Source organism: Ruegeria profundi (assembly GCF_049800715.1).
In the GTDB taxonomy this organism is placed as follows: Bacteria; Pseudomonadota; Alphaproteobacteria; order Rhodobacterales; family Rhodobacteraceae; genus Ruegeria; species Ruegeria profundi_A.
Genome location: NZ_JBNAFO010000015.1, coordinates 1 through 57,671, shown reverse-complemented (window position 1 = coordinate 57,671; position 57,671 = coordinate 1). Strand labels below are relative to the sequence as shown.

General features: G+C 55.5%; 48 protein-coding genes and 1 pseudogene (1 of these 49 running past the window's edge). 18 read left to right on the top strand and 31 right to left on the bottom strand.

Translation table 11 applies throughout. From position 1 onward, the window contains the following. The 6 genes from ACP15L_RS19860 to ACP15L_RS19835 form a co-directional block, all read right to left on the bottom strand. Nucleotides 1–632 carry the 5' portion of an MGH1-like glycoside hydrolase domain-containing protein gene (locus tag ACP15L_RS19860; RefSeq protein ID WP_425085509.1) on the bottom strand. The gene continues 616 nt to the left of window position 1, outside the view, so 632 of the gene's 1,248 nt are visible here — the first part of the coding sequence; it begins with the start codon at nucleotides 630–632; its stop codon lies off the left edge, out of view. Between the two features lie 5 nt (nucleotides 633–637). Beyond that, the gene (locus tag ACP15L_RS19855) at nucleotides 638–1,846 is read right to left on the bottom strand and encodes a carbohydrate ABC transporter permease (protein ID WP_425085508.1); all 1,209 of its coding nucleotides are present in this window, start codon (nucleotides 1,844–1,846) and stop codon (nucleotides 638–640) included. Continuing rightward, nucleotides 1,846–3,081, bottom strand: coding sequence for a carbohydrate ABC transporter permease (locus ACP15L_RS19850; RefSeq protein WP_425085507.1), 1,236 nt, complete (start codon nucleotides 3,079–3,081; stop codon nucleotides 1,846–1,848). The genes ACP15L_RS19855 and ACP15L_RS19850 overlap by 1 nt, the downstream gene beginning before the upstream one ends. 60 nt (nucleotides 3,082–3,141) lie before the next feature. Beyond that, complete coding sequence (locus ACP15L_RS19845; protein WP_170693201.1) at nucleotides 3,142–4,497, bottom strand: extracellular solute-binding protein; 1,356 nt, start codon at nucleotides 4,495–4,497, stop codon at nucleotides 3,142–3,144. Nucleotides 4,498–4,518: 21 nt separating this feature from the next. Next, nucleotides 4,519–5,649 carry a LacI family DNA-binding transcriptional regulator gene (locus ACP15L_RS19840; RefSeq protein ID WP_425085506.1) on the bottom strand — a complete coding sequence of 377 codons (1,131 nt, stop codon included), beginning with the start codon at nucleotides 5,647–5,649 and terminating at the stop codon, nucleotides 4,519–4,521. A gap of 184 nt (nucleotides 5,650–5,833) precedes the next feature. Then, on the bottom strand, nucleotides 5,834–7,033 hold the full coding sequence (locus tag ACP15L_RS19835) for an ROK family transcriptional regulator (protein ID WP_170768184.1): 1,200 nt from the start codon (nucleotides 7,031–7,033) through the stop codon (nucleotides 5,834–5,836). 188 nt (nucleotides 7,034–7,221) lie between these two features. On the opposite strand from ACP15L_RS19835, the gene ACP15L_RS19830 reads away from it, so the two are divergent. The 4 genes from ACP15L_RS19830 (at nucleotide 7,222) to ACP15L_RS19815 (ending at nucleotide 10,879) form a co-directional block, all read left to right on the top strand. Continuing rightward, entirely contained in the window at nucleotides 7,222–8,241 is a 1,020-nt protein-coding gene (locus tag ACP15L_RS19830; protein WP_170380654.1) for a sugar ABC transporter substrate-binding protein, read from the top strand. A gap of 117 nt (nucleotides 8,242–8,358) precedes the next feature. Next, nucleotides 8,359–9,429: an ABC transporter permease gene (locus ACP15L_RS19825; RefSeq protein ID WP_425085505.1), complete on the top strand. Its 1,071-nt coding sequence runs from the start codon at nucleotides 8,359–8,361 to the stop codon at nucleotides 9,427–9,429. Further along, nucleotides 9,429–10,211, top strand: coding sequence for an ATP-binding cassette domain-containing protein (locus tag ACP15L_RS19820; protein ID WP_170429655.1), 783 nt, complete (start codon nucleotides 9,429–9,431; stop codon nucleotides 10,209–10,211). Before ACP15L_RS19825 ends, ACP15L_RS19820 begins: the two co-directional genes overlap by 1 nt. Next, nucleotides 10,208–10,879, top strand: a complete 672-nt coding sequence (locus ACP15L_RS19815; protein ID WP_425085504.1) for a hypothetical protein — start codon at nucleotides 10,208–10,210, stop codon at nucleotides 10,877–10,879. The genes ACP15L_RS19820 and ACP15L_RS19815 overlap by 4 nt, the downstream gene beginning before the upstream one ends. A 765-nt stretch (nucleotides 10,880–11,644) precedes the next feature. Here ACP15L_RS19815 and ACP15L_RS19810 read toward each other — a convergent pair. Continuing rightward, a complete protein-coding gene (locus tag ACP15L_RS19810) occupies nucleotides 11,645–11,926 on the bottom strand; it encodes an HlyU family transcriptional regulator (protein WP_170380651.1) in 282 nt (93 codons plus the stop codon). Nucleotides 11,927–12,202: 276 nt separating this feature from the next. After that, nucleotides 12,203–14,047, bottom strand: coding sequence for a DUF3604 domain-containing protein (locus tag ACP15L_RS19805; protein WP_425085503.1), 1,845 nt, complete (start codon nucleotides 14,045–14,047; stop codon nucleotides 12,203–12,205). Between the two features lie 658 nt (nucleotides 14,048–14,705). Here ACP15L_RS19805 and ACP15L_RS19800 point away from each other — a divergent pair. From ACP15L_RS19800 to ACP15L_RS19790, 3 genes are all read left to right on the top strand, one after another. Further along, a complete protein-coding gene (locus ACP15L_RS19800; protein ID WP_425085536.1) occupies nucleotides 14,706–15,026 on the top strand; it encodes a sulfatase-like hydrolase/transferase in 321 nt (106 codons plus the stop codon). Nucleotides 15,027–15,055: 29 nt separating this feature from the next. Then, nucleotides 15,056–15,601 (top strand): aspartate/glutamate racemase family protein, encoded by a 546-nt coding sequence (locus ACP15L_RS19795; protein WP_425085502.1) that lies wholly within the window; start codon nucleotides 15,056–15,058, stop codon nucleotides 15,599–15,601. 193 nt (nucleotides 15,602–15,794) lie between these two features. After that, entirely contained in the window at nucleotides 15,795–18,311 is a 2,517-nt protein-coding gene (locus tag ACP15L_RS19790; protein WP_425085501.1) for a cation:proton antiporter, read from the top strand. 530 nt (nucleotides 18,312–18,841) lie between these two features. Here ACP15L_RS19790 and ACP15L_RS19785 read toward each other — a convergent pair. The 5 genes from ACP15L_RS19785 to ACP15L_RS19765 all read right to left on the bottom strand — a co-directional run bounded on the left by ACP15L_RS19785 (nucleotide 18,842) and on the right by ACP15L_RS19765 (nucleotide 25,081). Beyond that, nucleotides 18,842–19,858, bottom strand: coding sequence for a GlxA family transcriptional regulator (locus tag ACP15L_RS19785; RefSeq protein ID WP_425085500.1), 1,017 nt, complete (start codon nucleotides 19,856–19,858; stop codon nucleotides 18,842–18,844). Between the two features lie 72 nt (nucleotides 19,859–19,930). Beyond that, on the bottom strand, nucleotides 19,931–21,403 hold the full coding sequence (nhaC, locus tag ACP15L_RS19780; RefSeq protein ID WP_425085499.1) for a Na+/H+ antiporter NhaC: 1,473 nt from the start codon (nucleotides 21,401–21,403) through the stop codon (nucleotides 19,931–19,933). A 519-nt stretch (nucleotides 21,404–21,922) separates the two neighbouring features. Then, on the bottom strand, nucleotides 21,923–23,005 hold the full coding sequence (tcuB, locus tag ACP15L_RS19775; protein ID WP_425085498.1) for a tricarballylate utilization 4Fe-4S protein TcuB: 1,083 nt from the start codon (nucleotides 23,003–23,005) through the stop codon (nucleotides 21,923–21,925). Beyond that, complete coding sequence (gene tcuA / locus ACP15L_RS19770; protein WP_425085497.1) at nucleotides 22,995–24,389, bottom strand: FAD-dependent tricarballylate dehydrogenase TcuA; 1,395 nt, start codon at nucleotides 24,387–24,389, stop codon at nucleotides 22,995–22,997. Before tcuA ends, tcuB begins: the two co-directional genes overlap by 11 nt. A gap of 11 nt (nucleotides 24,390–24,400) precedes the next feature. Continuing rightward, a complete protein-coding gene (locus ACP15L_RS19765) occupies nucleotides 24,401–25,081 on the bottom strand; it encodes a GntR family transcriptional regulator (RefSeq protein ID WP_425085496.1) in 681 nt (226 codons plus the stop codon). A 108-nt stretch (nucleotides 25,082–25,189) separates the two neighbouring features. On the opposite strand from ACP15L_RS19765, the gene ACP15L_RS19760 reads away from it, so the two are divergent. After that, nucleotides 25,190–26,224 carry an AbrB family transcriptional regulator gene (locus ACP15L_RS19760; RefSeq protein ID WP_425085495.1) on the top strand — a complete coding sequence of 345 codons (1,035 nt, stop codon included), beginning with the start codon at nucleotides 25,190–25,192 and terminating at the stop codon, nucleotides 26,222–26,224. Here ACP15L_RS19760 and ACP15L_RS19755 read toward each other — a convergent pair. The 5 genes from ACP15L_RS19755 to ACP15L_RS19735 form a co-directional block, all read right to left on the bottom strand. After that, the gene (locus ACP15L_RS19755; protein ID WP_425085494.1) at nucleotides 26,193–27,173 is read right to left on the bottom strand and encodes a D-2-hydroxyacid dehydrogenase family protein; all 981 of its coding nucleotides are present in this window, start codon (nucleotides 27,171–27,173) and stop codon (nucleotides 26,193–26,195) included. The genes ACP15L_RS19760 and ACP15L_RS19755 overlap by 32 nt on opposite strands. A gap of 14 nt (nucleotides 27,174–27,187) precedes the next feature. Further along, nucleotides 27,188–27,406, bottom strand: coding sequence for a hypothetical protein (locus tag ACP15L_RS19750; RefSeq protein ID WP_170659842.1), 219 nt, complete (start codon nucleotides 27,404–27,406; stop codon nucleotides 27,188–27,190). Nucleotides 27,407–27,457: 51 nt separating this feature from the next. Continuing rightward, the gene (locus tag ACP15L_RS19745) at nucleotides 27,458–28,546 is read right to left on the bottom strand and encodes a 4-oxalomesaconate tautomerase (protein WP_425085493.1); all 1,089 of its coding nucleotides are present in this window, start codon (nucleotides 28,544–28,546) and stop codon (nucleotides 27,458–27,460) included. A gap of 87 nt (nucleotides 28,547–28,633) precedes the next feature. Continuing rightward, nucleotides 28,634–30,664 carry a tripartite tricarboxylate transporter permease gene (locus ACP15L_RS19740; RefSeq protein WP_170472167.1) on the bottom strand — a complete coding sequence of 677 codons (2,031 nt, stop codon included), beginning with the start codon at nucleotides 30,662–30,664 and terminating at the stop codon, nucleotides 28,634–28,636. Between the two features lie 79 nt (nucleotides 30,665–30,743). Next, nucleotides 30,744–31,832: a tricarboxylate transporter gene (locus tag ACP15L_RS19735; protein ID WP_170377047.1), complete on the bottom strand. Its 1,089-nt coding sequence runs from the start codon at nucleotides 31,830–31,832 to the stop codon at nucleotides 30,744–30,746. A gap of 139 nt (nucleotides 31,833–31,971) precedes the next feature. Between ACP15L_RS19735 and ACP15L_RS19730 the strand changes: the two genes are divergently transcribed. From ACP15L_RS19730 to ACP15L_RS19720, 3 genes are all read left to right on the top strand, one after another. Beyond that, nucleotides 31,972–32,640: a response regulator transcription factor gene (locus tag ACP15L_RS19730; RefSeq protein ID WP_425085492.1), complete on the top strand. Its 669-nt coding sequence runs from the start codon at nucleotides 31,972–31,974 to the stop codon at nucleotides 32,638–32,640. Further along, on the top strand, nucleotides 32,637–34,004 hold the full coding sequence (locus ACP15L_RS19725; RefSeq protein ID WP_425085491.1) for a sensor histidine kinase: 1,368 nt from the start codon (nucleotides 32,637–32,639) through the stop codon (nucleotides 34,002–34,004). Before ACP15L_RS19730 ends, ACP15L_RS19725 begins: the two co-directional genes overlap by 4 nt. A 301-nt stretch (nucleotides 34,005–34,305) precedes the next feature. Beyond that, nucleotides 34,306–35,790: a BCCT family transporter gene (locus ACP15L_RS19720; protein WP_425085490.1), complete on the top strand. Its 1,485-nt coding sequence runs from the start codon at nucleotides 34,306–34,308 to the stop codon at nucleotides 35,788–35,790. Between the two features lie 236 nt (nucleotides 35,791–36,026). On the opposite strand, the gene ACP15L_RS19715 is transcribed toward ACP15L_RS19720, so the two are convergent. The 7 genes from ACP15L_RS19715 to ACP15L_RS19685 all read right to left on the bottom strand — a co-directional run bounded on the left by ACP15L_RS19715 (nucleotide 36,027) and on the right by ACP15L_RS19685 (nucleotide 43,570). Further along, entirely contained in the window at nucleotides 36,027–36,284 is a 258-nt protein-coding gene (locus tag ACP15L_RS19715; protein WP_425085489.1) for a hypothetical protein, read from the bottom strand. Between the two features lie 212 nt (nucleotides 36,285–36,496). Beyond that, on the bottom strand, nucleotides 36,497–37,897 hold the full coding sequence (locus ACP15L_RS19710) for a TRAP transporter large permease (protein WP_425085488.1): 1,401 nt from the start codon (nucleotides 37,895–37,897) through the stop codon (nucleotides 36,497–36,499). A gap of 11 nt (nucleotides 37,898–37,908) precedes the next feature. Then, the gene (locus ACP15L_RS19705; RefSeq protein WP_425085487.1) at nucleotides 37,909–38,541 is read right to left on the bottom strand and encodes a TRAP transporter small permease subunit; all 633 of its coding nucleotides are present in this window, start codon (nucleotides 38,539–38,541) and stop codon (nucleotides 37,909–37,911) included. Between the two features lie 68 nt (nucleotides 38,542–38,609). Next, complete coding sequence (gene dctP, locus ACP15L_RS19700) at nucleotides 38,610–39,620, bottom strand: TRAP transporter substrate-binding protein DctP (RefSeq protein ID WP_425085486.1); 1,011 nt, start codon at nucleotides 39,618–39,620, stop codon at nucleotides 38,610–38,612. A gap of 125 nt (nucleotides 39,621–39,745) precedes the next feature. After that, nucleotides 39,746–41,086 carry a sigma-54-dependent transcriptional regulator gene (locus ACP15L_RS19695; protein WP_425085485.1) on the bottom strand — a complete coding sequence of 447 codons (1,341 nt, stop codon included), beginning with the start codon at nucleotides 41,084–41,086 and terminating at the stop codon, nucleotides 39,746–39,748. Beyond that, entirely contained in the window at nucleotides 41,083–42,813 is a 1,731-nt protein-coding gene (locus ACP15L_RS19690; protein WP_425085484.1) for a sensor histidine kinase, read from the bottom strand. Before ACP15L_RS19690 ends, ACP15L_RS19695 begins: the two co-directional genes overlap by 4 nt. Nucleotides 42,814–43,153: 340 nt before the next feature. Beyond that, the gene (locus ACP15L_RS19685; RefSeq protein WP_425085483.1) at nucleotides 43,154–43,570 is read right to left on the bottom strand and encodes a hypothetical protein; all 417 of its coding nucleotides are present in this window, start codon (nucleotides 43,568–43,570) and stop codon (nucleotides 43,154–43,156) included. 166 nt (nucleotides 43,571–43,736) lie between these two features. Between ACP15L_RS19685 and ACP15L_RS19680 the strand changes: the two genes are divergently transcribed. Further along, complete coding sequence (locus ACP15L_RS19680; RefSeq protein ID WP_425085482.1) at nucleotides 43,737–45,371, top strand: winged helix-turn-helix domain-containing tetratricopeptide repeat protein; 1,635 nt, start codon at nucleotides 43,737–43,739, stop codon at nucleotides 45,369–45,371. A gap of 50 nt (nucleotides 45,372–45,421) precedes the next feature. Here ACP15L_RS19680 and ACP15L_RS19675 read toward each other — a convergent pair whose 3' ends face one another. Continuing rightward, nucleotides 45,422–47,335: an adenylate/guanylate cyclase domain-containing protein gene (locus ACP15L_RS19675; protein WP_425085481.1), complete on the bottom strand. Its 1,914-nt coding sequence runs from the start codon at nucleotides 47,333–47,335 to the stop codon at nucleotides 45,422–45,424. A gap of 382 nt (nucleotides 47,336–47,717) precedes the next feature. Between ACP15L_RS19675 and ACP15L_RS19670 the strand changes: the two are divergent. Further along, nucleotides 47,718–47,837 (top strand): annotated as a pseudogene (locus tag ACP15L_RS19670) (integrase core domain-containing protein); the annotation flags it as partial. A 37-nt stretch (nucleotides 47,838–47,874) separates the two neighbouring features. On the opposite strand, the gene ACP15L_RS19665 reads toward ACP15L_RS19670, so the two are convergent. Genes ACP15L_RS19665 through ACP15L_RS19650 form a run of 4 tightly spaced genes read right to left on the bottom strand, consistent with a single transcriptional unit; the run spans nucleotide 47,875 to nucleotide 52,089 of the window. Next, the gene (locus tag ACP15L_RS19665; protein ID WP_425085480.1) at nucleotides 47,875–48,657 is read right to left on the bottom strand and encodes an arginine deiminase family protein; all 783 of its coding nucleotides are present in this window, start codon (nucleotides 48,655–48,657) and stop codon (nucleotides 47,875–47,877) included. Between the two features lie 2 nt (nucleotides 48,658–48,659). Further along, nucleotides 48,660–50,264, bottom strand: a complete 1,605-nt coding sequence (locus tag ACP15L_RS19660; RefSeq protein ID WP_425085479.1) for a 5-guanidino-2-oxopentanoate decarboxylase — start codon at nucleotides 50,262–50,264, stop codon at nucleotides 48,660–48,662. After that, nucleotides 50,261–51,445: a pyridoxal phosphate-dependent aminotransferase gene (locus tag ACP15L_RS19655; protein WP_425085478.1), complete on the bottom strand. Its 1,185-nt coding sequence runs from the start codon at nucleotides 51,443–51,445 to the stop codon at nucleotides 50,261–50,263. The genes ACP15L_RS19660 and ACP15L_RS19655 overlap by 4 nt, the downstream gene beginning before the upstream one ends. Beyond that, nucleotides 51,442–52,089: a TetR/AcrR family transcriptional regulator gene (locus ACP15L_RS19650; protein ID WP_425085477.1), complete on the bottom strand. Its 648-nt coding sequence runs from the start codon at nucleotides 52,087–52,089 to the stop codon at nucleotides 51,442–51,444. Before ACP15L_RS19650 ends, ACP15L_RS19655 begins: the two co-directional genes overlap by 4 nt. Before the next feature lie 93 nt (nucleotides 52,090–52,182). Between ACP15L_RS19650 and ACP15L_RS19645 the strand changes: the two genes are divergently transcribed. The 4 genes from ACP15L_RS19645 to ACP15L_RS19630 are packed head-to-tail and all read left to right on the top strand — an operon-like array spanning nucleotide 52,183 to nucleotide 55,297. Continuing rightward, nucleotides 52,183–52,980 (top strand): ABC transporter ATP-binding protein, encoded by a 798-nt coding sequence (locus ACP15L_RS19645; protein WP_425085476.1) that lies wholly within the window; start codon nucleotides 52,183–52,185, stop codon nucleotides 52,978–52,980. A gap of 38 nt (nucleotides 52,981–53,018) precedes the next feature. After that, the gene (locus ACP15L_RS19640) at nucleotides 53,019–53,783 is read left to right on the top strand and encodes a transporter substrate-binding domain-containing protein (RefSeq protein WP_425085475.1); all 765 of its coding nucleotides are present in this window, start codon (nucleotides 53,019–53,021) and stop codon (nucleotides 53,781–53,783) included. A gap of 9 nt (nucleotides 53,784–53,792) precedes the next feature. Then, nucleotides 53,793–54,539 (top strand): ABC transporter permease, encoded by a 747-nt coding sequence (locus ACP15L_RS19635; protein WP_425085474.1) that lies wholly within the window; start codon nucleotides 53,793–53,795, stop codon nucleotides 54,537–54,539. Next, complete coding sequence (locus ACP15L_RS19630; RefSeq protein ID WP_425085473.1) at nucleotides 54,536–55,297, top strand: ABC transporter permease; 762 nt, start codon at nucleotides 54,536–54,538, stop codon at nucleotides 55,295–55,297. The genes ACP15L_RS19635 and ACP15L_RS19630 overlap by 4 nt, the downstream gene beginning before the upstream one ends. A gap of 487 nt (nucleotides 55,298–55,784) precedes the next feature. Here the strand turns inward: ACP15L_RS19630 and ACP15L_RS19625 are convergent, their stop codons facing one another. After that, nucleotides 55,785–56,222 carry a MarR family winged helix-turn-helix transcriptional regulator gene (locus tag ACP15L_RS19625; protein WP_170475183.1) on the bottom strand — a complete coding sequence of 146 codons (438 nt, stop codon included), beginning with the start codon at nucleotides 56,220–56,222 and terminating at the stop codon, nucleotides 55,785–55,787. A 136-nt stretch (nucleotides 56,223–56,358) separates the two neighbouring features. Between ACP15L_RS19625 and hmgA the strand changes: the two genes are divergently transcribed. Next, a partial coding sequence (gene hmgA / locus ACP15L_RS19620; RefSeq protein WP_425085472.1) for a homogentisate 1,2-dioxygenase occupies nucleotides 56,359–57,671 on the top strand: 1,313 nt, incomplete at its 3' end.

The window sequence follows — 57,671 nt, the reverse complement described above, 5'->3', positions numbered from 1 at the left end:
CCAATCTGGACCAGTTTGATGTAGCGGTCATAATCGTATTTGGTGGGCCGGTCGGCGCTGTTCACGTGGCTCGTGTCGCGACGCTGGTATTCGCCCACGTCTGAGGCATCAATGCTCGCCATTGCGTCGTCCCAGTCCGGTGCATTGTCGCGCCCAGCCTCCCAAGGGTGGGTGGTGCAGACCGCGCCGTGGTCATCGAGACGCCATGTCATGAACCACCGATGCCAGGCCAGCATGGCCGGGAACAGGGCGCGGAGGCGGGCTTCACCAGCCGCGCGGTCTTTCTCCCATACCCGCCGGGCCATGGTGCCCGCCAGCGGTGGCTGCGTTACGCCAGAGGAGGCAATCGGCCCGATGCCGCCCCAGACATCCGGCCCTGGGAAATAGCCCGGATCCGTTTTGTGGAACAGGATGTGGGGGACCATTCCGTCCGCCCACTGGCCCGAGAACAGCGTCTCAAGCTCAGTCCAGGCGCGGTCGATATCGAACTCGGCAAAGCCCAGCGCGGCGATCGCGCTGTCCCAGTTCCATTGGTAGGGATAGAGCCCGCTGGTCGGGATCGTATAGCCACCCCGATCATTGGCGATCAGGATATTGCGTGCTGACTCTGTCGGCGAAGTAAAGTGGTTCATTTCTGTCATCCTTTGACCGAGCCAGCCGTCAGGCCTTTGGTCATGAAACGTTCAAGCCCCAGGAACAGGGCCATGATTGGAACGGTGGCAATCACCGCGCCAGCCATGAGATGTTGGCGAGGGATTTCCGAGGAGTTCAGCATTGTGACGCCTCGGGTTAGAGTGAATTTCGAGGGATCATCCAGCAGCATGAAGGCCAGAAGGAATTCGTTCCAGGCGATCATGAAGACATAGAGCGACACCGAAGCCAGAGCCGGCAGGCTGAGCGGCAGGGTGATCTTCCAGATTACCGCCAAGCGCGAGAGACCATCCATTAGACCAGCCTCTTCCACCTCGGTCGGGAGACCACGGAAATACCCCTGCAGCATATACAGCGCGACCGGGATCGTGGTGACCGGGTAGATCATGACGATGCCTAGGATCGAGTTGCGCAGGCCGGTCAGCGAGAACGCGATATAGATCGGCAACGCCAGAACGATCATCGGCACCATGTAGATCAGTAGGATCGAGCGCGAGAACGCCTTTTGCCCTTTGAACCGGAATCGCGCGACCGCATAGGCCCCCGGAATGCTGAAGGCCAGTGTGATGAAGACCGTCAGCACTGAGACGTAGAAGGACGTCCACAGGTACGAGCCGAAATTGAAGTCGCGGAACAGTTCCGTATAGCTGCGGAACAGCGCCCAGCCCTGATCCAGATCCAACGAGAAATCCAGCGGGTTCTGCAACAGCGCCTGCTGCGACTTCAGGCTGGTCATCACCATCACATAGAAGGGGATGACAACGATCGCCGTGAAGAAGATATAGCCAAAACCAGTGCAGAACCTGATCACGGCGTCTTCGAACTCGTGACGGGTCAGTTCGCCAAAGGGAAGCTCTTTCAGGATTTCAGCCATCGAAAGATGCATGACGACGGCGATCGAAACCACGGTGACCGATAGCGCGAGCAGCGTTGTGTCCGAGCCGATCAGAACCGGGCCAAAGCCGGTCAGGCAGGTCAGACCCAACAGGGCCGACACGCCCAGACGCGCCGAGGCATGACGAGCGGGAAAGCGGACATATGCCAGACCAGCCAACGCGCCCCAGAACAGGCTCAGCAGAACCTGCGGACGGAAGGCCGCGCCCGTGGCGAAGGACATGGTGACCGCAATGGTGGTAGCAATCACCACCAGCCACAGCGCGCCCAGAATCGGGCCAGTGATATACCCTTGGCGCATCACAGACCCTCCTCACGGCTGATGAATTTGAAGAAGACAAAGCTGAAGGCGATCAGGCACATCAGGATCACCACGGCCACTGCCGCGCCCGCCCCGATGTTCGAAACCGCAAAGGCCTGTTCATAGACATTAACCGTCAGCGTGCGGGTACCCGCGTTGCCACCGGTCAGCAGGAAGATGTCGTCGAACTTGTTGAACGTCCAAATGAAGCGCAGCAGGAACAGGACCGACAGGATGCCCAGTAATTGCGGGATGCTCAGCAGCCAGAATTTCTGGAAAGGTGACGCGCCATCCATATCCGCCGCTTCATACATGCTGGAATCGATGGACTGCATCCGCGCCAGAATGAACAGGAAGGACAGCGGGAAATAGCGCCAGATTTCAAAGACGGTGACCATGATCAGCGCCAGTGGGCGTTCCCCGAAGAAGTTGATTGGCTCGCTGCTCAGCCCCATCTGCACCAACAGCGCATTGGCTGAGCCCGAGAAGGGGTCGAACAGCGTGACCCAGGTAAAGGCCACGGCGATGACGGGGGCCACGTAGGGGAACAGGTAAAGACCCCGGATAAAGCCCTGCCCCTGGAAGCTTTTGTTCAGCAAAAGGGCGGCGAACAGGCCCATGACCAGTGCTCCGATGGTGCCGAAGACGGTGTAGAACAGGGTGACCCAAAGCACGCCCCAGAACTCGTCGCCGTCAAACACGCGGGCAAAGTTTTCCAGGCTGAACTCGAAATTTGTCAGGACACTAGGGCCGCTGCCGGTTACTGTTGGTTCAGACCCTTCAACCAGATCTTCGAAGGCATCCGGGTCGCCATCGACCGCAACGGGAACGCGAATACGCTCACGCTCACCACCTTCCAGCGTACCAAAGTCGCAGAACAGCTCTTGCCCGTTCAATACACAGGGGGCCGCAACGTCGCCGAGTGGCGTGACGCCCTCGGGTAGGATATCCCGGACTGTCACGCCATCGATCGCAATATCCTGACTGGAGTTGCGAAGGCGGTATTCGATCCGCAGATCATCACCCGATCCGCGCAGACTTTCACGCACGACCGGAGCAGGCGGGCGCAGGTCAGACAGGGTGAAGGGTTTAAAGCTGATCCAGAAGATCGCCAGCAATGGCAGGATCACAACCAGCGACACACTGATGATGGTCGGAGCCAGCAGCGTCCAGGCCAGACGCGCCTCGCGTTTGGCTAACGCCCCGGTTCCTGTCGGAGGGGAGGCCGAAGTCATGGGTTACCTCGAAGGGTGTTTAGGGGCAGCGGCGCGCACGCCGCTGCAGGTGCCGGGTGGTTACTGAACCTTGGCCAACTCTTCGTTCATCGCCGCAATGGCTGTGGCCGCGTCGATCTCGTCGTCAATATACTGGCGAACGACGCGGTTTATGGCCTGGCTGTTGATCATCTTCGATGCCAGCGCCAGTTGGCCTTCGGCCACGCCCCAGCGCTGCGCCACATCCAGACCGCCAACGATCTCGTCGATCATGGATTGTTCGTACAGCTCGCCCAGGGGCGCTTTGCGGTCGACACCAACAGGCAGCTCTGCCCAGGCTTCCGAGAACGCGGTCGGGTTGTCGGCATTGCCACGACGGACCGGGAACTTGCCCTCAGGCGCGATTGCAAGCGTTTGGGTGTAGCCGTCGTCCATGGCGAATTTCACGAACTCCATCGCCGCATCGGTATCGGCGTCGTTGGTGATACCGAAGTACCGCACGTCACCCCACGCCGCGCCATCCGGGTTCGAAGGACCGGACAGTTTGGTCACGATGCCAGTCTTGCTGGCCAGATCGCGCGAGGTCGGATCATCGTTGATGGTTGGCGGGGCACTGTCACGCAGACCTGCCAGCTCGTCCAGAATAAAGGGCGACCAAATAATCATCGCGGCCTTGCCGTCGAAATAAAGCTCGCGTGATTGCTTCCAGAAAAGCTCACCCGGAGGCGACGCCTTGGAGATTGCTTTGTAGAAATCCAGAACCTCGGTGGTCTTGGCTTCGTCCAGCGGCTGGAACCCATCGGGACCCACAGGCGACACTCCATTGGCTAGGAACACATGCTCCAGCACCTGGCTCATGAAGTTCTCGTCGACCTTGGTTGCCGAGACAAAGCCGTACATTTCCGGCGGGTTGTGCAGGGCCTCAAGCGCGGCCTGAATATCGGCAAAGCTGTCGGGGGCTTCCAGACCGGCCTCTTCGAACAGGTCCTTTCGGTAGACCACCATCTGGGTCCAGCCATCGACTGGCACCGAGGCGGTTTCGTCGTTGAACGCAGCCATCGCCAAAGCACCGGGGGCAAAAGTGTCAGCGCCCAGTTCTTCGATCACTTCGGTCGCGGCTTCGGTGTCCAGAATACCAGCCTCGGCCCAAGGCAAGGCGTATTGCAGCGTGTGATAGACAACGTCTGGCAGGTCACCAGCAGCAAATGCGGCCGTCGCGCGCGTCCCCAGATCGCTTTCGGTGACCGGGATCACCTCAACCGTGGTACCGGTTTCGGCTTTGAACTGGTCCGCCATCTCTTGCTGTTTGGCCAGGCGTTCAGGTTGCTCCTCAGTGGTCCAAAAACGGATCGTGTCGGCCTGCACGGATAGCGCTGTCAGCGCCAGCGCAAGTGACGAGCCAAGCATCAGCTTCGCAGCTTTGGGTGTTAGTTTCATAGGTGTCCTCCCCGGTTATGTTCACGTCAGATGGTTCAGTTTACGCGCCAATTCGTGTGACGTCAGGTTTGGTGGCCCGTCCGAGTCACCTCCGATCAGGGTGGCCTCGGCCAGCTCTCGCAAGTCTGCAGCCGCTTCGCCACGGATTTGCTGGATCAGCAAGGTCGCCAGCCGTTCACCGGCCGCGCGTGAGTCGACTGAAAATGTGGTCAGTGCGGGGCGCGCGTAGCGGCATTCAGGAATGCCGTCATAGCCAATCACTGATATGTCGCGCCCGATCTCGAACCCCTGATCCTGTGCATCCGCGCAGAATCCAAGCGCGGCCAGATCGGTCGCAAAGACAATCGCCGTTGGAGGTTGATCCAAGGCCATCAGCACCCGTCCCTGAGCCGCACCATCTTCACGCGTGCGCGCCCCTTCCTGGATCAGATCCGGATCCAAGGGCAGACCAGCAGCGTGCAAACCTTCGGCATATCCGTCACGGCGTAGATGCGCATAGTTGAACTTTGGATCGCTGCCGACAAAGCCTATGCGTGTATGTCCCAAATCGCTCAGTCGCAAAACGGCGCTACGCATCGCGCTTTCCCCGGCAATGTCGAACCACGAAGTCTCGTCCCAGTTGTTCGGTTGTCCATAGCCGGTGCGCCCATACAGAATATGAGGTACCCCAAGACTGCGCAGCAGGCCAATACGGGCATCCTTCACCGCTGTCCGCGGTAGAATGAATCCATCGGCCTTCCGTTCCTCGTAAAGACGGCTCAGTACCTTCAATGTATCTTTTTCGGAGGTCGCCGTGGAAATGGTCATGGTCCAGTCCAGGCTGCTTGCCGCTGCGCAGGCTCCAGCCAGAAAATCCTGCAAGAAGGGATTGTGCTGATCCGGCTCCTCGCTGTTGATAACCATAGCTATCGCACGAACTTGCCCGGTACGGATCGCCTGCGCATGGCTGAGCGGCCGATATCCCAACACCCGAGCCGCTTTTTCAACCCTCGCGCGAGTCGCCGACGATATATCTGGATACCCGTTAAGCGCGCGCGAAACCGTGCTTTTGGACAAGCCCAGATGCGCTGCCAATTCGTCCAGTTTCACCCGGCCCGTGACGGTTGCGTTACTTGACTGGTCACGCGGTGGATATGAAAGATTCGCGGTCATTGAAGCTATTTGTTCGCTCCGAAACCGGTTTCGGCAACAAAAAAGTTAAAAAAAGTGCAACTTGGCTATTTTTTGGACGTTATTTGAATTGCGTCAGAACACTTAAAGAACACGCGTAAGGGCTTTGTAGTAGCGTTGGGACAAGTCGCATTGGTGCGGCTAGAGCGTGCCTGTTTGAGGATGGCTACATCCCAGAAAGCCCAGCATTGGTGTTCAATAGAAACTGACGGAAAATTGGGCTGCTTGCCGCTCCAATACCGCGGGCGTTTTCTCCAACAGCTGCAGCTTCGACAACCGGAGGAATCAAACCGCGTTTGTCTTGGTTGGCTAGATAACGACGAACCCGTGAGACCAGCTCTTCCCGTATTTCAGGTGGGAATGCGCCGTCGATGAAAATCGCTTCAAAGTCGATGACCGCGCAAATAGACAGCGCAGCCTTGGCCAGTTCCTGTGCCGTGGTGCCGATCCAGGGTTCGACATAGCGAGAAATGCTGCTCCAATCCTGTGGCTTTTTCCACAAGATTACCGGATCAATACCCGCTTCGATCAGCCTGTCCTCGAGCAGAAACAGCGATGCAGTGTCGATCAGTTGCTGGCTCTCACCCAAAGGACCCGTTGTCCGCATGGCGCCCAAGGCACCGGCATTGCCTTGGTTGCCCTCAAATACGGTGCCATTCAAGGCAACGCCTCCGCCAATCATTGAGCCGATGAAGAAGTAAAAGTAGTCTCGGTACTCGGCCCCGCGGCCATAGAGGTGTTCGGCGTGACACGCGGCCGTCGCGTCATTGACCACAAAAACCGGCAGGTCGCTGAACTTGGCCACTTCGGAAAAAAAATTCACGTTTCTCCAGGATTTGAATTTCTGAGCCGCAAGCCCAGACAGGTCGTGCCATTTCCACAGCTCGAACGGTGTACCGATCCCGATCCCGCATACCCGGTCGCGGAGCTTCTGGGGTTCATTGGCCAGAAGGTCTTGCAGTCCTTCCTCCAAAAACCCGAACACAGCTTCGGGAAGCGGGTAGTCATAAGTCGTCGAGAGCTGTTGGCGTGGCTTGCCGGTGAAATCGATCAAAAGAAGATCGGCACTGCGGCGACCGATCTTCATTCCCACCGACAGGATGCCTTCGGGATTGAGTTCCATGGGGATCGAAGGTTTCCCAACTTTTCCCTTCAAAGGCGTCCCACGTTTGAGAATCTCGTCCTTTGCGAGCTTACGCAAAATGATCGACACGGTCTGCGGGGACAGGCCCGTCAGCCGCGCGACATCGGCCCCGGCGGCAGGTCCATGCCGTTGTAAAACCGTCAGAATCAGGCGTTCGTTGTGATCACGAACACCGCTCTGGCTTACCCCGCCGGTTAGTATTTTCAGCGCCTCTCTTTCCATTACCCTAAACATAAACGCCTTGTTTTCTTATGAAAAGATGCGCAGCCAAATTAATAAATAAACTTTATTTATTTATTGACACGGCGGCTAGAATCACGGTTTCTTGAGCATGACCTTCATTGGAGGATGGAGGCGCGCCTTGTCGCTAATTCGCGCGGGGACACAACAATTTTCTGGGAGGAGACTAAATGAGAAATCTATTTAAGATTGCCGCATCCGCCACAGCGCTGACTTTGGCTGCGGCATCCGCACAGGCGGCTGGAGAAACCGTTTGCCTGATCACCAAGACCGATACCAACCCCTTCTTTGTCAAGATGAAGGAAGGTGCGACCGCTAAGGCAGAAGAGCTGGGCATGACGCTCAAGGCGTTTGCCGGCAAGGTCGATGGCGACCATGAAACTCAGGTCCAGGCCATTGAGACCTGCATTCTCGATGGCGCAAAAGGCATTCTGCTGACGGCATCCGACACCAGCTCGATCGTTCCTGCGGTCAAACAGGCGCGGGATGCCGGCGTTCTGGTCATTGCGCTGGATACGCCGCTTAGCCCGATTGACTCGGCGGACGCGACATTCGCGACGGACAACTACAAAGCCGGTCTGCTGATCGGTCAATGGGCAAAGGCTAAAATGGGCGACGCTGCAGCAGATGCCAAGATCGCGACGCTGGATCTCAACGTCAGTCAGCCGACAGTGGACGTTCTGCGCAATCAGGGTTTCCTCGACGGGTTCGGCGTGGACCTGGCGGATCCGAATGTCATCGGTGACGAAACCGATGCGCGTCTGGTCGGCAGTGACGTGACCGACGGCAACGAAGAAGGTGGCCGCCGCGCGATGGAAAACCTTCTGGCCAAGGATCCATCTATCAACGTTGTTCACACAATCAACGAACCGGCCGCTGCGGGCGCATATGAGGCGTTGAAATCCATCGGGCGCGAAAACGACGTTCTGATCGTTTCGGTCGACGGCGGATGCCCCGGTGTCCAAAACGTCGAAGCCGGTGTGATCGGTGCGACAAGCCAGCAGTACCCGCTGTTGATGGCCTCGCTTGGTGTTGAGGCCGTAAAGAAATGGGCTGAAGAGGGCGTGAAGCCCGAAAACACACCCGGCAAAGACTTCTATGACACAGGCGTAGCGCTCATCACCGACCAGCCGGTTGATGGGGTGGAGTCGCTGTCGGTTGCAGAAGGCCTGGATCTCTGCTGGGGCTAAAGACAGCTCATTTAGGTGAGGCGCGCAGCAGCGCCTCATCAATCCTTTCACCAGCAAACCGAAACTTCCTGTACACTGATTTCGTGGACGCGATGCCAGCCACGAAAAGGGGGAGATATGTCTGAAGCAAACCAAAACGCCCAGGAATTCGAAACCGCCGCCAATACGTCAGAAACCGTTGCGGAGTTTGAAGATCACCGGCGTGGTGTTCTGGGGAAGTTGCAGCATCTTCTCCACGTCAATCCATCCTTTGTGCCCTTGATCGTTCTGGTTGGCGCGATCGTAATTTTCGGCCTTCTGCTGGGCTCAAAGTTCTTCTCACCCTTTGCGATGACGCTGATCCTGCAGCAGGTTCAGATCGTCGGCATCGTGGCCGCGGCACAAAGCCTTGTCATTCTGACCGCCGGTATCGACCTAAGCGTCGGTGCGATTATGGTGTTTTCTTCCGTCATTATGGGTCAGTTCACGTTCCGCTACGGCATCCCTGTGCCCATTGCGGTGATGTGCGGGCTGGCCATGGGGACCCTGATCGGGGCTCTCAATGGATGGCTGGTCAGTCGCGTAAAGCTGCCGCCATTTATTGTCACGCTCGGCATGTGGCAGATCGTTCTCGCGACAAACTTCCTGTATTCCGCAAACGAAACAATTCGCAGTCAGGATATCGAGGCCAACGCCCCGTTCCTGCAATTCTTTGGCACAAAATTCAGCGTCGGTGGCGCGACGTTTACGGTTGGTGTGATATTCATGCTCGTTCTGATTTTCGTGCTGGCCTACGCGCTTAAGCACACGGCCTGGGGCCGTCATGTCTATGCGGTGGGGGATGATCCCGAGGCCGCCGAACTATCCGGTGTGAACGTCCACAGAACGCTGATGTCGGTTTATATGTTGTCCGGATTGATCTGTGCCTTTGCAGGCTGGGCCCTGATCGGGCGCATCGGGTCGGTTTCACCTACATCCGGTCAATTGGCCAATATCGAAAGCATCACTGCGGTCGTGATTGGCGGTATCTCACTGTTCGGCGGGCGTGGCTCCATTCTGGGGTCCCTGTTCGGGGCTCTCATCGTCGGTGTCTTTACTCTGGGTCTCAGGCTTCTGGGCGCGGACGCGCAGTGGACCTTCCTGCTTATCGGACTTCTCATCATCGCAGCGGTCGCAGTCGACCAGTGGATCAGAAAGGTATCGGGCTAATGTCAGACACAACGCCAGTCGTCCAAGGCCGCGGGATCGTGAAGCGCTATGGCCACGTTACCGCCATCGACCATTCCGATTTTGAACTGCGGCAAGGCGAAATCCTTGCGGTGATCGGTGATAACGGCGCGGGCAAATCGTCCATCGTCAAGGCGATCTGCGGCGCCACGATCCCGGATGAAGGCGAGATCCTGATCGAGGGCAAAAAGGTCAACTTCACCTCGCCGATTGATGCCCGGAACATGGGCATCGAGATCGTCTATCAACAGCTTGCCATGTCGCCTGCCCTATCGATTGCAGACAACATGTTCATGGGGCGCGAGATTCGCAAACAGGGATTCATGGGCAAATACATGCGTCAGCTGGATCGGCCTGCCATGGAAAAATTCGCCCGCGAAAAACTGACCGAGCTTGGACTGATGACCGTGCAGTCAATCAATCAGGCGGTAGAGACACTATCCGGCGGCCAGCGCCAAGGCGTCGCCGTTGCGCGCGCAGCTGCCTTTGCGACCAAGTTCATCATCATGGACGAACCGACGGCGGCTTTGGGCGTGAAGGAAAGCCGCAAGGTGCTCGAGCTGATCCAGGACGTACGCGCACGTGGTATTCCGATAATTTTGATAAGCCACAACATGCCACATGTCTTCGAAGTCGCCGATCGCATCCATGTGCACCGGTTGGGTAAACGCCTGTGCACGATCGACCCCAAGGACTACACGATGTCCGATGCGGTGGCCTTCATGACCGGCGCCAAGGAACCTCCAAAAGAGGACGCAGCGTGATCGAGCAGGATGCAAAGCAAGTTTGCGACCTGATCTCCTCCCGGAGGCAGGTTGGGGTTCGGACGACTGTTGCAATCGCCGGCCCCCCTGCATCCGGAAAGTCGACCTTAGCGGAAGCCGTCGTGCAATCGCTGAACGCGCAACAGAGTTCCGCGGTTCCTTCAGCCACTCTTATGCCAATGGATGGTTACCATTTGGACAATCGCGTTTTAGAAGCGCGCGGCTTGCGTGCAAAAAAAGGCGCACCAGAGACCTTCGATGCCGTTGGGTTTTGCAAGGCGATTAGGGCGCTGCAATCCGCGCGACATGAATCCTTTCATCCCATGTTCGACCGCCAAATGGACCTGGCCATCGCCAATGCAATTGCGGTTCACCCTGAAACTCCGATCGTGGTTGTGGAAGGAAACTACCTTTTGATGAACAGCGACCCCTGGAGGACGTTAGAGGATGTCTTCGCCCTAACCGTTTTTGTCAGCCCCACATTGGAAGAACTTGAAAGCAGATTGCAGCAGCGCTGGATTAAGCACGGATTTGACCCGGAAACCGCGCTACAACGCGCGAAAAACAACGATCTGCCCAACGCAGAACGTGTGATCCGTGATAGCCGGAAAGCCGACCTTACACTGAGTCAAAACTATACCGAATTCGGGATGCGCTACGCGTTGTGAACCTGTGCACTGGCTTCAACAAGCCCTTGAGGCAGGGCCTCTGGACAGCTTCAGGTACAATCCAAGTCACCCCAATACGCGATAAGGGCACCTGATGAAATTCTTCGAGGACACCGCAGAAGTAAACGATAACAAAGACCCGACAGGCTTCGGATTATTGGATTGAATGACCACCAATCCAAGCCTAATCGCCAAGTCCGACCGCGTTTTCAAAGAGGTCATTGCATAAATACGCAGTCTGACGGATAGAGCGGTAACGGCTAAGGTTGCAGCTTTGGTTGCCGCGGGAATGATTGCACAGGCAGAGCACCTCGCGGGGATCGCCAACAACATCATTGTTAAACGGTTTTGTTGCAAAGTTTTGGACGCGCCAAACTGTTTGGGCGATCTCTATTATCTTATGCAGCCAGTTCAGCAATTTGTTGGAAAAGACAGATTTCGGGCTTGAGCTGACCTTTGCGGATCAGGTTTGTGACCTCGACCCCTTCAAGTGTCGCGACGGCTGAAGCGAGTGCTGAGAACCCCAGCGTTTGCTTCGTGTGATCCGCTACAACGCCGCGTTCGCACATTATTTCTGCCAGGTCGCGCTGGAAGACACCCTATCGAACATAAAAGGTCACTGCGAACAGTATCCCGTCCTTCCGATACTGCGCGCCTGCAAAAGAAATCATGATCCAACCTTCAACTGGATCTAGCGGGTCGCCGCACAGGCGCTAGCGCTATGAAGGTTAAGGGTCAAAAGATGGTAACAGAACCGTCTTCAAGTTACCAATTCCCTGAGCCGAAAAGGCGTTCTCCCTGCTCGTCTATAACCTGCTTCGCCTTGGCGATGCTGAAGCTTTCGGCCTGGTCCCGACTTTCGAAAACATCCGCCCGGATCACCGTGTGGGTCTTGCGATCTCCGTCGATAATCTTTTCGATACGGGCCAACAGGCGGTATTTGCCACCCTCGGCCATCAGGTCGGGGAATATCTCGAACCCTTTGTACGAGACCGGCTCCGGTTCGGTCTTTTCAGCGCCACCGAAGAGTTTTGAGAACAGGGACATAGGGAAGTTCCTTTCAATTTTGATAGTATTGGAAGCTAACTCCGCAATGTGCTGAAGTGAAACAGGTCGTTAGATCAGATCACCCGCCGTCGATCCGATAGCACGCTTGGAGCATGGTCTGAAAGCCCCGAACCGCAGCGAAAGCCCGGTCCACCGCTCCACTATCCATTGCATAAAAGAGCCCTAGGTGGACGTTCGCACAAACCGACTAGCCCGATGTTGCAGCGACAAGAGCTACCGGGCTTTTACAGCAACGACGCAAGGATTAGTCACATTTCAGCCTTTGGGAGTATACCAAATTGGCGAAGTGTAAGCACGTTCCTGCGTTGACGTAGGCACCTCGGCAGGCACCTCGTCTCCAAACCGAACGGCGTCGTAAATTGTCCACCTCGGAGTGGGGATCTCTAGGACACGGGCATAGTAGAAAGCTCTAACTGAAGGATCAAACTCAGGATCCGCCCAAACACTGATCAGCTCTGGAGAACCGATCGAATTGGTAAACGTGCCCGTTGCAACATCCACGGTGTTCCCCACCGCTGGCAGCTTGCCATCCGCATCAAGTATTCGGTCTCCCGACCAAGCCACGTCATAGACCCGCTCTTCAGTTTCGCCATTGGCATTTAACCAACCTTTCACAATCTGAACTCGGTCGAGATTGCCGGAAAACGGATCTTTCAGCGCAGCAACCAGGAATGTTGGGGCGTCCGCGCCTTCTGTTGCATCTGCGAGGTCCCCTCCCATCGGAACGCCTTTTTCGTATCCTATTTCGGCGGGCAAACGAGACCTTGCATCAGCTTCGGTAAAGTCCCAGCCACCAAAGAAACGAACTGCAATTCGACTACCGGTTGTCCCATAGACTTCCTTCCGTTCCATTGCGTCGAATATTGCTTCGCGCGTGTTATCTTCGGCCCAGACTGCGGCGTAACCGGACGCTGCCATTTCCCATCCAAGAATTCTTGTCGTATCGAACTCACCAACGACGTGCTGCCAACGACCGGGCTCGGGTTCGACGCCAGAGTGTTTGCCAAAGAAGTTGTCTTCTTCCGCCGTTGCCAAAGCGGTATGGCTGTCTGTCGAACCTACCACTCCGAATTTGTATGGATTGGTGCCTAGTTCAGCCTCAAGCTTAAGTCCGTTCTTCAGAGCCTCACGGGCATACTCATACTGGAGCATCCAATCTTCTTTAGGCATTGGTCCGAGGTTGGATTTATCCCAAGTCTCATAGTCTGCGAACTCATCGTTTGGGCTCAGAAATGGATGCGTTTCTCCGTCACCTTTGATTTGGGTGATTTCATACATCGGCTCCCACTTGGCACGCCGCTCTGCGTAGTCTTCTGTCAAAGGTTCACCCGTTTCAGGGTTTGTCTCGACCGGAAACATCAGGCCGTTAGAGACGTTGCCGTTGTGGGCAAGGGCCAGCACACGACCGCCAGTCTCTTGTTCATATGTTTCCATCCAGTCCCACAACCGTTCCGGATTATAGGTTTCTGCGGTTGTAAAAGGCAGCATTTGCCGTGCGCGAATGGCGTCGTCCCGGTAGATCACATTGCGGTGGAGGTTGTTGCCAGCTTCCGTGGACGTCCATTCGTATCCAATGAACGCAGTGAATGTGCCAGGGGCGTTGTGATGATCCGCAGTTTGCGTGAACTCGTCCCATATAGATTGTACAAACCTGCGATCTGAAACAGCCTCGGGCAGAGCATCTCCGGTGATGCCAGCAAAGGTTTCAATCACTTCCATGGTTGCACCCAGAGCGACATCCCCACCGGCGTTAAGGCGTTCGTTCCAGTCTCGAAGCGTTGGGTCACGCATCAGTGTAGAGTTCCCCGCCACGATCTCATTCATGGCACCCATGGCATCAGAGTGATCGGATACCACCAGCCAGTCGAGCGGGCGCGACAGCTTAACACGGAGGCCATGCGATGTGGTGACCTCCTCGCCACGTGCAAACCTATAGGCATCGTCCGGGCTAAGAATTACGCCAAATCCGCGCGCATCGAGCGAGTTTGACGTGTGCAAGTGAGTGTCACCCCAAAGCGGGCGCGTAGGAAAATCTCGACCTGCATACGGCGAAAAATCAGCAGGCGCTGGTTCACGCATATCATCAACTGATATGGTCATCTCTCCAACTTGCCCGCCTTGTGCGGCGTCTTGAGCATTTGAAGAGCTTGCTATGAACGCTGCGGAAACTATCGCTGTCGATGTCTTAAGAAAAAACTTCATTTGAACCTCCCAGCCGAGCTGAATTCTAGTCTATGGCAACATCTGACCCGGCTTTTCGTCAAGGAAAACAAAGGTTTTTCTTATGTGAGCTTAAGAGATCCCGGGTGAGGCTCGACTAGTCCCGGGCCGCAGCTTCGCCCAAAACTTTGACGCTCGGACGCGGTGAAAAGCACGCCTACGAGTGCACGTTCTTGACGACTGGTGACTTGGCTCGCCAGTCTTGAAACCGAGACCTTGATCGGAGGCCTTGCCGTAAAGAGGTTGTCGCGAACACCCCTATTGTCCTTATCCCTTTTTATTTGCCTCGGTCGTTTCAGCTCAAGATAATCTCAACATCACATTCATATTTCAAGATAATTTTGACTGGGGCGAACCTGGGCTCACGGAGGCGGCATGATCCGTGTCGCGGCGACCCCCGAGATGGACGCCCTCGCTGCGGAAGGATTTCGACTCACGAACTTCATCGTGGGAAGCGAGTGCACACCGTCCTGCGCAGTGCCCATGACAGGACGTTACGGTCAACCATACCGTCCCAGTTGGGGGTGGCGATTACGGTCTGACTCAGTGGGAAATCACAATTGCAGAGATGCTGAAGGTCGTAGGCTACAACACAGCTATGTACGGCAAGTGGAACCTTGACTGGACCGAGGGGCGCTATCCAACGAATCACGGATTCGACAAATTTTACGGAGTTGAGACCGCGGACTATACAGTCTGGCGAACGCTTCCGGGTTTTGCCGAAGCCAAAACGGAAGAGCCTGTTGTGATGCAGGGTATTGCACGCGAGCTAGTATGCATCGCACGGGCTTACGATCTGGACTATCTCGGCGAGATAGATGGCGACCCCACGAAAAAAGCTATTCGCCACAGTTGTTGATTAGGTCTTTAGACTTTGCAGAGATCGAAGTGCTACAGGTCAAGGGTGCGTGGGACGCCGCCAGAAACATCCTAAACCGCGAAGCTAAGGCGCTGGAGCGGGGTGGTGCGGACCTTTTGATCCTGGCCACAAACACCATGCGCAAGCTGGCCGATCAGATGATGGAAGGTGTCGGCATTCCCTTGATCCATATTGCTGACGCCACCGCCAAAGCAATACAGGCTGCCGGACTTCAACGCCCTGGGCTAATGGCCACAGCGTTCACTATGGAGCAGGAGTTTTACACAGATCGCCTAAGAGCGGCTGGGTTGGAACCGCTTGTTCCAAACGATGATGACCGCGCTGAGACGCACCGGATCATCTATGACGAGCTTTGCAAAGATATCACGACCGAGGCCAGCCGCAACACCTATGTCGAGATCGCTTCACGCGTTGTAACAGCCGGAGCGGACTCTCTGATCCTTGGATGCACGGAAGTGGGTATGCTGCTCAATACTGACAACGTTTCGGTTCCAGTCTTCGATACAACTCTGATCCACTGCAAAATTGTATTCAATCGAGCGATGGATTTTTGAACATTGCTTATGCGGGATCGGCCCTTTCCAGCCGTTCACTAGCTGCGCTGATCTGGCACTGCGGCCCTTCGGTCCTGACATTCAATACAACTGCAAACTCTTGCCAAGTGTGAGTACACAAATCGAATCTACATGGTAGATCAGGGTTTAAGAGTAGATTTCATTAGTTCGAGTTCTCAGGTAATACGTAGTAATGGACATTGTCGTCATTACGACCATCATCACTTCTTTTTTTGTTGTAATCGGCGTGGCGGAGCCATTGGCTGCACGTATGCGCCTGCCTTACAGCGTTATCCTAGCGGTCCTGGGGATAGTGATCGGACTTGGCGCAACGTTCTTTCTCAATACTGACTTGACGGATGCGTTGAACCCGGGAGCGCAGGCGATTATTGATTTGCCGATCCGGTCAGACGTCTTCCTCTATGTTTTCCTGCCAACGTTGCTCTTCCAGGCGACACTTGGCATGAACCTGCGCAGGATGCTGGATGACTGGATGCCCATCCTGATGATGGCCGTTGTCGCGGTGATTGTGGCTACTCTCTCAATTGGCTATGCGCTCAGTTGGGTAAGTGCTTTACCGCTGGTCGCCTGCCTGTTGATTGGAGCTATCGTTTCGACAACTGATCCCTCGGCGGTTGTCAGCATTTTTAGGTCAATCTCCGCACCACGCAGGTTGTCGCGAATAATCGAGGGTGAAAGCCTCCTGAACGATGCTGCCGCGATTGCTCTTTTCGGGCTATTCATGAGCTTTGTGATGCTCGGCAGACCTGATCCATCACTAAGTGAAGCCGTGGGGCAGTTTCCGCTGTTGATCGCCGGTGGCGCACTCACTGGTTGGCTTATGGCGCGTATGGCGGTTTGGATAATGGCTTTCGTAGACCGTTGGGAGAAGGCGCAAATTTCAATTTCTGTCGCGCTGCCCTACCTCGCCTATATCGTTGCGGAACAAAGCGTCGGGGCTTCGGGTGTTATCGCAGTGGTGGTCACAGGACTAACGCTCAACCTCACCGGCCCCGGTCGTTTGTCCCCATTCGCTTGGACAAATCTGCAAGAAGTATGGGATCTCCTGGCGCACTGGGCCGGAGCGCTGATCTTTATTCTTGCAGCATTGTTGATACCGCGACTTTTGGAAGGGGTGCAGCCGTCTGACTTTGGCCTGTTGGCAGTGGTGGTTCTTGCAGCAACACTGGCGCGGGCGGCGGTTCTGTTCGGCTTGTTGCCCTTGCTCACGACAATCGGTCTGTCGCCATTTGTGGAACGCCCCTATCGCTCCGCAATGCTTTGGGGTGGGCTGCGGGGCGCCGTGACTCTGGCATTGGCACTAGCAGTCACTGAAAGCACTCAAGTACCGCTCGAAACCAAGCGTCTGGTCGGTATTTTGGCCACTGGCTTTACGCTGTTTACACTGATTGTCCAAGGGACAACCTTGCGAACGGTGATCACAAAGCTAGGGCTCGACGAACTCACTCCGCTTGATACGGCATTGTCGCGCCAGGTGGTCGCGGTCGCCTTGCAATCAGTCCGCGAGGATATATCGCGCACCGCAGAAAATTACGACCTGACCCACCAAATTGTAAGAAACGAAGCCAAACAGTTTAGCGAACGCCTCGACGAGGCTGTAAAGGCCGCCGAGGACAGCGAGGAGATCTTGGATCGCGACCGGATCACGCTTGGCCTTATTGCGTTGGCTGGTGCAGAGCGGGATTCAGTATTGGCCCGAATGCGAGAGCGTACCATGTCATCCGTTCTCAGCGAAAAAATTCTGTCCGATGCTGATCGGCTCATTGAAGGCGCAAGGACCGGTGGTCGGATCGGCTATCAGCGCGCGTCCAATCGATCTGTCGTCTATAGCAAGTCTTTTCGGATCGCCGTTTTCCTGCACAACCGCCTACGAATCTCGTTTCCGCTCACTCGTTTAACAGCGGACAGGTTCGAAAGACTGCTCATGCAACGTCTGATCCTTCGAGATCTCGATGGGTTTGTCCGTGGTCGCATACGCCGGATCCACGGTCGGCGGGTTGCGGAGTTGCTAGACGACCTGTTGGAGCGCCGATCCGAGGCGGTTGAGACAGCGCTTGAAGGATTACGGCTCCAATATCCAGGTTATGCGGAAAAGCTGGAGCGGCGGTTCATCCGAAGGACAGCATTGCGACTGGAGGAGCGAGAATACGCGGTCATGCGCGAGGATGGCCTGGTAGGCGAAGAGCTCTATTCAGTGTTGATGCAGGAAGTGGCGGCACGACGTGCTTTATCCGAAGGGCGTCCTGTACTGGACATTGCCCTGAAGGGGCGGGATCTGGTCAGGCAGTTTCCACTATTCTCTGATCTCGACAAAGCTTCACTGCGAAAACTCAGTAGAGCGCTGCGTACCCACTACGCCAACGCGGGTGACACGATCCTTTCCAAAGATGAATTGACCCGGAGTGTGTTTTTCATCGCTTCTGGAGCAGTCGAAGTGGAGTTCGGCAGACATACCACACGGTTAGGTCGTGGCGAAATGTTTGGGCAATTGGCCATGCTAATGAAACGACCCCGTCGGGTAAACGCGCGAGCGTTGGCGCCCTCGACTTTGCTTATGCTTGACGAAGCAAGTTTCCGGCGCTTGCTGCGGCGAAGCAAGGCCATGCGGAAGTCGGTCGAAATGAGTGCTGCCAAGCGTATGATCGACCCAGCAGTGTTGGACTTGGATGAACCTTCAGCGACCTCTTGAACACGGCTCAAATTCTCTAAAGAGAACCAATCGAAAAGGACCTGCAAAACAAAAGTATCGTTTCGCGGATGCCAGTCTGATTCGGTTATAATTTGTGTCTAGTCCTGTAAGGTGCTTTGTCATTAGAAAGCACCACCGCTGTCCTCAACATCTCTGAAAGTCGCCGCAGTTTCCGACCCCCAACATTAAGTGAATCGGTCAAGAAGAGTAACTGCATGTGCCAGCGATTTAACCAATCTGCAACATCCGCTCATAACAGCCAATTAACCATAATCCAGAATGCTGCAGGCGCGGCGCACTTTTCGGACACTCGCTACAAGCATCGAGTGCCGTGTACTCCTTTATTCAATCGTTTGGGCACCTGCTTCGCTCGACCCCATTGCCGAGGCGACTGGCCGTACATCCGCTAGAACTCGCGACTGAATTGAGAAGAGCCTTGATACCCCACCTCCCAGGCCGCATCCGACGCGGTTTTATCTTGTGCGATCTTCATCGCGGCATTGTTCAGATTATGCCTGTTAAGACGCAAATTATTCACGTCTTTTAGACCACCCTCTTCTGAATGAAGTGGGCGCTTCGCCGTAGCGTTTCTTGAAGCGTGCAGTAAGTTGCGTCGCGCTGCTAAAGCCGGTGGCTGCCGCGATTTCCGCGACCGCCATCTCGGTTTCGCTGAGCAATGCGTAGGCCCTCGAAACGCGCAGTTCAATATAAAACTGAACAGGCGAAGTTTCGACGTACTTTTGGAAGAGACGCTCTAACTGGCGACGAGATATCTGCACGGCTTCGGCTATTTCAGAGATATCTAGAGGCTCTTCCAGGTTTTCTTGCATGATCTGCATCGCGTTGATCAGGAACTGGTTGCGACTACCCAGAGCAACCGAAAAGGCTGATTTCTGGAGCGTTTTACTATTGTTGGACCGAAAGTGGATGCACATGTCCGAAACGATGATCGCCAGGTCATTTCCGAAATCGGATTCGATCATGTCCAACATCATGTCGGTTGCAGCATTTCCTCCGCCGCACGTCATGAGTTCATTGTCGATCTCATACAGGTTTGACGATGGCTCTAAGTCATCAAAATGTTCGATGAAAGCAGGGTGGTTTTCCCAATGCAATGTGAACCTTCTGCCTGACAGAACTCCAGCCTTGGCAAGGGCGAAAGCCCCTGTGCAAATACCACCCAGATTACACCCAAAGGTTCTTTGGCGGCGAATCCACGATAGCACCTTGGGGTTTGTACTTTCCGCCGGTTCAATACCCGAGCAAACAAACAGGCGCGACGATCGCGGTAGGTTGCGCAACGCAAAATCAGGTTTAATTTCAACCCCATTCGAACAAGAGACCGGATTTCCATCTTCAGTGATCAGAAACCATTTATACAGTTCTTTGTTTGTAACCTGATTGGCGATCCTCAGAGGTTCCACTGCGGCGCTAAAGGCCAGCATTGTCAGCTTTGGCAGCAGCAGAAAATAGATTTCCTTGGCCGGCCCATCATAGTCTATGCGATAGCTGGCCGCGCCCTTTGGGACAAAGTTTCTCGGGTCCATATGCGCTCCTCCTAGTATCGACCAAGGCAGATGAAGGGCACCAACACCTCTTTTGGTGTTGGTGCAGAAAGATCAGGCACTCATCCGTGCAACAGGTTCTCCGCTTTCCTCCCAGGAGCGGACTTCATCTTCGCTTGCTTTAGGCGAAAAGAGCCCTGTCATGGCATAGAAGATACCGATGACCGGTGACAGCCAACAAGCGAATGCAAGCGGAATATACAACAGGTTTTCGAAATTGCCGTCTGCGATACCCAAACCAAGCGCCGTGATGACAAACGCACCACCTGCATTCCACGGGATTAGAGGGGACACCAGTGTTCCGCCTTCCTCGACCGCCCGGGACAGGTTCAGTGGGGAATAGCCCATCGCGCGATAGACCGGTGCATACATCCGTCCAGGCAGTGCAATTGACAGATAGGGGTCACCTGCAACGGTGTTGGTCGCCACAGAGGTCAGGATGGCCGAGGTTTGAATGCCGGCAAACGTTTTCACCTTCGAGATGACAACTTTGATGATCGCCTGAAGGCAACCGACGCGTTCAAGCGCTCCACCAAACCCCAGGGCAAGCAGCACCAGTGAAATCGTCCACATCATCGACTGAATACCTCCGCGGTTCAGCAGGGGATCGATCTCTGGAACCCCAGTATCGATCGAATAGCCGCTATTGGCGAAGGTGAACGTCTCATGCAGTCCAGCCCCCTGACAGAAGATAGCCATGATGCCGCCCGAAACGGCGCCTGCAAACAGTGACGGGATCGGAGGTTGTTTCATGACTGCCAGCACGATGACCAGAACGGCTGGAAACAGCATGATCGGCGAAATCCAGAATGCTTCATCCAGTGCCGTCGTGATTGCATGAATGCGGTCAAACGATACCTGTGACGTGTCAATCAGAGTGAAGCCAACTACAAAGTAGATCACGAGTGCAATCAGCATCGAAGGAACGGTGGTTGGAAGCATATTCCGAATGTGATCGAACAGATTGGTTCCTGTCACGGCTGGTGCCAAGTTAGTCGTGTCCGATAGAGGTGAGATCTTGTCTCCAAAGAATGCTCCGGAGACGACCGCCCCCGCTGTCCAATACATTGGAATACCGAACCCCGCACCGATCCCCATCAGCGCTAAACCGACAGTGCCTGTCGTTCCCCACGAAGTGCCCAATGAAACGGAGACAATGGAGCAAAGGACCATTCCAGCGGCGAGGAAAAGTTCAGGCGACAAAATCTTGAGACCGTAGTAGATCAGCGTTGGCACAGTTCCGCTCGCGATCCACACACCGATTATCATTCCCACTGTGATCAGAATCGAAACTGAAGGCAGTGAGATATTGATAACGTGGAAAACGCCCTCTTCGATATTGGGCCATTTGTGACCCAACATGAGGCCAACAATGCCGGTGATCGCGATCCCGAATGCCAACGGGATATGCGGGGTAAAGTCACCGAAATAGAATAGTTGCAGCCCAAGCACACACAGGGTCAGCACTATTGGCGCGAGCGCCAGCAGTAAGCCGGGCTGTCGTATGTTGTCTTCATTCCCAGGCATATGGGTCTCCTCCTTCAGATTGGTCCAGAACCTTGATGATCTGCGGAAGAAACCAAGTTTGGCGATGTGAGACTGTCGGTCAGAGCGTACATCTTGTTAGAATTTGCGACATTCATGCGGAGGATTTCGGCGTCTTCGAATGAACTGAAGACTTACCATTGCGATCACACCAAACAAACTACCTGCGTTTCGGCCATCTCGCTTCCTATTTTGGGGCATCTAACAAGTTTTGCTCGAGGTGGAGTGGTTCTGTTGATCAAGGCCCATACCAGTCATTGACCGTCGGCAAACCATGCTGCGATACGGCTCGTCGAACCTGCCGTTCACTGCAATGCGAAATTCTACGATAGTTGGAAATGCGCTCTGCGGAAAAAGCTGCATTTCATGCCGATGCTGACAATCTCAGCAAACGCCCCATTCCCGGACGTTGACCGCCACTCTCAGTAGTGGAGCAACGCTTAGATTGGCATCAAAATACGCTTCAAGTTCGACTTCTTCTACTCCTTTGGAATTGGTTGTTCACTGGGCACCAACTGACATCTCTCTCTTCCGCTGCGCGTCTCTGATCAAAGCCGCAAGCCGATAGAAGCCATGAGCCATCTTGGTGTAGGGCATTAGCAGGAAGAAAGTCAGAACCGATCCAAGGTGGATGGCAAGCAGCGCAGGCATCAGAGACGTTGAACCAAGGGCGTAAAGGACCAGTCCGCTCAGGCCGACAAAACCGAGCAGCAGGATGAAACCGATGTCACCCCCCCAAGCAGACGGATCGCCAAGCTCTCGATCAGATTTCTGCTTGAGCAGAACCATGACTCCGCATCCCATTGTCAGCAGGATACCTCCGGAAACGCCGAAGAGTTTTGGCAGGGACCAGAACCCGTAAGGCGCGTGCAACCCGAACCCGTAGTGCATAACCGTCGCCACCGAGGTCGACGCGAAACACAGCAGGAAGCCGTACATGATAGCGTGGTGAATGTGACGGCGCCCTTGGCTGAACCGATCTTCATCTTCAAAGTTACATCCCTCACCATGCCCGGCAGCTAGATCCTGCATCTTACCAGCGCGTTTGAAGGCGGCCTTCAAATCAGACAATTGGAGGGGTTTGCCACCGACTTCCGCCCAATAGCGCCTTAGGCTGATAGCCACACTAAAGAGTGGCAACAAGAATGCGGGCGCAAAGATTGCGACCATCGCATTGTGGGACAGGACGGCATAGAACCCCTCTCCCCCGCTTGATCCGATGGCGCGAATGGCCCAGAACAATAGGGCAAATCCAACTACCAGTGCCAAGGCAATAGCCCCGCCGTGAGTGTGAAACCGGCGCGCCAGAGGCTGCGGCCAGGCGAAGCTTTCCCAGCTGTCCCGCCGCACTTCGGCCAGAGCTTTCGGCAGATTCAGGTCGAACTCGTGCGGTGCGGTATACTGACAAGCGTAGTAGCACCCCCTGCAATTGTGGCAGAGGTTAGCGAGTTGCATGATGTCTCCATCGGAAAACGCGCGTTCCGCATGCAGGGATGGAAAGACTGAGCAGTAGCCCTCGCAATACCGGCAGGCGTTGCAAATCTCGGCCTGACGGCGGGCTTCTTGAACAAGGTCAGTTTGCATAAGCGGCGGCCTCACGTCCTGCGATGCGTCCAAAAACGGTTCCGATGGTCATGCCGAACCCGGCCAAGTAGCCTTGCCCCAAGATTGACCCGGCCATGGTTTCGCCAGCGGCCCAAAGGTTCTTGATCTTGCCGTCAGGGGTTGAGCACTGCGCTGTGTCGTCGACCTTCAGACCCAGATAGGTGAAGGTCACGCCGGTGCGCAGCGAGTAGCCATAAAAGGGCGGCTCCGTGATCGGACGCGCCCAGTTTGTCTTGGGCGGCGTCAGACCCGAGGTCGTGACCCGGTCCAACTCAGTCGGATGAAACCCACTGGTATCACCGCATGCTTCGTTGAATTCAGCAACCGTCGCTTTCAACTTGTCGGCAGGCAGATCCATCATTCCAGCCAGTTCTTCCAGGGTGTCCGCCTTTAGCGGTGGAAAGACCGAGGGCATGAACAGGTTCAGTGACTTGGCGTCGATGATCACGTAACCCACCTGATCCGGCTGCGCAGCCACCAGACGCCCCCAAATCGCATAGCGCTTGGGCCATACGTCTTCGCCCTCGTCATAAAACCGCTCGGCATTCTTGTTCACGACAATTGAAAACGGCACGCAGTCCAGGCGGGTGACGATACCGCCGTCAAACTTCGGCGCGCGCCCGTCAATTGCGACGGCGTGGCACTGGGTCGGATCGCCGACGCTGTCCACACCCTGATCCAGCAAATCAGACAGAACCACGCCACGGTTATAGGGTGTGCCCCGGATCAAGAAATTCTTGGCAGGTTCACCCCATGCACGGGTCAGCCAATCCGTGTCGGCCTGAAACCCACCCGAGGCAACGATGACCGCCTTGGGCGTGATGCGATGAGACTGGCCCTCATAGGTGTAGTCGACCCACTCGATCCGATCACCATTCAGCTCCAGATGCGTGACAGCCGCTTCGTACTGAACATCGACACCCAAACCAGTAGCAGTTCGGTAATAGGCGTTTACCAGAGACTTCCCGCCCCCCATGAAGAAGGCGTTGGTCCGCGCCAGCGACAATGTCCCGGACAGAGAGGGTTGGAACCGCACCCCGTGTTCTTCCATCCACGGCAGGCATTCCTCAGATGTTCGGATCGCGAGGCGAGCAAGATGTTCGTCGGTTTTGCCGCCAGTGACCTTGAGCAGATCTTCAAGATACTCATCTTCACTGTATTCTTCGATCAGCGGGCCGAGAGGAGCGCCATGCATACAACGAAAATTGCGCGTATGGCGGGAGTTTCCACCCCGATAGGGTTTTGGCGCCGTCTCGAGGATCAGAACACGGGCGCCTGCCTCGGCAGCGGTCATCGCGGCGCAAAGGGCTGCGTTCCCACCGCCGATCACAGCGATATCATAAGCTTCCTTTTGGGTGGCCATATCCTGTCTACCTATTGATTTTCGTCGGTTGTCCGGTCGCGCTCTTGCAACGCCCGAATACGCATCCGTTGTGCGGCCTGAATATGCGCACGCATTTCTGTTTCAGCCGCTGCGCCATCGCGGGCCTTTAAGGCAGCCATGACGCGCTTATGCTCTGTCACTGCTGTCTCGGCCCGATCACCGTCCAATAGTTGCGATGGCCCAAGGATCAACAGCGCTTTTTGCAAAGACCACATAGACTTGGCAAGAAACCGGTTCTTTGCTGCGTCCAAAAGTGTGGCGTGGAAAACCCGGTTGATCCGAGCCGCTTCCGAGCCGGTGCCAGCCTCAGCCAAGCGATCATTCAAAACGCCCAGCTCGTCCAATTCGACATCCGATGCAGCACGTGCTGCTAAACGGGCTGCAGTTCCCTCGAGCACCGCGCGCATTTCATAGAGCTCCATTACTTCGGCGTAATCGAGGCTGCGTACGGTTGCGCCCTGCCGTGGCACATGGGTGACTAGCCCGTCGGCCTCCAACTGCCGGATAGCCTCGCGTACAGGAGTACGGCTGACGCCTAATCGTTCCGACAACTCAATCTCGCGCAGGCGTTCGCCAGGCAAAAGTGTGCCATCCCGAATCTCGTCCAGCAGGCGTTGATACGCTGAATTGCCTTGTGGGCCAGGCTGTAAGGGGTCGTCTTGAATGGTCATCGAACGCTCACTTGTCTTCTTGCGTCCAGTTGTATACATTTGGATACATAGTGAGTCAATATTATCGGAAGCCGCGCTTTGCCCATCCAAAACAAAACACCTTCTCTCATGACAAAGCGGGCCGTAACACTGGTCCTTGCACTATTGGGAGCCGGAGTATTTTGGGCGCTGAACCTGCCGCTACCCTTTCTATTCGGCCCAATGAGCGCGTGTCTGATCGCTGCCCTGGCGCATGCCCCCATGGAAGGTTTTGGTCAGGTCTCGGTTGCGGCGCGCACCATACTCGGCGTTGCAGTTGGGGCTTCGATTACCCCTGCCCTATTTGCAGAGCTACCGAAGATGGCCGCGTCTATCGCACTGGTCCCCTTCTTCATCCTGCTGATCGCACTGGTCGGCGTGCCTTTCTTTCGCAAGATCTGGGGGTTTGACTCCACGACCGCGTTTTACGCCGCCATGCCGGGCGGATTGCAGGACATGATCATCTTTGGAACCGAAGCAGGCGCCAACCCGCGAACGCTATCCCTGATCCACGGTACGCGCGTGCTGATCATAGTGACACTAGCCCCGCTGTTTCTGACAGTGTTCTACGATGCCCAACTCACCAACCCAATCGGAGAGCCTGCGCGTGACCTCCCAATACATGAACTGGTGCTGATGGTCCTGGCCGCCCTTATAGGCTGGAAAGGCGGTGAGCGGATCGGCCTGTTCGGAGCATCCATCCTCGGCCCGATGATCCTGACAGCAGCCCTATCACTGGGGGATTTCATTCATACCCGACCACCGCGCGAGGCCATCCTTGCAGCGCAGTTCTTCATCGGTTGCGGGATAGGCGTGAAGTTCGTGGGCGTCACTTGGGTCGAACTCCGCCGGGTGGTTGCGGCAGGCTTCGCCTATGTCATCGTCCTTGCCATCCTTGCAGCCGCTTTCACTGCTGTTGTCACCACGTTGGGCTTCGGCCAACCGGTCGAGGCTTTCTTGGCATTTGCCCCCGGCGGGCAGGCTGAGATGACAGTGCTAGCTATCGTTTCGGGCGCGGATCTGGGCTTTGTAATCACCCACCATCTGACAAGGATCGTGCTGGTGATCATCGGCGCGCCTATAGCGGCCAATCTTATCCTGCGCTGGTCCAAACCTCGGGGTTGATCATGTGAATGGGAGCGCCTTCAGCATAGGCGTTCACCTGATCAAAAATATCTGCGAATTGCAGATCGAATTCGTCCTCGGTCACAAAGCCGATATGCGGTGTCGCGATCAGGTTTGGGTGCGATAGCAAAGGGTCATTCGGGTCCGTGAGGGGCTCGGCATCAAAGACATCGATTGCGGCCTTGCCCGGGCGACCCGCGTTCAGCGCATCCAACAAAGCACCCGGAGCGATCAGCCCGGCCCGGGATGTGTTCACAAACATTGCTCCCGGTTGCATCTGCGAGAAATCCGACGCTGCTATGATGCCGCGTGTATTTGGCTTTAGGCGAACATGGACCGAGACAACATCACTATTGGCAAAGAACGCTTCGCGGCTTGCTGCGACCTGCACGCCGTTTGCCTGCGCCCTTGCCCGGCCTTCGTCCGAAGACCACCAGACCACATTCATCCCGAATGCCTCGGCGTAACCAGCAACGGCGCGGGCGATGCGACCATATCCATAGAGCCCCAGTTGCCGCCCTCTCAGGGTCTTGCCAACCCCGGCCTGCCAACGCCCAGCTTTGACCGAGGCCATCTGCGCTGGCAAATCGCGCATCCCGGCCATGATCAGCGCCCATGTCAGTTCAGCTGCTGCATATGAGGGCGTTCCGCCATGCATGTTCGAACAAAGCAGCACACCGTTATCCGAGCATGCCTGCACATCAACATGCGGATACACGCTGCGCTGACTGATCAATTTCAGGTTTGGGAGTTTTTCAACCAAATCGCGGGTGATCTTGGTGCGCTCGCGAAACAACACCAGCGCCTCAGCCTCCTGCAAGCGTTCAGCCAATTCGCTGGTATCTTCGACATGGTCTGTCCAGACCTTCACGTCATGGAGAGATAGCTTCTCAAAACAGGACAAGCCCTGCAGAGTATCAAACCAATCATCCAGAATGTGAACTTTCATCGACTCTCTATACCCTACTCGGTGCTCAGTTTTCTTGGCGTCGGCACAAAATGACGTGTGTCGAGCGCTTCTAGCGCGTTGCGAACACGTTCGCGCTGATCCAGCAAATGGTTGAATTGCTCATCACACCCGGCAATCGGTGTCGGGTAGTCCGCAATATCCCTCCGCAGAGCCGACTGCGCCAGCCTGAGTTCCTGACGCGCGATACCAAGGCATTCAGAATAGTCATCCATCGGAACATCCTCTTTATGTATACCGTAGTATACCTTTTGAGATTCGCCTTTTCAACTGCTGCTCCACACAGATTCCGGTATATAAACATGCCCATCCGCCAATTTGCGCGCTGTTCTCACCAGACCGGCGGCATTCACGTTGAACTCCTCGTCGTTTGAGAAATCCACCAGAACGTCGATCTTGCCTGAGGCGTGCTCCAACACAACGTCAGCCGGGCTTGAATCCGGACGGTCAAGCAACCCGTCTGCGACGGTTCCGGGCGTCAAAGCGCAAGACGCCATGCATTGCGCACCCGTAACGGCCATTGTTGGGTGGGTTTTCCATGGCATGAAGTACCGAACCGCAAGGGTTCCACCCTCTCTGGCGGGGGCCATCAGGCCGAATTTGGGAGTCACCGATTTCGATACGTCCCCCATACCCATCCGTTCCCCGGCTTCGATCCGCACGGCCTCCATCCGATCAAAGAAAGCACGGTTGGCATCCAGCTCTTCGGCGCTTTCATATCCTGTCAGTCCGAAATCCTCTGCTCGGGCTATCGCCATCGGCATAGCGACATCCATGCAAGTCAGCTCGATCCCCTGCACTGTATCGCGCAAATTTCCCGTGGGCAGAAATGCACCTGTTGCCGAGCCCACAACGCCCATGAAACTCAGTTTCACCGGTGCAGAATGACCGGGAACTCCGGCGATTTCCGCGTCACCCTCGTAGGCCAACTCACCTCCTGGGGTCTGCACTTTGGCAGCGACGCGGGCGCCTGTATTGACGGCGCGAATGCGGATTTCGGTCTCATCGCCGTTGGGCTGAAACAATCCCATTTCGATCGCAGCGGGACCAACTCCTGAGAGGATGTTTCCGCAGGTGGGTTTGAAATCGACCAGTTTCTCATCAACAGAGACCTGCGCGAAGAAATAGTCGATATCGGCCCAGTCGTCCTCGCTGACTGACAGCATCGCCACCTTGGTCGTCACTGCGTTACCGCCACCGATCCCGTCGATATTGAGCGCTTGCCCAGCCCCGAGGGCAGCGACCAGAACATCAGCCAACTTATCCCTATCTTCAGGCAGATCAGAGCGTCGAAAATAAGGCCCTCGGGAAGTGCCGCCGCGCATGAACACATATGGGATTGCTGTCTGGGTCATTGCGAACCCTCCTTTACAAACCGTTGAAATTTTTGATTTCAGTGCTGCCCGGTTGCCAGATAGGCAGGCCGGGCGGACGTTGAGCGCCTACTTGAGCGGCCATGGCAGGTTCACCATGTCTTGCAGCAGACCCGGCGGGAAATCCCGGTTCAAAGCGCCAGCCATGAAGCACATGAAACCGATGCCGCATGCCGTCAGGAGCAGCGTCATCTGCCAGCTGGACCCTGCGCGAATGCGGAAGAATGCGATCAGGAACCCGATAAGGGCGAGGATGAACCCTACAACCCAAGTGGCCGCGATCAGACCTGCAAACCACGCGAGCGTTGACCAAAGCCCATGCGGCGCGCTTGCATCCTCGCCGGCGAGTTCCTTGTCAGCAAAGATCGCATCCCCCTCGGGTCGCCGCATCATTTGGATCAACAAGATGACGCAGCAAAATAGCGACACGCTGCCGATCACCAGCGGGATGATCTTGTCGGTCATGTTGTAGTCAGGGATCATGTTGGCATTGATCAACGCCACGATCAGGTAAGCCATGATCACCAGCAGGAAGATCAGCGGCGCGCGCTTACTACCGGATTTGACCTCACCTTCGGCCATGATCATCTTGGCTTGGCGAATGCCCAGAATGACCGAAACCACGGTGACCACGATCAGGACGATAACGATCGGACTGAAGACATACTCCATGCCTTCTCCAAAGCTTTTGCGGAAGCGGAAAGAGGCGATCTGGAACGCCTGGTTGGTGAACTTCTCAACCGGATTTGACAGCACGAACCCAATCAGAAAAGCCGGGCGTGACCAGTCGAAGCGGCGCAGGAAAATGCCAATCAGGCCGATAACAAACAGGGCCAGCAGGTCTTCGAAATTCTGACCGGACTGGAATGCCGCGAAGCTGATCAGCATGAACAGAAACGGCGCCAGATAGGTGAAGCGGATCGTCGTTAGTTTGGCGATGCCGCCCGAGGCAGCGATACACAGGATGGTGCCCACCACGTTGGCAAGAGCCAGCAACCAGACAATCGAATAGGTGATGTCGAGATTGTCCTTGAGCATGCTCGGACCAACTTCGATATCGCCAGACCCCAACAGTGCAACAGCGCCGATAAAGATCGCCATCGAACCCGAGCCAGGGATGCCGAATAGCAGCGTTGGGACCAGCCCCCCGCCCTCTTTGGCGTTGTTCGAGCTTTCCGGCCCGATGACGCCCCGCACTTCGCCCTTGCCAAAGTTGCTTTTGTCTTTGGTCGATTGAACCGAGTGGCCATAAGCGATCCAGTCAACAACCGAGCCACCAAGACCGGGAATGACACCGACAACCACGCCAATGATCGAACAGCGGACCGACAACCAGATATTCGCAGCCCAGTCTTTGACGCCATCAAACCAACCAGCTCCCAGCGAAGCGCCCTTGGCAATGGATCGGTCTTGACGCAGCAGCGAGACGATTTCCGGCACCGCAAAGATACCCAAACCAACGATGACCAATTTCAAACCGTCGGTCAGGTAGGGAATGTCATAGGTGGCCATACGCAGAGAGCCACCCGCGTCGGCCTCACCAATCGTGCCAACCATCAGGCCCAACCCGGCAGCGGCGACGCCTTTCAGCGGGATACGTCCGGCGAGAATGGCGACCATCGACAAGCCAAGAATGGTGATCATCAGCATCTCGGGCAGGCCGAATGCCAGAACGATTGGCCGCGCGATCAGGATGAACATGGTCAGAAAAGTCGCGCCGACCAAACCGCCAAACAGCGATGACGCAAAGGCCGCTGACAATGCCCGCGCGGCCTCGCCCTTCTTCGCCATCGGGAAGCCATCCAGCACCGTCGCCTGTGAGGCGGAGCTGCCGGGGATGCCCATAAGAACCGACGCAAAGGTGTCAGAGGTCGGAACAACAGCAACCATCCCGATCATCAGCGCCAAACCAAGAATAGGGTCCATGCCGAACATAAAAGGCAGTAACAAAGACAGACCAGCGATACCGCCAAGCCCAGGAAAGACACCTACGGCCAGTCCCATAACGACACCGAGAATAAGATATCCCAGAACAATAGGTTGCAGGATCAGACCCCACGCGTCATTGAGCGCAGGAAGAGCGGTGGCGAAAACCTCCATAGCGGCCGCCTTTCATAAATTGTCTTGTGTTTGGAAAAGCGCGCGCCCGACATTGGGGCACGCGCGGTGGTGTCTGGGCTTAGTTCAGCTCGACACCATAGGCTTCTTTGAGCCAGTTCAGAACGTAAGCTTTGGCGTTGTCGTCGACATTTGTTGCGGTTTGCAGCGCCGCCTTAGAGCCGTCACCTACAAACACGGGGTACTTGCCAACGCGCTTCGACGAAATTTCGGCAAAGTCGCCGCGCTCGGTTACAGCCTGGAATGCTGCGGTGTATGCATCGACCACTTCCTGAGGTGTATCGCCCGGCAGGAAGGCTAGCTTCTGCACCGGGAAACCGGCTACAAAGAACGCTTTCCACGCATCCCACGCCTCACCGCTGGTTTCACAGCCATCGGTGGCTTCGCATACTTCCTTGAATGTCGGGATGTCCGGGAAGGTCGGGTCACGGACGATATTGCCATCTGCATCCAGAGCACCCCAGGTCATCATCGGCACAGCCTGCCCGGATTCGACCAGCGGGGCCGAACCACCCAAGTAGCCGGACGAGGTCTGATAGTCGATGTTGGCTTCACCGCGTTCGAACATTAGACGACCATCGCCACGGCCTTTGATGCCAAAGACAGGCTCGACATTCATACCCAGCATTTGCCAGGCCAGCAGCGGCACGAGGTCAAGACGTGTCGCGCCCTGCGAACCATAGATGAAGTTGGTGTCTTTCAGCGCGTTTGCGGAGCCATCAAACTTAGCTCCATCCTCGGCGTTAAGATAGGCAACACCACCGGTGCCCGACGCCATAACCGGGATCCAATCGTTGTATTCATAGCGCACGCGCGGGTCGCTCAGCAGATAGGGGAATTGAGTTGAACCGGAGGTGCCAAACAGCAGCGTCCCATCATCATGGCTCTGCTCTTGAAACCAGTTTGCGCCTTTAGTCGATCCGGCGCCGGGCATGAATTTCACGACAACAGTCGGTTGACCCGGCAGTGCTTCGGACAGAAGCGGCGCAAAGAAATTGGCCCATTTGGCAGACCCGCCCGTTTCCGAGAACGGGATAACCCATTCAACGGTCTTGCCCGAAAAATCGACCTCGGCAGCGGCAGGTGCGGCGATACCGGCGGCGGCGATCAGCCCCACGACGGCGCGACGGGTGAAGTTGGAAATGGTCATTGGTTCCTCCCTGTTGACCAAACAACCACGCTAGCGCCCACTGCGCCACCGTGATCGCAAATAGAACTGTGGGGTTGATTCCCCCTCCCATCTGGCAATCATGGAGCGCCAACCTTGCGCGAAACTTGCAGGAGACTCGATGCGGATCGTCATCGTCGAAGACAATGAGACCCTAGCCAACGCCATTGCCTATCGTCTGCGTGACCGCGGTCATGCGGCAGAAGTACTTACGGATGGAGACGAGGCTGACTTATATCTTGCGCAAGAGGGTGCCGACTTGGTTGTTCTGGATATCAATTTGCCCGGACAGTCGGGATTGGAGATCCTGCAATCTCTTCGCAATCGTGGTGACGGCGTACCAGTGATCTTGCTGACGGCACGTGCCGAAACTAGCGACCGGGTTTCGGGGTTGGATATGGGCGCCGATGATTACCTGGTTAAGCCGTTCGACATGGACGAGTTAGAAGCACGCATCCGGGCGCTTTCTCGACGCAAAGATCTCGACTACGGCGCAAAAGAGAGCATTGGTGGCCTGGAATTCGACCGCGCTGCCCGTCAGGTGAGTGTGCAGGGCGAAGTTATGGATATTCCGCGGCGGGAAATCGCGGTTCTTGAATGCCTGTTAGAGCGCAGGGGCAGAATTGTTCCCAAAAGCCAACTTACTGATTATGTCTATGGCGTCGGTGCCGATGTCGAGGCCTCGGCCGTTGAGCCCCATGTATCTCGGCTGAGAAAACGCCTTCAAGATTTGGGCATTAGAATTAAGACAGCCCGTGGTCTGGGATATCTGCTTGAGGTGCAGAAGTGATCAATCACGGCTCGCTCAGGTTAAGACTTTTCATTCTTATCCTAACCCCCTTGGTGCTAATTGCCGCTCTGCTTGGTCTTTGGCGTTTTATGATTGCGCAGAAAACGGCTCAGGAATTGTTCGACGACAGCCTCTTGTCTGCTGGCCTCGCCATATCGCGAGATGTTGCGATTTCGGGGGGTGACGCGCTGTCACCAACGACACGCAGCATGATCCGTGACGCGTCGGGCGGAGAGATTTTTTACCACGTAACGGGGCCCGGTGGCATCTATGTGACAGGCTATGCATACCCTCCGGCAGCCACCAACCCGTCTGCTCAAGAGGTTTACAAGCCGCAGTTTTTCGAAGCGCTCTACCGCCAAGAACCAGTGCGCGTTCTCAAGATGACGGAAAGAGTAACCATAGAAAATCTCATCGGAGATGCGACAGTTACAGTCTGGCAACGTATGGCGGATCGCAACGCTTTCGCAAATGAACTGTCAATCCGCGCGGGAATCCTCATGGGAATTCTGCTGGCCACTCTCGCAATTGTGGTATGGTTCGGCGTCGCGCGTGGTCTGAGGCCCTTGTTGGATTTGCAGGACGCTATTGACTTGCGTTCACCAGATGACCTCAGTGAGATCAAGCGCCCCGTCCCGATCGAAGTTCAAGGAGTTGTCAGAACCCTGAACCGACTTTTTGGACAGGTGGAAAATAGTATCAACGCCCATCAAGTGTTTATATCCGAAGCTGCACATCAGCTGAGAAATCCGGCGGCGGCCGTGCAGTCAATGGCCGAAGCGTTGCAGGACGCGCAAACGGATGACGACCGAGAAAAACGCATCTCAGAACTTGTTGCGGCAGCAAAAAACTCAGCAACAGTGGCCGAACAGCTGTTGTCACTTGAGAGGCTTAGGCAACCGACGCACCAAGACCAAATGGATAAAATTGACTTCCGTTCGGTCGTGGAAGAGGCTTGCGCGGAGATGGGCGTTCACATCCTTGCCAAGGGTATCGAGTTCGATGTCACGATGCCTGAGGCAGCAGTCACGGTATTCGGCGACCGTATCTTTCTGATTGAGGCTCTAAAGAACCTGTTGGACAACGCAGTCAAACACGGTGGTTCAAAGTTGAGCCACATCTCAGTTGTGCTGCGGTGTGAAGGCAAACACGTTGAGCTAACGGTGGCCGATGACGGGGCTGGTCTTTCGCCAAACCAAAGCGAAGCAGCATTCAATCGATTTTCTCAGTTAGAACATTCCGAGGGTAGCGGTTTGGGGTTGTCAATCGTCTCTGCGGTGGCGCAGCGCCACGAAGGAATGGTCAAAATCAACCAAGTCGAAAGAGGTGCGAGCATTACGCTTAAGCTCCCCATAGCCTTGTAAGCTGTTTCTTATTCTGCTCAGACCCCGAAAACAGAAAAAATCAAAGCGCGTTTTTGCGATTACAGCGAAAGTCAGATTTTCACCCTCAGCGACGAATGCGGCGCTCAAATTCTGTGTCCACGTCGCCTTTAAGCCCAAACCAGTCATCTGATGAATTGAACCGGTCTATATATATCGAACAACTGTTTAGCGGGACAAAACGGCTAACTGTTCCAATACGAAAAGAGAAGTTTCCAGCTATTAGAGCTGGATAATCGCTGCTACGATTGAGCGAAGCCATGCTTCTTCGATTGGGTAATTTATGAAAGTCAATGCGCTTTTAATTTCGGCTCTCTTCGTCAGCAGCTCTATTGCTCTATGGGGTGTCGTCGACCCGCATGGCTTGGGTTCCGTCTCCTCAAGAATTGTCACCATCCAGTTCGAAAGCCGGGGCTGGTTCATTATGCTGGAAGCCAGCGCACTTTTGTTACTGGCAATTTATCTCGCAGTTTCCAAGTACGGCTCTATCCGAATTGGACCAGAAGGTTCAGAGCCCGAGTTTTCGACTACAGCTTGGATTGCAATGCTTTTCGCGGCTGGTATGGGAGTGGGCCTGCTGTTTTTTGGCGTATCAGAGCCACTCACCCACTTTTCGGTAATACGCGATTTTTCTTCCGATCCAGAAGCCGCAAGGCTCGCCATGTTCGTAACCTATTTGAACTGGGGGTTCCACGCCTGGGCCATATATGGAGTCGTTGCACTTATAGTTGCCTATTTTGCATTTCGACGTGAGCGCTCGTTGCTGCTCAGCGCTCCGTTACTGGACGTGTACGGCGAGAAAACATGGACCCGCGGATTGGCTTGGCTGTTCGATTTCTTATCCGTCGTCGCCATAGCCGTTGGCCTAGCGGGTTCGTTGGCCATGGGTGTGTTTCAAATTCAAACAGGACTGGCAGGAGTTCTTGGAATTCCAAATTCTCCTTATCTGACAGCAATTATTTTTGCCGCCATGTGCGTTGCTTTCCTTATTCCTCTGAGACGTGATCTAGGAGAAGGAATGTCGAAACTGTCCAATTTGGCCATGGGGATTGCGATCAGTCTTTTGGTTTTTCTACTTGTCGCCGGTCCCACGTCTTTTGTGATGAATTCGATCGTCTCGGGTTTTGGACGATATGTTTACAACGTCATACCTGCCGGTTTTTCGACAACAGAATTTTTTGATCAGAGCATTTCCACCTGGTTTCAGGACTGGACGCTTAATTACATGATCTGGTGGCTTGCGTGGTCTCCATTTGTAGGCATTTTCATTGCACGCATTTCGCGGGGGCGCACAATACGCGAGTTTCTGGCTGGGGTAATAATTGCGCCCACTCTTTTTTCGATTTTCTGGTTTGGAGTGCTCGGCGGTGTAGGTTTTTTTGATGTTTTGGATGGAAGTGGTCATCTTCTTGAGGTCAACGAAATGAGCCTTGATGCGACGACATTCGCGCTCCTGCAACAATTTCCATTGAAGTTTATCACGCAGATCGCAACGATCACTGCCGCTTTCCTCTTTGTTGTTACGAGCGTCGTGAGCGCAGGCTTCACACTTGCAATGATTGGAACAGGCGGAGACGAAAACCCCTCGCCGAGCGTTCGAACCATTTGGGGGATGGTGCTCGGCGCTCTAGGACTGGCCATGATCCTTGTAAACGATGTTTCACTAGTCAGATCTATTATCGCACTCTCGGCCATTGCGTTTGTGTTCATCGTACCAATTCTTGTGGTCTGTCTCCTCAAGTCGCTCTCAAAGGAGGCCACCAAATGACGGGTTCGATCGTCGATACAGTTTTGAACGTATCTGTTTTTTTGTACATTGGTTTTTTGATTTGGCTCGCGCTTCATCGCGTTTAACAATTTGTGCTTGAAGCGATTCTATTCTGGAGCCGATGCTCTAAAGAACTGAGTGTTTTGGCCTCTTAGCAGACATTTGGCGCACTGTGTCGATTGTTGAGACTTTCCTAGCTAGCGCAATGGCAGTAGTGCAGAAAAAGCTAATTTTCTCTAGGGTACGACCTTTTGGAACAGAGTTGCCTCAGTCAGCGGCGTGCCGTCCTCAAAAGCACCAAGTTGGTCTAGAGCCAACTCAATAACATCCTGAAGAACCGTTAGATCAATTTCGTTCCCGTAAGTATTTATTTTCAGGTGATTTGTATCGTCGTCTCTTATCACATCTGCGATGTGCTTTTGCTTTTCGTGCCACAACTCAAGTGACTTTGTGTTTCTAGTAACGTCTCCGGCAGTTTGCCAATCAAGTTTCATCATTTTTCCAGACTATCTAACTCGTAAGGCGTTATAAGGGCTCTCTCACGTCATTTGGTCATCCGCAGCATCGATCCACCGTGGCGCTAGCGGTCCCTGCGAGGACGACCAAAACCGGACATTGAGCAAATGTCATGAATTCTGCCACGCAGCTGATTGATGCAGGTCTTAACCGCACTGGCAAACCGCGCTCCAAAATCATCCCATGTGGTTCAAACCTGTCCTGGAAGCCATAGAACGATAGCAGGGAAAGCAACGAGCATCGCTATGGTCGCAGCATCCGCCAGAAAGAAAGGCGTTACACCTTTGAAGACGTCTTGAACGCTTAGGTCATCACGCACGCCAGCCACTACAAAGCAATTCAACCCGATTGGTGGGGTGATCAGGCAAAACTCGGCCATTTTGACAACCAGAATTCCAAACCAGATGGCACACATGGGCCCGGACATACCGAAGGTGCTCTCGGCTGCGCTAACGGCCTCACCACCATTCAACGCCATGACAGCAGGGTAAACGACCGGCAACGTCAACAGCAGCATCCCAATCGCATCCATGAACATACCCAGCACTGCGTAAGCCAGAAGAATACAGATCAGGATCAGCATCGGAGACATTTCTAGCGAGGTGATCCAGTCGGAGAATGCACTTGGCAACTCGGCAAAACCAAGAAACCGAACGTAAACCAAAACGCCCCAGATGATCGTGAAAATCATGACGCTCAGCTTGGCGGTTTCCAAAAGCGCGTCCTTGAGTTCGGACCAGCGCATGCCCCGATACAGCGCCATCAGGAACACCACAAATGCTCCAATTGCGCCGCCTTCGGTTGGCGTACCCCAGGCATCGCCGCCGAACGGGTTGTAGACAAAGAAAATGATCGTGACGACGACAATTACGATGGGCAATGCGGGCGGCAACGAGAGGAAACGTTCTTTCCATGTAAATCCGGTGACCGCGGGACCAAACCCTTTGATTACGACGGCCATGCCAATGATAAGCAGGCCATAAATCACAGCCGAGAACATGCCCGGGATGAATCCCGCCAACAGCAGTTTGCCCACATCCTGTTCAACGATAATCGCGTAGATGACCAGAATGGCCGAAGGCGGAATGAGCGAGGCTAGCGTACCGCCTGCGGCGACCACACCTGCAGCAAAACGCTTATCATAGCCGATCTTCAGCATCTCGGGGATGGCAATACGGGCGAACACAGCGGAAGTGGCGACCGAGGCCCCGGATACCGCCGCAAACCCGGCGGTTGCGAAAACGGTCGAAACCGCCAGACCACCGGGGACCCATGCAAGCCAACGCTTCGCGGCTTCGAACAAGGCTTTGGTTAGACCCGCGTAGTAGGCGAGGTAACCAATCAGGATGAAGGTTGGGATAAGGCTCAACGCTTGGCTTGAAATCTTGGAGTGCGGCACCTGCCCCGCTGTTTTAACGGCCACGGTCACAGCCTTACCGAACCGCGCCGGGTCGTACCCAAACTTGGCCCAGAAGATCCAGATCAGACCGACCATGCCAGCTGTCGCGGCGGCGAAGGCCACGCGCATCCCCAGCACCACAAGAACAAGCATACCGCCCGAGACGATCAGACCAATATCAATGGGTTCCATCAGATTTAACCTCAGTTGTCGTGGCCCGAGACGTGCTCGGCTTCCATTGCAGCTTGGGTCGCTGCATCGGCAATTAGCGGGACGGCAATCGGTGCCTGATCGGGGTGACGGATTGCACGACCGTAGGCCCAAAGCTGTAGAGCAAGCCTTAGGCAAAGCACGCTAAAGGCGACGGGTGCCAACAGCTTGGCCGGCCATAGCGGGATACCGATGTCGATGGAGCTATCGCGGCTCCAGAGTGGAGCACTAAAGTCAAAGCTGCGTGCGAAATGCGCCCAGCTCCCCCAGATCAGCAAGACGATCAGCGCCAGAATGACAGCGGTCGTGATGAATTCAACGATATAGAGCGTCCGGCCTTTGAGCGCTCCAACCACCATGTCCATTCGGATATGACCGCCATCACGCTGCGCATAAGAAATCCCCATGAAGGCGATTAGCGGCATGGCCTGCTCGATCCAGTCCACGTAGCCAGGTAGCGGCGCATTGGCAAAATTCCGGCCACCAACAGAGACCACCGCCATAACCATCAGCGAGAACACTGCAAGACCGCTAATCAGAGCCAGATAGCTTTCCAGTTTGTAGAGACCTTGATCGAGAATGCTGAGACGGCTGTCGTCAGACAGCACCTGGGATGACCCGGCCATCGTTGTACTCCGCTGTCAGGGAAAAAGGCACCCGACGCCGGCTTGGTCGACGCCGGGCTGTGAGTGGATTAGCTACCGTTTGCGATCTTGCCAGTCACAAGGTCATAAAGCTCTTGTGCTGGCAGGCCACGCTCGGTGTTTTCTGCAATCCAGGCCTCGGCCGCGGGGGCGGCAGCGGCTTCTTTGAACGCTGCGATTTCTTCATCGCTGAAAGTGACCCGTTCAATGCCGCGTTGATCCAACTCTGGGCCCCACGCTTCCATCGTTTTGGACTGGTAGTGGCTCACGTAATGATCCAGTGCCTCTTCCACCGATCCCAACAGCGCTTTGCGGTGTTCGTCAGATAAATCTTCCAGCGCCAGCGTGTTCACCACGACAGGGCAGTTGACGGTTCCGGGGTTGAGGTTCGTCGTCCACCACGTGCCATTTTCAATGGTGCCGAAGGACATATGCGCATGTGGCGCAAAGCTGACAGCCTTAACGATGCCGCTGTCCATTGCCTGGCGCACTTCGGATGCAGACATTGATGTCGGAACCGCCCCAACCGTCTCCATCGCTTTGCCGATGCCACCTGTCGCCCTTACGCTCAGACCTTCAAAATCGGTTAGAGATTTCGGCGCCTCACCGACACCAATAAGGTTGTACTGCGGCAGCGGCGACGGCATTAGCAGAGTCGCGTCCCAGCGGGCCAGATCCTCAACAACGGCCGGATGTTGATAAACGGCCATCGACAGATCAACTTCTTGTTCAAGGGATGTCACGCCCAGAAACGGCAGTTCCAAGACAGTGATCGAGGGGTTCTTGTCGCGGTGATAACCTGCGCAGAATTGGGCCATTTCAAACGCACCGATCGAAATCCCATCGAGGTTTTCTTTGTTCTTCGACAAACCGCCATAGCTGATGTTGAGTGTGAAATCACCGTCCGTCTTTTCGCTCACCAATTCAGCAAGTTTCTCGACGTGTTCGGTAAAGGCACGACGCTTGCCCCACAGGGAAACGTTCCATTCGACAGCCAGCGCTTCGGATGCAACGGTCAGTGACAGGGCGGCAATGGCCGCCCGGTTAAGATGTTTGCGCATAGTGGCTCCTCCCAGATCACGCAATTCGCTTGGGTGGAGTATTCAGGATGCGCAGCAGCCTGCCTATGAAGGAAAACGCGCGGGAAATTTCTGTTTCCCTGCGGATATCCGCAGAGTGGTTTCGCTTACAACAGCGCCTCTTTATCGAGACCGAGTTTGACGATCTTTTCATTAAGCGTCCGGCGGCCAATCCCTAGCGCTTCGGCGGCGGCATCCATGCGGCCTTTATGTGCCTTGATGGCTTTGCCAATGAGCTCGCGCTCAAAAGCAGCAACCGCTTCGCGCAGCGTATCCGGTACTTCGTCAAAGTGTTGATCGCTGTGTATAGCCTGCGCCATCGACCCGCCTCCACGTCGCGCCGCTAAAATGCGCCGTTCGCAGACATGGCGCAACTCACGCACATTGCCGGGCCAGTCATGGGCAAGCAGAGCGGCCAAATCGTCCTGATCAAGCTCTGGCGCGTCAATCTCATAAACCTGCGCGTATTCGCTCAAGAAATGCGTCGCCAGCAGAACCAGATCATCCCGTCTTTGCCGTAGCGGAGGTAAAGTCAGGACGACAGTATTTAGTCGAAACAATAGGTCCTGACGCAGGCGGCCTTCCTCGGCGGCCAGTACAACGTCTTCGTTGGTTGCTGACACGACCCTGAAACTTAGCGGCGCCGGCGACACAGCACCCACCTGCAGCACCTGTTGATCTTCTATGACCCTTAGTAGCTTGGCTTGCACCGCTGGTGGGCACGAGCAGATTTCATCCAGAAACAAGGTCCCACCCGATGCCGCCACCAGCCTGCCATCGGATTCACCCGCAACGCCGAACATTTCCGCTTCAAATGTTTCGGAGGACAATGCGGCGCAATTCAGCGCCAGAAACGGTGCCTCCGGCGAGCGGCCCAAATCATGTAAAGCATGGGCAACCAGCTCTTTTCCGGTGCCGGTATCCCCCTGCAACAAAACCGCAACCGACGTATCGGCAAGATCAAGTACCTCTTGTCGCAAGTCTACAATGGCGTCTGTTTGGCCCAGCAGGATACGGTCAAGGCCTGACAATTTGAAAAGTCTGTCTTTGAGGCGGGCATTGCTTTTCCGCATGCGGTTTTGCTCAGCCGCATGCCTCAGCACAGTCAACAATCGCCTAGGTTCATATGGCTTTTCGATAAACCCATACGCCCCTTCCTGTATGGCCTGAACCGCCATCGGGATGTCACCGTGCGCCGAAATCAAGACCACCGGAGGCGCCACATGCCTGTCCAGACTGGCCAGTAATTCAAGCCCCGTCATACCGGGCATACGCACATCGGACAGAATGACATCAGGCGAGGTGCCAGCCAGATGTTCTGTCACCTGGGTCGCGCGCGACAGGGCACTAACAATCCAGCCTGCGGCTTCGAGCAACTCGACCAGGGATTGTCGCATCGATTTGTCATCATCAACGACCAGTACTTTGAAGGGTTGCTGCTGGGTCATTCGTCCGTTTCTTCAGTAGCTGAGGCAATCGGGAAGGTGACGCGGAAAATTGTTCCTCCGCCATCGCGGTTTCGGGCCGTCATTGTGCCATCGTGATCTTTGACAATGCTGGTGGAAATCGCCAGTCCTAAGCCCATGCCTCGCCCGCTCTCTTTTGTGGTTACAAATGGCTCTTGCAACTCAGCCAGCGTTGCCTCGCCCAACCCGTGACCGTTGTCCTGAATTTCCAACACTGCCACACCACCAGAAGTCGTGATAGAGATTTGGATTTCAGACGCATCCGCTTCATCTGTTGCATCTATGGCATTGCGCAAAAGATTGGTGATGACCTGTTCGATCCGCAGGGCACTGCCCCGGATAAAGACCGGAACGATCGGCGCATCAACTGTGATTTTCACCCCACCCTGCTCTACGTTTAGCGCAACCAGAGCCAAAGCGGCATTGACCGAAGTGCATAAGTCTACGTCATCGAACGCTTCACTCTCCGACCGTGAAAAAAACCGCAATTGGCGCGTGATCCCTTCCATCCTGTCGACAAGGCTTCCGATTTTTTGCGGCAGCTTGGTCTCACCGGTAGATGAGATCTCTGCGGCCACCAGATGATTGCGCATCGCAGCGATGGGCTGGCCCAGTTCATGCGTGACCGACGCGGAGAGTTGCCCCAGAGCCGCCAGTCGGCTTGCGCGCTCCAACTCGCTCTGGGTGCGTTTAAGGCTCCGCTCGGCTTTCTTGCGGTCGTCGATTTCGATGGCAAGCCTTTCATTTGCATCGCGCAACTTTGCTTCTTCCTCTTCAGATCGCGCCAAGGCCGCGCTTACGCGTCTCGCGCGTTGTATCTGGAAGAAGATAAAAGTGAGCCCCGCAAAAAGGACAAAAACTGCAGTTACAAGCCAACTGCGCGCTACGGCCTGATCGTCACTTGCAAAATAGTGAAGCGACCAACTATGAGGCAAATCCGTAGCTGCAAGATGCAAGCGCTTTGTCCCCGCAATTCTGGCCTGATCTCCCGGCAACTCAACCCAATCCAACGCATTCAAGTCTTGCCCAGGAAACTGCCTGGCATTTCGAATTCGCTCTCGCTGTGGTTCGGACAATGGCGTCAACGCGCGATATTGCCACTCCGAGTTCGAAGAAAGCAGAACGACGCCGTCTTCATTTGCCAAAAGAACCTGTTCGCCCGAGTTTTTCCAACTGTCCTGAAGATCAGAGAAATCGATCTTAATCGCTATGACACCAGTTGAAGCTCCCTTGTCGTTAAACACTGTGTTGGCGATGAAGTATCCTGGCAGACCAGTCGTTGCCCCGATGGCGTAAAAACGGCCTTGTTCCCCGGAAATGGCGCTTTGGAAATACGGGCGGAAAGCGTAGTTCTGGCCAACAAAGCTCCCTTTGTCGCGGTAGTTCGATGCGGAAATCGTTATCCCGTCTTCGTCCATCAGGTAGATCGCGTCCAGACCGGCCTGCTCTGCAAAATCCTCGAGGCGTCGGTTTAAGGTTCCGGTACCATCGCCTTCGGCTGTTCCAATTACAAAGGAGTCTTGTGAGAGCACATATGTGAGGTGGGAAAATCGTTCGAGTTCGCTGTTCACCGAGCTTTGGTAGAGAGAGAGCCGACCCTGAGCTTTCGAAAGCTCCTCAGAAACGAAGTACTGGTAAGAAACCAAATAGAGGCCAATGCTGGCGGCAATGGCTACTAAAATACCTACAATATAAGAAGCTGATCGCATTGACTGCCCATGAACTGCGACAGCATAGGATCACAGTAGGTTTTAGCCGTCCATCCCAAGAGTTCTAATCGGACATTGGGATGCTCAGTCCTAGCAAGAATGACCGAATGGTTTGAGAACGCAAAGCAATGGGCAAACCTGCCGAAACAAATATTTGCACTCCGCAAGCAGATTTAGGCCCAAAGCTGACGCTTGAGGTGTTCGAACTATGATAAACCATATCCGTTGAATACGGGCATTCATTGCGCTTGGAGAATAGGCCAACGATACTTGCGGCTGCTATTTTTCCTCAATCAGAAAAATGGCAGGTCCAGGGTCAGAGCCAATTTGAAACCAATACTCAGAGGCCGGTAGACGGAACAAAGCTGTGCAGCTCGAAAGTTCTCTTTCCATCGGCGTTGAACTTCTGGATTGAGTCCCCGACACGTAGCACTGTCATACAGCGATAGCGCCCATTGTCAGCGGTCATGGAAACACAAACCTTATCTGTATCGGTGATGGCAAATGCGCCAGCGCCGCTCCAACCACCGTTCGTAAGCTCTCCGCTCACGACATTATTCGGGTCATAAAAAAAGCGAAATCTCTTCTCTCCGGACGTGGCTGTGACAGTATTTCCGATCAATAGGTCTGCGATCTGGTCGGCGTTGAGGCGTTCGGCGCCGCTATTCAATGCCGCCTCAAGATCCGTTTCAGCGAATGCCGTGCCTCCCGCCAGCGCGAACGCAGTCGCCATGCAAAGTGTTTTTAGTTGTGCCATATCGTATCTCCTTGTCGCTTTAGGTAGTGCTGCGAGGCGCGAACCCCCGAAAACGCTACGCCCGGCGAACACGCCGTGCTTGATCGGAAGCTGATTTTTTCTGACATTCATCTGACAATCTGCAAACTTCGTTGAGCCAAGGACATGGCGGAATGTAGGTTTCAGTATGTACCGTTTCTTAGAGTTCCAACTTGATCCGACACAGGGATTGAACCGCAGTGGCGAACCGGTTGCTTTGGAACCTCAGGCCCTGCAATTGCTGGAATTTCTCGTCAGGAACCGAGACAGGATTGTTAGCAAGCAAGAGATCATTGACGAGATTTGGGGCGGCGCAGCGATCACGGATGCCGCGCTGAACACGCGCATTCGGTCCGTGCGCAAGGCCTTGGGCGACACTGCGGCAAGCTCAGACTACATCAAGACCTTTCCAAAGCGCGGGTTCCAATTTGTGGCCCCGGTTACATCGGATGAGCCGCCTGAGCGCATTACTCAAGCTCCCAAACGCGGCGTTCTTGTTGCGGGCGTTCTGTTGGCTTTGGCAATTGCTTTGCTGTCGCTCTCCATATTTGCCGACCGGCAGCGATTGCCGGACACCGGGAAACCCTCTTTGGCCGTTGTGCAGTTTGACAATATCGGGGACGAAAGGACGGGACAGTATTTCGTCGATGGTCTCACCGACGACCTGATCGGGCATCTGTCGCGCAACCGGGAACTCTTCGTTGTGTCCAGCGCGACGATGTTCTCGTACGCGAAGGATCAGGCAACCCCGATCGAAATCGCACGCGACCTTGGGGTTGGCTATGTGGTTCGCGGCAGCGTCCGCCGGGCCGATGGTCAGATGCGCGTCAGCGGAGAACTTATTGATGTCGACAGCGCCGAAACCATCTGGGCCGAGGTTTTTGATCGTCAGGTAACGGATGTCTTTGACGTCCAGGATGAGATCAGCCGGGCTATCGCGGGCCAGTTATTGCCTGAGATATATCAGTCCGGCGAAGAACGATCGCAGGAAAAACCGACCGAGGACATGGGTGCATGGGATCTGTATTTACGCGGTCGGGCGCGGCAGGCCGTGTTTTCGCAAGGGGCACAACAGGACGCGGTGACATTTGCACAGTCCGCCATCGCAGCTGATCCGGAATTCGCGGCAGCGCACAGCCTTTTAGCCCGCGCGCTGGGAACGATATTCTTCTTTCAGTGGTCAGATACGCCTCAAGACACGTTGATTGCCGCGACTGAGGCGGCCAAACGGGCAATTGAACTGGACGATCAGGACGCGCAGGCGCATGCGGCCCTTGGCTATATCTACCGCTTTACAGGAGAGGCCGATCCAGCCATTGCAAATCTCGAACGCGCTGTCGCGCTCAATCCCAATGACGCGCGTATCCGGCTGGAATTGGCGCATACTTATGACTGGTTTCGTATGCAGGACCTCGCCCTGCCCGAGATAGAGATGGCAATTCGGTTGAGCCCGCGCGATCCGATGCTGCAAAACATGTACTTTTACCAGGGTCACATCCTGTTTCATCTGGAACGCTACGAGGAAGCGCTGGACGCAGCCCGGCAGTTGGGCGCGGTTGCAACAAGCAATACTTGGCGGCTGTTTTATCACCTGTTGAGCGCGGCCACTCTTGCCGAGATGGGCAGGCAAGACGATGCCCAAGAGGCTGTTAACGATGCGCTTGAGATTAACCCCAAACTGTCAATCTCAGCGATGCGCAGGCAATTCGCAGGATCGAAGAACCATCCAGAAAACCGGCGGATCTGGTTGGCAAGTTTGCAAAAGGCGGGCGTGCCCGAATAAAAATCGGTGCCAGACTTGGCACTATTCTGTGCCGCACCGCGCCCTGTCGGTCAGCCTGCACTATCCTGAAGCGGGGCAAACCGCCCCTCGGGCATGTCCACAGCTCTGTAGGCTTCGACGAAAGGCAGGATGTGTTCATCCGGGCGCGCAAAGCGCCGATACATCCAGACAACGTCAGCAATTTTTATACCCGGACGGATTTTGTTCAGCCTGTCCCGTGCGGCAATGGCGGCGTCGCGCGGACCCAGTTCAGCCAGAATTGCGACTTCGATTGAGACCGACCACCAAATGTCCGGCTGTGCCCCCTTGCGATAAGTGCTCAGCGCTGTTTCATAATCCCCGTTCAGGAAATGATACTCGGCCAGCGCCTGATACCAGTTTGGGTCTGCTGCATTTGGGTCTAGCGCGATTGCATTTTCGACGAGCGCAGCCCCCAAATCCAGACGCCCGGACCAAATGAACTCATAGCCGATCTGCCCTTGCAGATACCGATCTGTCCCCAATGTCAGCGCCGTTTCAGCAGACGAGAAGAACCCGTCGAGATCGCGTTGAATCTGAAGCACAAGCGACAGAAGGAAGTGAGCGCGGGCAGAAAGCGGGTTCAGCGACACCGCGTTCCGAGCCGCCTCTTCCGCGCGTTGGATTTTCTCATCCTGTGTCCCTGGATACAGCCCGGTGAAAAGCTTCACATCCGTTAGCAGTGCCTCGGCCAATTGCGCCCACCCGCGCCAATACTCGGGTTCGTCTTCGACAACCCGCAGGATACAGCCGCGGACGCGCTCTTGCACATTCCGTCGGTTCAGGAAACCAACGCGCAGCAGGGAACATTCATAAGACGAGAGATGTTCCGGAGGTTTCGCGCGCGCATGACCTGCGTGAATGCGCTTGATTGCTCCGCCCGCGTCACCCACAGCCGAGGCCACTTTTTCGGTGATGCTCAGCTGAACGTCCAGAATATTTAAAGTCGTGAGGCTTTCGTCATACGCTTCCGACCAGACCTGGAACCCCGAGTTTGTGTCTATCAGTCGCGCTGTCACGCGCAGACGATCTGCAACCTGCCGTACAGAACCTTCCAGCACATAGTCCGCGCCGAACTTCTGCCGGATACTACGCCGGTCACTTTCGTCCGGTCCAACGGAATGGGTGGATTGACGGGACAGTACGTTGAGGTCCTGGTAGCTCCCTAGCTCAACGATGATGTCTTCGCCAATGCCAACAGCCAATAAATCGCGGGCGTCCGTATTGCTAAGGTTTTGAAATGGCAGAACCGCAACGGTCGGACCCGTTGGCTCTGTCAACAGAGCAGCTTCATCAAAGGTCATGGCATCGGGCGGCTGGTCACCGGAATCAATCCACCACGCAATTAAGCCGACAAGCCCCAAACCAACCAGCACCGATGCTCCGGTCATCAATGGAATTTTTTTAGATCGCCGTTTGAATGCCTGCGCTCTGTCGGGCATGACGCGGAAAACTCGAACCGGTTCATAGATGTTCTTCAGGTTCTTCAGACCGAGATCCTCAAATCCGGCATCCACCTTGCCCATTGCCTGTCGTGCGACACTCTCAGAAATCGCGACGCCGCCTGGATCCGCCAAACCTTCAATGCGGGAGGCAACATTCACCCCGTCACCATAGAGGTCCCCATCAGCGATCATGACATCACCAAGGTTTATACCGATCCGAAGTTGCAACCGCGACCCGTTGTCGAGGGCCGGAGCAGCCTCAGCCATTGTCTGCTGGATCTCGACGCCACAGTTTACGGCATCGACAACCGAAGCAAACTCGACAAGAGCACCATCCCCCATCACCTTGAAGAGGCGCCCGTGATGTCTTGCAATTGCGGGATCAAAAACCTCTGAACGCAGAGTTTTGAGAGCGGACAATACCCCTGCCTCGTCGCTGCCCATCAACGACGAATACCCAACGACATCGGCAGCCATGATCGCGGCGAGTCGGCGCTGCATGGAACCCTCCTGCTCGCAGTCTAACGGATGTCACGAAATCTCGACAGTGCATGCTTTTCAACTAAAGCCCCGAGTTTGCGATACATCCAACATGATCCACAAAAGCCGATACTCTGAGTCTACGAATTCGGGCTTTTAGAAAATTACTCGATGGCAGGATAAGTGTGACCAGCGATAGACTGTCTATAACCACTTCAAAATTTTGCGCCATAGCCCCTAGTACTGCTGGCGAAAAAAGTACGGCGGAATGAATGTAGACCAGTTGAAAAACTGAAGCGGCTGAGACGCGCGAATTCTGATGTGCCGTTGGACAAACGAATCCTGACGGAAGCGATTTAGGGACACTTCTGAGACCCATTCGTCGTCGGACCTGCAGTAGCTATGTAGGCAACCAACTGAACGTTTCCGAAAAGTCATATACAGCCTACGCTAAGCTCAAATTCTCATCGAACAATGGAGGAGACCCTACAATAGAAAGCGGCCCCATTGTGGTCTGACCTAAGCGAACTCTTTCCCCATGCACGAAGGCTTTTTTGCGATCAGAATCTCAGAGACAGGCATGACATGCCGCCATCCAACTTGGCGCAATCGGTGTTGTCGATTTGGACGACCTCATACCCTGCCTTGTCCAAAACATCTGCAGTGCGGGGGAAACCGGCCGCCATGAGCACCAGATTGTTAAAACGAATTGCATTGGCGGCCGCTTCTTCGCCGTCGGCAACATGCAGAACCCGGTAGCCTTCAAAACATCCGGACGCATCCAAGCGCTTGGTTGACAGGATGGTTTCGGCATCCATCGGCGAACAATCGGTCTTGAAATGCAACACGCCTTCAGGCGTGAACACCTCGCGCACAGCATGGCCCCACTCATTGGCAATATCCGTCAGCTCGGCTACGCCTGCAGCGTCGGTTCGATCCGAGCGGCCGACCAGAATTTCCATTCCGGTCACCAGGATATCACCTCCTTCGACATGGCCGGGGCCTTTGATCTCGCGGACGTCGTCGTAGCAGGCACGGATCGTCGACGATATTTCTGCCACCTCACCCAGGCGCGAGGGCGCGCCCGGTCGCATCAGGATAGCACCTTGCGGCAGGCACAGCGCGGTGTCCTCGACGAACTGTGCGTCCGGGTACGCTTCCAGCGGGTCAAGCTCGATAATTTCCGCTCCGGTGCTTCGCAGCGCGCTGACATAGGCCGAATGCGCAGCCAGCATACCTTCGAGGCTGGGATTGCCGATATCCTCGGCACGCAAGCCGTCTGCGATGGTCGAGGCAGGCTTGCGCGTTATGGCACGGGTAAATTCAAAGGTCGGGTTTCGCATAGTCACTCCTGATCCGGGCGACGCCCGGCAGCATTAATTTCCAGAATAGAGGGGCCGTTTTGGGCATCGGCGTCTGCCAGTGCAGCGGCAACAGCTGTTGGGTCTTGGGGAACGCGTTTGTAGGGGATGCCGAACGAGGCAGCAGTGGCCGCAAAGTCAGGTGGGGTTGGGTCGCAACCGATCACCTCGACCCCCACGCCCTCCATGGACGTGGCGATTTCGCCATAGCCATGATTGTTCCAAAGAACAAAGGTAATGCGCAGGTTTTGGTCCACTGCGGCCATGATCTCGGGCAGTGAGAATTGGGCACCACCGTCCCCGGCGATGCAAATCACGGACGCCTCAGGGTCGGCAATCGCGGCACCGATGGCGGCCGGAATGCCGTAGCCAAGCGCCCCGTATCCGGTGGCCGCATTGAACCAACCACCGGGACGGTCGTGATCATAGTAGAGGTTGCCCGCATAAATCGGCTGGGTGGAATCTCCGATCATGAGCGCATTCGGGACAGCAGCGCGCATGGCTGCGAGAATCCCGACTTGAGCGCGGTAGTCCGAACCTATCTCTTCGAACGCCGCAGCGCGGGTTCTTTCAGCGCGGTCCATTCCATCTCGCTGGTTGGATTTTCCGGGCAATGCAGCCAGCAACCACGAAACAACCTGATCGGTGCGACCCTCTATGGCTATTGCGGCTTCGTGACGGGTCAATTGATCCGGGCAAATATCCACGCGTATGAGCCCTGACATAGAGGCCATATCTCCGGTGGCATACATGTCATAGTCCGTTGGGCCCAACTCGGTTCCCAAAGCGAGGACGCAATCAGCATCCTCGATCAATGCTCGGACAGATTTCAAGCTGGGACTAGCGGGAATAGTCAGTGGGTGCCCATGCATCAGCCCGCGCGCATTTACGGTTTGCACGACAGGCGCATCAAGGCGCTCTGCCAGAGTTTGTAGATCTTCTCCGGTCGTTTTCGCTCCGCCACCGGCCAAGATGACGACTTTTCGCGCGGCCGACAGCCGGGCTACGGCTTGTTGGACTAAGTCGCCGTCCAATGCCTGATGGGGATGATCTTTCGAAGCCAGGGCGCTTTCAGCCGCCAGTCCCGCTATATCCAGCGGGATTTGGATATGGGTGGGGCCTGGTCGTCCAGCGGAATAGGGTGCGAACGTGCGGTCCAATGCAGCAATCAGATCACAGGGCTGGTCCACATGTTCGGACACCAGCGCGACAGTCTTGGCGAGCGCATGTTGGTCGGGCAGTTCATGCAAGTGGCCAAGAAACTTGTTTAGCGTGCTCTTCTCGTTGACGCCGGAAACCACCAGCATCGGAACGGAATCCGCACGGGCCTGCGCCATCGGCGTCAGCGTATTTGTCAGGCCGGGTCCTGTTATGACAAAGGCAACGCCCGGCTTACCTGAAACACGCGCATAGCCGTCAGCCATAAAACCTGCGCCTTGCTCGTGCCTTGGGGTCACATGCTGAATGCCCGAGGCGGCAAGCCCGCGATAAAGCTCAACGGTGTGCACGCCGGGAATGCCGAACACGCAGGATACGCCCCGTTGCTTCAATTCGGCGACCAGTGCCTCGCCCACTGTTTGTTTGGTCATGCAACGTTCCGTTTGCTGAGGTTTGCGTGGGCAACGATACGGTCTAGCGCGGTCGCGAATTGGCTGTCGTCGATGGTGAGGGCGACCCGAACCCAGTCCTTGAGGCTTTCACCAAAGGCCGAGCCCGGCATCACCGAAACACCATGCTCCAAAAGATCCCAAGCATAGGCGTCACCATCCTTTCCAATGCCCGACACGTTGACCAGCGCAAACATGCCCGCATCCGGTTGATGGACGGTCAGAGGCGTTTCACCGTGAAGGCGGCGTTCCAGAACATCGGCGCGGGCTGCAAAACGCGATGCCATGCCTGCAGCGACCGAAGATCCGTGTCGCACAGCTTTTTCAGTCATGTCTGCGATAAAGGGCTGGTTGCCAAACAGCATCGTTTCCGAGACCGGTAGTAACGCGGTACAGAACGCGGCTGGGCCAACGCACCAACCGCTGCGGAAGCCAGGGGCTGCGTGAGATTTGGAAATCGACGACACGGCGATGACCCTATCGGCCAGGTCCGGGTCCGAAAGCGGAGATACAAATTCTGCTCCTTCAAACACCAGATGCTCGTACACTTCGTCCGAGATGATCCCGAGGTCGTGCTTGATCGCAAGTTCGCCAATTTTCCGTACATCTTCAGCGGTCAGGATCGCGCCTGTCGGATTATGCGGAGTCGTCAGAAGTATAGCGCGGCTGCGCGGGGTGATGCGCGCGGCGATGTCTTCGGCCTGCAACCGAAAACCGTTTTCTGGGCGGAGCGGCACCGGTACGGGTTCGGCTCCTGATGCGCGGATCACGCCCTCGTATGTGGCATACATCGGGTCACCAACCAACACTTCGGAACCTGCTTCGGCGACGCCTTGCATCACTGTATAAAGCGCGGTCTGCGTGCCGGGAAAACAAAGAATGTTCTCCGGCAAAAACTGCCGGCCGCGGCTTTTGGTGTACGACTCTGCCAAGGCTGCGCAAAGCCCGGCCTCTCCGCGGCCGTTGGAATAGCCGGTACGGCCCGCCTGCAAGGCCAAGGCAGCGGCGTCGCACAGCTCTGGCGGCGTTGGCACGTCCGGCTCGCCGATTGTCATTTCCACCAGATCAGCACCCGCATCAACCATTGCGCGCGCCTTCAAGTGTACTTCCCACTTGCCACCACCCAATCCGGCCAGCCGGTCAGTAATTGCTGTCAACCTCATAGGGGCTCGCTCTCCTGCGTTAGATCCAAATCGATAATGGCGGAAACGGATTGCAGCCCGATTTCAACCAGTTCACCCTGCTCAAAGGCATGGGGCAACGCGCCGCCTTCCAGCCACAGACCGTCGATGACCGCGTTGCAGGCGATAGCCAGCTGCCGCAATTGGACAGGCGATGCCGAACGGTTCGCTTCTTTCAGCGAAGCCGCGATTAACCCTTCAAGCTGGTCCCGAAAATAGGCGTATGTTCGTTCGTGGGTCGCTTTCATTTGCTGGTCCTGCTGAACTTTGTTCAAAAAGCTGGCCCAAAGAGCGATAGCACGGGGGTCGACAACCGGGGGCGTCAACGACGCGGTCACGAAAGCTGCCAACTTGGCTTGGGCGCTGGCTTCGACTTCGTTTGCGGGCGCGAATGTCTGATCTGTCATCGAGTTCATGTGGTGCTCATACGCCGCGACGATCAGCTCCTCCTTAGAGTTGAAATAATGACGGATGAGCCCCTGCGTAACATCTGCGCGGTCTGCGATTCCCCGCACTGTGGCGCCACGGACGCCCTGCTCAGCCACCAAATCAAGCGTCGCGAGAATCAGTGCGTGCTGTCTGGCTTCGGCCGACTCACGCTTAAATTTCTTGCGGTCTTCGCTCACGATTGGTCCTTTTTTGCGGATGCCGTAATTATACACTTGCATAATTACTATGCTCACGGCTTACTGCAATCAGAAAGTTGGGGTCAAAGAAAAATGGACACAGCCGCCGCTGACGCAGTCGCTGAACGACCGGATACGCGCCGAGAGGCGATCCGCGTTGAAGACTTGCATAAGTCTTTTGGAAATCTCGAGGTGCTAAAAGGCGTAGACCTCACTGCACATCAGGGCGATGTCGTAGCGATCATTGGTGGCTCGGGGTCTGGCAAGTCGACCATGCTGCGATGCATCAATTTCCTTGAAACGCCGACCTCCGGCAAAATCGTAATCGGAGGCGAGGAAGTGGCCATGCGGGCGGATGGCAGCCCGGCCAGCCAAAAGCAGATAGAGCGCATTCGGACAAAGCTGGCGATGGTGTTCCAGCAATTCAACCTGTGGACCCATCGCACTCTGCTGGAGAATGTTATTGAGGTTCCGGTACATGTGTTGAAGGTTCCCAAACCCGAGGCGATCGAACGCGCCCGCGAATTGCTGGTCAGGGTTGGCTTGGGCGGCAAAGAGGACACCTTCCCAGCGTATCTATCCGGCGGTCAACAGCAGAGGGCCGCTATTGCTCGGGCATTGGCGGTTGATCCTTCAGCCATGCTCTTTGACGAGCCAACATCCGCACTGGATCCGGAACTCGTGGGCGAAGTGCTGACGGTGATCCGTGATCTGGCTGCCGAAGGGCGAACCATGTTATTGGTTACTCATGAGATGAAGTTCGCGCGTGAAGTGGCGAACCATGTCGTCTACCTCTACCAGGGGCGCATTGAAGAGCAGGGACCACCTGCCGACCTCTTTGGAAATCCACAATCAGAACGACTGAAGCAATTCCTCAGATCAGTCGGATAGCATCAAAACACCAAATAAAACCAACCGGGAGACTCCTAATGAAATTGAAAACACTTTTGACTGCAGCAACAGCCGCAGCCGTTCTATCTGCAGGCGCGGCCGCAGCTGAACAAGTTAAGATCGGTATCGCCGCCGAACCCTATCCCCCATTTGCGTCACCCGACAGCTCGGGCAATTGGGTCGGATGGGAGATCGAGGTGATCAATGCCGTCTGCGCCGCAGCCGATCTTGACTGCGTGATCACACCTGTTGCCTGGGACGGTATCATTCCGTCGCTGACCGGCCAGCAGATCGACGCGATCATGGCGTCGATGTCGATCACCGAAGAGCGGCTGAAGACCATCGACTTCAGTGATGCGTACTACAACACACCCGCAGTGATCGTGGCCGACAAGTCGATGGATATCGAACCCACCGCAGAGTCCCTTGCTGGTAAGATCATCGGGATCCAAGCCTCGACCATCCACCAGGCCTATGCCCAGGAATACTTCAAGGATTCAGAGCTGAAAGTCTATCAGACTCAGGATGAGGCCAACCAAGACCTTTTCGCGGGTCGCATCGATGCTACTCAAGCCGACAGCATCGCTATGGCGGATTTTGTGAATTCGGACAATGGCAGCTGTTGCGAGATCAAAGGTGCTGTCGAGGATGATCCGGCAATCTTGGGCCGTGGCGTCGGTGCCGGTGTGCGCAAGGGCGAAACCGAACTTCTTGAAGCGCTTAACAAAGGGATCGCTGCGATCCTGGCAGATGGGACCCACGAGAAAATCACCGAGGGTTATTTCACCACCAGCATCTACTAAGGCGTAGCTGTGACCGGACTGTTAGAGACACTGGGTCTTGGCACCAGCATGGAGTTGCTGTCGCTGTCTAGTTGGGGTGGCAACCTGTTACGCGGGCTTGCCAATTCCCTGCAAATCGCTTTTGGCGCATTTGGAATGGGGCTGGTTATCGGGCTGTTCGGGGCCTACGGAAAACTATACGGCGGGAAGGTCACGCGCGACCTTCTTGCCATCTACACAACAGTCATCAGGGCGGTGCCTGAACTGGTGCTGATCCTGATCCTCTATTATGTCGGCAGTGATATCATCAACAAGATCTCTGAGGCGGTCGGAGGCGGCCGGGTTGAGATCAACGGTGTCGCCGCCGGTATTTGGGTGCTGGGCGTTGTACAAGGGGCCTATGCCACCGAGGTTCTGCGAGGCGCGATAAAGGCGGTGCCCGTCGGGCAGATCGAGGCGGCGAAGTCTTATGGAATGCCCGCTTTCATGATCATGCGTCGGGTGACCATACCCGCAATGATGGGATTTGCGGTGCCAGGGCTGGCCAATCTGTGGCTAATCGCCACCAAAGACACGGCCTTACTCGCTGTCGTCGGGTTCAGTGAGTTGACGCTGGAAACACGACAGGCGGCCAGCAGTACCCGCGCCTACTTCACCTTCTTTTTTGCTGCAGGTTTCTTATACCTGATGGTGACTCTTTTCTCAGGGGTCGTTTTTGCGCGCATTGAGAAATGGGCGCGGCGTGGTCAACCTTCGTTGAAGGGTGGCTCGGCATGATCACTGTAAAAGCTTTTATGCAACCGCACCGTATCGTCATGATGTTGCTATTTGCAGCATTGGTGATCTGGTGTGCGTTCTCGCTGCGTTGGGATTGGATTCCAAAATATGCCCCTTTGGCGTTGCAAGGTCTCTGGACCACAATCTGGCTCTTGGTGGTCACAACCATATTAGGCTTTCTAATGGCTGTGCCTCTGGGATTGGCGCAGGCGGTGGGCCCGTGGTACTTGGCAACGCCCGCCCGGGTATTCTGCACGATAATTCGAGGCACACCGCTGCTGTTGCAGATCTGGTTGCTATACTACGGGCTTGGTTCGTTGTTTCCGCAGTTTCCCTGGATACGGTCGTCTGAGCTTTGGCCCTACCTGCGTCAGGCTTGGCCCTACGCCGTCCTAGCGCTGACACTGTCCTTTGCGGGATATGAGGGCGAGGTCATGCGTGGCGCGTTCTCTGGTGTGGCAAAAGGCCAGTTGGAGGCTGCAAAGTCTTTCGGGATGCCACGTTTCACAATGTTCCGCCGGATCTGGCTACCCCAAGCCGTACGCAATGTTCTGCCCACCTTGGGCGGAGAAACCATCTTGCAGCTCAAAGCAACGCCACTCGTAGCAACGATCACCGTGGTCGAAATTTATGCGGTTTCTTCCCGGGTTCGAGCAGACACATTCGTGGTCTACGAGCCCCTGCTGTTGCTGGCATTGGTTTACATGGCAATCGCCGGTTTAATTGCCTTGGCCTTCCGACGATTTGAGGGAGTTTGAAGTATTGGCATCAATGCTTACGTATGGTCGATAAGTACATTATCGTCAATGCTGGAAGGAATTGAAGTCGCGAAACTGCTCAGAAAGGGCCAACTCACGCCCGGACTATGATGGTCCCGTCAATTTGCCGAACTGGCTGCTTAACCCGCTAGCCCGATGTGACCTCTTCGATCAGCAACAAACTTCGCAACAAAATCAGCGGTCATCGCCAGCGCAAGCTGGTTGGCTTATCTCAGTGATCGCGTCTATGCAGTATTGATCTGGCTCAGTCCCAAAATCAACATGCTATGTCGGTTTTAGTCGCTCAAATAAAAGTCGCTTTCGAAATGCTCCAAGCATCAGGTCAAGCAGGCGGTAAGCTTCATCGGAAAGTATCAAGAGGTCCTGTTAGCGAACGCACGCCAACGCTGCTTTCCCGGGTGAGAACAAGAGCAATCCGAACGCGATAGCTCGCTGATGAGCGCCAAGAGTTGTGGAGTTTTACCATTCATTCTTCCGACAGGAGATCGAGGGCGGCATTCAGCGCTTCCTCAGACTCACCAAGTTTGGTTTCCAGGCTGGATTGAAACGACAGTGCAATAGGAACCAATTGGCTGAGAAGATCCGCGCCTTTTTCCGTAAGGTCGAGTTTGACAAGTCGTCTGTCGGCAGGATCCTCAACCTTGGTGATCAGTCCGCGGGATTCGAGCCGTGCGGCTGCACGGCTGACCTTTGACTTTTCCAGACTGACTCGTTTTTCAATGTCCCGAACCGACGGGTTTTCGGCATATCCAACGTTCACAAGGACGCGCCATTCCGGGTTCGAAACGCCAAACTCGTGTTTATACTGCTGCGCCATTTCTGCGCTCAGTCGCGCGGCCAGCACCGTAAGCCGGTATGGCAAGAACCCTTCCAAATCGAACTCGGGCAAGTATTTGGTGTTCATGCAGGGATTTCCTTTCGGCGTTATAGAATTCAGACTTTCATTGCATCTGCAACAAAAATATTGACAACGTTGCAAATGCAACAAATATTCACCACGAACCCAAAGTCTTGCCGAAACGAATGAGCAGGAGATCCAGATGAATGCACTCGTGAAACATAGCGGATTGACCGTTGCTGAGGATGGTAGCGCCATTTCAAAGGGTTACATGCCTGGCTTCGGCAATGACTTTGAGACCGAGGCTTTGCCTGGCGCGCTACCGCAGGGCATGAACAGCCCGCAGCGCTGCAACTATGGCCTCTACGGCGAACAGCTCAGCGGCACGGCCTTCACCGCCAACCCACCCGAGCGGACGTGGTGCTATCGCATTCGCCCGTCAGTCAAGCATTCGCATCGCTATGAGAAAATCGACCTGCCCTATTGGAAATCCGCGCCTTGTATCGACCCGGATGTGATCAGCCTGGGCCAGTATCGCTGGGACCCGGTTCCGCATTCTGACGCCCCTTTGAGCTGGTTGACCGGAATGCGCACCATGACGACGGCGGGGGATGTGAACACGCAGGTCGGCATGGCCAGCCATGTCTATCTGGTCACCGACTCGATGGTGGATGACTATTTCTTCTCGGCCGATTCCGAGCTGCTGGTGGTACCGCAAGACGGCCGCCTGCGCTTTGTGACCGAGCTGGGGATCATAGATCTGGAGCCACAGGAAATCGCGATCCTGCCGCGCGGGTTGCTCTACCGTGTTGAAGTGCTGGAAGGTCCGGCACGCGGATTTGTCTGCGAGAATTACGGGCAGAAATTCGAACTGCCGGGCCGCGGACCGATCGGTGCCAATTGCATGGCCAATCCGCGCGATTTCAAAGCACCCGTCGCGGCGTTCGAGGACCGAGAGGTGCCCTCAACCGTGACGATCAAATGGTGCGGGCAATTCCACGTCACTCAGATCGGTCATAGCCCGCTGGACGTGGTGGCATGGCACGGCAACTATGCACCTTACAAATACGACCTGCGCACTTACTGCCCTGTCGGAGCGATCCTGTTCGACCACCCGGATCCGTCGATTTTCACCGTCCTGACAGCCCCATCGGGCCAGCCAGGCACGGCCAATATCGACTTCGTCCTGTTCCGCGAACGTTGGATGGTGGCCGAAGACACCTTCCGCCCGCCGTGGTACCACAAGAACATCATGTCCGAGCTGATGGGCAATATTTACGGCCAGTATGACGCCAAACCTCAGGGCTTTGTTCCCGGCGGCATGAGCCTACACAACATGATGATCCCGCATGGTCCGGATCGCGAAGCGTTCGAAAAAGCCTCAAACGCCAATCTGGGGCCGGACAAGCTGGACCACACGATGTCCTTCATGTTCGAAACCCGCTTTCCACAGCATCTGACTGCCTTCGCCGCAACCGAGGCCCCTTTGCAGGACGACTATATTGACTGCTGGGC

Excerpts from the sequence above, each read along its gene's own strand:
- ACP15L_RS19855 (WP_425085508.1), bottom strand. The coding sequence starts at position 1,846 with ATGCGCCAAGGGTATATCACTGGCCCGATTCTGGGCGCGCTGTGGCTG.
- ACP15L_RS19850 (WP_425085507.1), bottom strand. The coding sequence starts at position 3,081 with ATGACTTCGGCCTCCCCTCCGACAGGAACCGGGGCGTTAGCCAAACGC.
- ACP15L_RS19845 (WP_170693201.1), bottom strand. The coding sequence starts at position 4,497 with ATGAAACTAACACCCAAAGCTGCGAAGCTGATGCTTGGCTCGTCACTT.
- ACP15L_RS19840 (WP_425085506.1), bottom strand. The coding sequence starts at position 5,649 with ATGACCGCGAATCTTTCATATCCACCGCGTGACCAGTCAAGTAACGCA.
- ACP15L_RS19835 (WP_170768184.1), bottom strand. The coding sequence starts at position 7,033 with ATGGAAAGAGAGGCGCTGAAAATACTAACCGGCGGGGTAAGCCAGAGC.
- ACP15L_RS19830 (WP_170380654.1), top strand. The coding sequence starts at position 7,222 with ATGAGAAATCTATTTAAGATTGCCGCATCCGCCACAGCGCTGACTTTG.
- ACP15L_RS19825 (WP_425085505.1), top strand. The coding sequence starts at position 8,359 with ATGTCTGAAGCAAACCAAAACGCCCAGGAATTCGAAACCGCCGCCAAT.
- ACP15L_RS19820 (WP_170429655.1), top strand. The coding sequence starts at position 9,429 with ATGTCAGACACAACGCCAGTCGTCCAAGGCCGCGGGATCGTGAAGCGC.
- ACP15L_RS19810 (WP_170380651.1), bottom strand. The coding sequence starts at position 11,926 with ATGTCCCTGTTCTCAAAACTCTTCGGTGGCGCTGAAAAGACCGAACCG.
- ACP15L_RS19805 (WP_425085503.1), bottom strand. The coding sequence starts at position 14,047 with ATGACCATATCAGTTGATGATATGCGTGAACCAGCGCCTGCTGATTTT.
- ACP15L_RS19790 (WP_425085501.1), top strand. The coding sequence starts at position 15,795 with ATGGACATTGTCGTCATTACGACCATCATCACTTCTTTTTTTGTTGTA.
- ACP15L_RS19785 (WP_425085500.1), bottom strand. The coding sequence starts at position 19,858 with ATGGACCCGAGAAACTTTGTCCCAAAGGGCGCGGCCAGCTATCGCATA.
- nhaC (WP_425085499.1), bottom strand. The coding sequence starts at position 21,403 with ATGCCTGGGAATGAAGACAACATACGACAGCCCGGCTTACTGCTGGCG.
- tcuB (WP_425085498.1), bottom strand. The coding sequence starts at position 23,005 with ATGCAAACTGACCTTGTTCAAGAAGCCCGCCGTCAGGCCGAGATTTGC.
- tcuA (WP_425085497.1), bottom strand. The coding sequence starts at position 24,389 with ATGGCCACCCAAAAGGAAGCTTATGATATCGCTGTGATCGGCGGTGGG.
- ACP15L_RS19765 (WP_425085496.1), bottom strand. The coding sequence starts at position 25,081 with ATGACCATTCAAGACGACCCCTTACAGCCTGGCCCACAAGGCAATTCA.
- ACP15L_RS19760 (WP_425085495.1), top strand. The coding sequence starts at position 25,190 with ATGACAAAGCGGGCCGTAACACTGGTCCTTGCACTATTGGGAGCCGGA.
- ACP15L_RS19755 (WP_425085494.1), bottom strand. The coding sequence starts at position 27,173 with ATGAAAGTTCACATTCTGGATGATTGGTTTGATACTCTGCAGGGCTTG.
- ACP15L_RS19750 (WP_170659842.1), bottom strand. The coding sequence starts at position 27,406 with ATGGATGACTATTCTGAATGCCTTGGTATCGCGCGTCAGGAACTCAGG.
- ACP15L_RS19745 (WP_425085493.1), bottom strand. The coding sequence starts at position 28,546 with ATGACCCAGACAGCAATCCCATATGTGTTCATGCGCGGCGGCACTTCC.
- ACP15L_RS19740 (WP_170472167.1), bottom strand. The coding sequence starts at position 30,664 with ATGGAGGTTTTCGCCACCGCTCTTCCTGCGCTCAATGACGCGTGGGGT.
- ACP15L_RS19735 (WP_170377047.1), bottom strand. The coding sequence starts at position 31,832 with ATGACCATTTCCAACTTCACCCGTCGCGCCGTCGTGGGGCTGATCGCC.
- ACP15L_RS19730 (WP_425085492.1), top strand. The coding sequence starts at position 31,972 with ATGCGGATCGTCATCGTCGAAGACAATGAGACCCTAGCCAACGCCATT.
- ACP15L_RS19720 (WP_425085490.1), top strand. The coding sequence starts at position 34,306 with ATGAAAGTCAATGCGCTTTTAATTTCGGCTCTCTTCGTCAGCAGCTCT.
- ACP15L_RS19715 (WP_425085489.1), bottom strand. The coding sequence starts at position 36,284 with ATGAAACTTGATTGGCAAACTGCCGGAGACGTTACTAGAAACACAAAG.
- ACP15L_RS19710 (WP_425085488.1), bottom strand. The coding sequence starts at position 37,897 with ATGGAACCCATTGATATTGGTCTGATCGTCTCGGGCGGTATGCTTGTT.
- ACP15L_RS19705 (WP_425085487.1), bottom strand. The coding sequence starts at position 38,541 with ATGGCCGGGTCATCCCAGGTGCTGTCTGACGACAGCCGTCTCAGCATT.
- dctP (WP_425085486.1), bottom strand. The coding sequence starts at position 39,620 with ATGCGCAAACATCTTAACCGGGCGGCCATTGCCGCCCTGTCACTGACC.
- ACP15L_RS19695 (WP_425085485.1), bottom strand. The coding sequence starts at position 41,086 with ATGACCCAGCAGCAACCCTTCAAAGTACTGGTCGTTGATGATGACAAA.
- ACP15L_RS19690 (WP_425085484.1), bottom strand. The coding sequence starts at position 42,813 with ATGCGATCAGCTTCTTATATTGTAGGTATTTTAGTAGCCATTGCCGCC.
- ACP15L_RS19685 (WP_425085483.1), bottom strand. The coding sequence starts at position 43,570 with ATGGCACAACTAAAAACACTTTGCATGGCGACTGCGTTCGCGCTGGCG.
- ACP15L_RS19680 (WP_425085482.1), top strand. The coding sequence starts at position 43,737 with ATGTACCGTTTCTTAGAGTTCCAACTTGATCCGACACAGGGATTGAAC.
- ACP15L_RS19675 (WP_425085481.1), bottom strand. The coding sequence starts at position 47,335 with ATGCAGCGCCGACTCGCCGCGATCATGGCTGCCGATGTCGTTGGGTAT.
- ACP15L_RS19665 (WP_425085480.1), bottom strand. The coding sequence starts at position 48,657 with ATGCGAAACCCGACCTTTGAATTTACCCGTGCCATAACGCGCAAGCCT.
- ACP15L_RS19660 (WP_425085479.1), bottom strand. The coding sequence starts at position 50,264 with ATGACCAAACAAACAGTGGGCGAGGCACTGGTCGCCGAATTGAAGCAA.
- ACP15L_RS19655 (WP_425085478.1), bottom strand. The coding sequence starts at position 51,445 with ATGAGGTTGACAGCAATTACTGACCGGCTGGCCGGATTGGGTGGTGGC.
- ACP15L_RS19645 (WP_425085476.1), top strand. The coding sequence starts at position 52,183 with ATGGACACAGCCGCCGCTGACGCAGTCGCTGAACGACCGGATACGCGC.
- ACP15L_RS19640 (WP_425085475.1), top strand. The coding sequence starts at position 53,019 with ATGAAATTGAAAACACTTTTGACTGCAGCAACAGCCGCAGCCGTTCTA.
- ACP15L_RS19630 (WP_425085473.1), top strand. The coding sequence starts at position 54,536 with ATGATCACTGTAAAAGCTTTTATGCAACCGCACCGTATCGTCATGATG.
- ACP15L_RS19625 (WP_170475183.1), bottom strand. The coding sequence starts at position 56,222 with ATGAACACCAAATACTTGCCCGAGTTCGATTTGGAAGGGTTCTTGCCA.